Annotated in this window: 46 protein-coding genes and 3 pseudogenes (1 of these 49 running past the window's edge); 19 read left to right on the forward strand and 30 right to left on the reverse strand. The window is 68.8% G+C overall.

The annotated features are described in order from the left end of the window. Positions 1–396, reverse strand: a pseudogene (locus tag LGN10_RS29670) (glyoxylate/hydroxypyruvate reductase A); the annotation flags it as partial. A 355-nt stretch (positions 397–751) separates the two neighbouring features. Here LGN10_RS29670 and LGN10_RS29675 point away from each other — a divergent pair. After that, the gene (locus LGN10_RS29675; RefSeq protein ID WP_226225906.1) at positions 752–1,375 is read left to right on the forward strand and encodes an RBBP9/YdeN family alpha/beta hydrolase; all 624 of its coding nucleotides are present in this window, start codon (positions 752–754) and stop codon (positions 1,373–1,375) included. 222 nt (positions 1,376–1,597) lie between these two features. Here the strand turns inward: LGN10_RS29675 and LGN10_RS29680 are convergent, their stop codons facing one another. Next, a complete protein-coding gene (locus tag LGN10_RS29680; RefSeq protein ID WP_226225907.1) occupies positions 1,598–1,885 on the reverse strand; it encodes a hypothetical protein in 288 nt (95 codons plus the stop codon). A 558-nt stretch (positions 1,886–2,443) separates the two neighbouring features. On the opposite strand from LGN10_RS29680, the gene LGN10_RS29685 reads away from it, so the two are divergent. Genes LGN10_RS29685 through LGN10_RS29695 form a run of 3 tightly spaced genes read left to right on the forward strand, consistent with a single transcriptional unit; the run spans position 2,444 to position 6,441 of the window. Beyond that, positions 2,444–3,199, forward strand: coding sequence for a (2Fe-2S)-binding protein (locus tag LGN10_RS29685; protein WP_226225908.1), 756 nt, complete (start codon positions 2,444–2,446; stop codon positions 3,197–3,199). Positions 3,200–3,217: 18 nt separating this feature from the next. Next, positions 3,218–4,219: an FAD binding domain-containing protein gene (locus tag LGN10_RS29690; protein ID WP_226225910.1), complete on the forward strand. Its 1,002-nt coding sequence runs from the start codon at positions 3,218–3,220 to the stop codon at positions 4,217–4,219. After that, positions 4,216–6,441, forward strand: coding sequence for a xanthine dehydrogenase family protein molybdopterin-binding subunit (locus LGN10_RS29695; RefSeq protein WP_226225912.1), 2,226 nt, complete (start codon positions 4,216–4,218; stop codon positions 6,439–6,441). Before LGN10_RS29690 ends, LGN10_RS29695 begins: the two co-directional genes overlap by 4 nt. A 9-nt stretch (positions 6,442–6,450) precedes the next feature. On the opposite strand, the gene LGN10_RS29700 is transcribed toward LGN10_RS29695, so the two are convergent. Further along, positions 6,451–7,371 carry a LysR substrate-binding domain-containing protein gene (locus LGN10_RS29700; protein ID WP_226225914.1) on the reverse strand — a complete coding sequence of 307 codons (921 nt, stop codon included), beginning with the start codon at positions 7,369–7,371 and terminating at the stop codon, positions 6,451–6,453. Positions 7,372–7,482: 111 nt separating this feature from the next. Between LGN10_RS29700 and LGN10_RS29705 the strand changes: the two genes are divergently transcribed. Both LGN10_RS29705 and LGN10_RS29710 read left to right on the forward strand, forming a co-directional pair. Next, entirely contained in the window at positions 7,483–8,130 is a 648-nt protein-coding gene (locus LGN10_RS29705; RefSeq protein WP_059641289.1) for a glutathione S-transferase family protein, read from the forward strand. 142 nt (positions 8,131–8,272) lie between these two features. After that, the gene (locus LGN10_RS29710; RefSeq protein WP_059641292.1) at positions 8,273–10,474 is read left to right on the forward strand and encodes a TonB-dependent receptor; all 2,202 of its coding nucleotides are present in this window, start codon (positions 8,273–8,275) and stop codon (positions 10,472–10,474) included. A gap of 42 nt (positions 10,475–10,516) precedes the next feature. On the opposite strand, the gene LGN10_RS29715 is transcribed toward LGN10_RS29710, so the two are convergent. Beyond that, positions 10,517–11,785: an MFS transporter gene (locus LGN10_RS29715; protein WP_226225915.1), complete on the reverse strand. Its 1,269-nt coding sequence runs from the start codon at positions 11,783–11,785 to the stop codon at positions 10,517–10,519. Between the two features lie 106 nt (positions 11,786–11,891). On the opposite strand from LGN10_RS29715, the gene LGN10_RS29720 reads away from it, so the two are divergent. From LGN10_RS29720 to LGN10_RS29730, 3 genes and pseudogenes are all read left to right on the forward strand, one after another. After that, positions 11,892–12,932 (forward strand): LysR substrate-binding domain-containing protein, encoded by a 1,041-nt coding sequence (locus LGN10_RS29720; RefSeq protein ID WP_226225916.1) that lies wholly within the window; start codon positions 11,892–11,894, stop codon positions 12,930–12,932. A 115-nt stretch (positions 12,933–13,047) separates the two neighbouring features. Then, positions 13,048–13,257, forward strand: a complete 210-nt coding sequence (locus LGN10_RS29725; RefSeq protein WP_226225918.1) for a hypothetical protein — start codon at positions 13,048–13,050, stop codon at positions 13,255–13,257. After that, positions 13,257–13,636, forward strand: a pseudogene (locus tag LGN10_RS29730) (type II toxin-antitoxin system VapC family toxin). The gene LGN10_RS29725 and the pseudogene LGN10_RS29730 overlap by 1 nt, the downstream one beginning before the upstream one ends. A gap of 56 nt (positions 13,637–13,692) precedes the next feature. On the opposite strand, the gene dapA reads toward LGN10_RS29730, so the two are convergent. Further along, on the reverse strand, positions 13,693–14,586 hold the full coding sequence (dapA, locus tag LGN10_RS29735; protein ID WP_226225920.1) for a 4-hydroxy-tetrahydrodipicolinate synthase: 894 nt from the start codon (positions 14,584–14,586) through the stop codon (positions 13,693–13,695). Between the two features lie 451 nt (positions 14,587–15,037). Between dapA and LGN10_RS29740 the strand changes: the two genes are divergently transcribed. The 6 genes and pseudogenes from LGN10_RS29740 to LGN10_RS29770 all read left to right on the forward strand — a co-directional run bounded on the left by LGN10_RS29740 (position 15,038) and on the right by LGN10_RS29770 (position 23,640). Then, the gene (locus LGN10_RS29740) at positions 15,038–16,057 is read left to right on the forward strand and encodes a sulfate ABC transporter substrate-binding protein (protein ID WP_060010345.1); all 1,020 of its coding nucleotides are present in this window, start codon (positions 15,038–15,040) and stop codon (positions 16,055–16,057) included. Positions 16,058–16,221: 164 nt separating this feature from the next. Next, a complete protein-coding gene (locus tag LGN10_RS29745; protein ID WP_226225921.1) occupies positions 16,222–17,184 on the forward strand; it encodes an ion channel in 963 nt (320 codons plus the stop codon). Between the two features lie 224 nt (positions 17,185–17,408). After that, positions 17,409–17,591, forward strand: coding sequence for a lysozyme inhibitor LprI family protein (locus tag LGN10_RS29755; RefSeq protein WP_226225923.1), 183 nt, complete (start codon positions 17,409–17,411; stop codon positions 17,589–17,591). 49 nt (positions 17,592–17,640) lie between these two features. Next, positions 17,641–17,778, forward strand: a pseudogene (locus LGN10_RS29760) (acyltransferase); the annotation flags it as partial. Between the two features lie 1,632 nt (positions 17,779–19,410). Continuing rightward, a complete protein-coding gene (locus LGN10_RS29765) occupies positions 19,411–19,641 on the forward strand; it encodes a hypothetical protein (protein WP_226225924.1) in 231 nt (76 codons plus the stop codon). 426 nt (positions 19,642–20,067) lie between these two features. Then, positions 20,068–23,640, forward strand: coding sequence for an indolepyruvate ferredoxin oxidoreductase family protein (locus LGN10_RS29770; protein ID WP_226225925.1), 3,573 nt, complete (start codon positions 20,068–20,070; stop codon positions 23,638–23,640). Between the two features lie 92 nt (positions 23,641–23,732). Here the strand turns inward: LGN10_RS29770 and LGN10_RS29775 are convergent, their stop codons facing one another. Further along, on the reverse strand, positions 23,733–25,400 hold the full coding sequence (locus LGN10_RS29775; RefSeq protein WP_060010340.1) for a Na+/H+ antiporter: 1,668 nt from the start codon (positions 25,398–25,400) through the stop codon (positions 23,733–23,735). Between the two features lie 308 nt (positions 25,401–25,708). Here LGN10_RS29775 and LGN10_RS29780 point away from each other — a divergent pair, with 308 nt between their 5' ends. Beyond that, positions 25,709–26,995: an EAL domain-containing protein gene (locus LGN10_RS29780; protein WP_059585406.1), complete on the forward strand. Its 1,287-nt coding sequence runs from the start codon at positions 25,709–25,711 to the stop codon at positions 26,993–26,995. A gap of 206 nt (positions 26,996–27,201) precedes the next feature. Continuing rightward, entirely contained in the window at positions 27,202–27,927 is a 726-nt protein-coding gene (locus tag LGN10_RS29785; protein WP_059608800.1) for a copper homeostasis protein CutC, read from the forward strand. A 147-nt stretch (positions 27,928–28,074) separates the two neighbouring features. Here the strand turns inward: LGN10_RS29785 and bioB are convergent, their stop codons facing one another. From bioB to aceK, 11 genes are all read right to left on the reverse strand, one after another. Then, positions 28,075–29,094 carry a biotin synthase BioB gene (gene bioB / locus LGN10_RS29790; RefSeq protein ID WP_059641321.1) on the reverse strand — a complete coding sequence of 340 codons (1,020 nt, stop codon included), beginning with the start codon at positions 29,092–29,094 and terminating at the stop codon, positions 28,075–28,077. A gap of 41 nt (positions 29,095–29,135) precedes the next feature. Then, entirely contained in the window at positions 29,136–29,855 is a 720-nt protein-coding gene (gene bioD, locus LGN10_RS29795; RefSeq protein WP_059585402.1) for a dethiobiotin synthase, read from the reverse strand. Continuing rightward, positions 29,852–31,039 carry an 8-amino-7-oxononanoate synthase gene (gene bioF / locus LGN10_RS29800; protein ID WP_226225926.1) on the reverse strand — a complete coding sequence of 396 codons (1,188 nt, stop codon included), beginning with the start codon at positions 31,037–31,039 and terminating at the stop codon, positions 29,852–29,854. The genes bioD and bioF overlap by 4 nt, the downstream gene beginning before the upstream one ends. Continuing rightward, complete coding sequence (bioA, locus tag LGN10_RS29805) at positions 31,036–32,382, reverse strand: adenosylmethionine--8-amino-7-oxononanoate transaminase (protein ID WP_226225927.1); 1,347 nt, start codon at positions 32,380–32,382, stop codon at positions 31,036–31,038. The genes bioF and bioA overlap by 4 nt, the downstream gene beginning before the upstream one ends. Before the next feature lie 380 nt (positions 32,383–32,762). After that, the gene (locus tag LGN10_RS29810; protein WP_226225928.1) at positions 32,763–34,112 is read right to left on the reverse strand and encodes a type II toxin-antitoxin system HipA family toxin; all 1,350 of its coding nucleotides are present in this window, start codon (positions 34,110–34,112) and stop codon (positions 32,763–32,765) included. Then, the gene (locus LGN10_RS29815; protein WP_226225929.1) at positions 34,112–34,501 is read right to left on the reverse strand and encodes a helix-turn-helix domain-containing protein; all 390 of its coding nucleotides are present in this window, start codon (positions 34,499–34,501) and stop codon (positions 34,112–34,114) included. Before LGN10_RS29815 ends, LGN10_RS29810 begins: the two co-directional genes overlap by 1 nt. 147 nt (positions 34,502–34,648) lie before the next feature. Further along, entirely contained in the window at positions 34,649–35,920 is a 1,272-nt protein-coding gene (locus tag LGN10_RS29820) for a dienelactone hydrolase family protein (RefSeq protein WP_226225930.1), read from the reverse strand. A 106-nt stretch (positions 35,921–36,026) separates the two neighbouring features. Further along, positions 36,027–36,464 (reverse strand): YchJ family protein, encoded by a 438-nt coding sequence (locus LGN10_RS29825; protein WP_226225931.1) that lies wholly within the window; start codon positions 36,462–36,464, stop codon positions 36,027–36,029. Positions 36,465–36,503: 39 nt separating this feature from the next. After that, a complete protein-coding gene (locus LGN10_RS29830; protein WP_059585396.1) occupies positions 36,504–37,181 on the reverse strand; it encodes an SDR family oxidoreductase in 678 nt (225 codons plus the stop codon). Between the two features lie 102 nt (positions 37,182–37,283). After that, complete coding sequence (gene can, locus LGN10_RS29835) at positions 37,284–38,054, reverse strand: carbonate dehydratase (RefSeq protein WP_059585395.1); 771 nt, start codon at positions 38,052–38,054, stop codon at positions 37,284–37,286. Positions 38,055–38,109: 55 nt separating this feature from the next. After that, positions 38,110–39,927 (reverse strand): bifunctional isocitrate dehydrogenase kinase/phosphatase, encoded by a 1,818-nt coding sequence (gene aceK / locus LGN10_RS29840; RefSeq protein ID WP_059641340.1) that lies wholly within the window; start codon positions 39,925–39,927, stop codon positions 38,110–38,112. A gap of 303 nt (positions 39,928–40,230) precedes the next feature. Here aceK and LGN10_RS29845 point away from each other — a divergent pair, with 303 nt between their 5' ends. Beyond that, a complete protein-coding gene (locus tag LGN10_RS29845; protein ID WP_226225932.1) occupies positions 40,231–41,310 on the forward strand; it encodes an MBL fold metallo-hydrolase in 1,080 nt (359 codons plus the stop codon). A 16-nt stretch (positions 41,311–41,326) separates the two neighbouring features. Here LGN10_RS29845 and LGN10_RS29850 read toward each other — a convergent pair whose 3' ends face one another. From LGN10_RS29850 to argS, 6 genes are all read right to left on the reverse strand, one after another. Further along, positions 41,327–42,970, reverse strand: coding sequence for an ABC-F family ATP-binding cassette domain-containing protein (locus LGN10_RS29850; protein ID WP_226225934.1), 1,644 nt, complete (start codon positions 42,968–42,970; stop codon positions 41,327–41,329). Between the two features lie 192 nt (positions 42,971–43,162). Beyond that, a complete protein-coding gene (locus LGN10_RS29855) occupies positions 43,163–44,758 on the reverse strand; it encodes an ABC transporter substrate-binding protein (protein WP_226225935.1) in 1,596 nt (531 codons plus the stop codon). Positions 44,759–45,165: 407 nt separating this feature from the next. After that, positions 45,166–45,939, reverse strand: coding sequence for an SDR family oxidoreductase (locus LGN10_RS29860; protein ID WP_059585389.1), 774 nt, complete (start codon positions 45,937–45,939; stop codon positions 45,166–45,168). 19 nt (positions 45,940–45,958) lie between these two features. Continuing rightward, positions 45,959–46,597 carry a thiol:disulfide interchange protein DsbA/DsbL gene (locus LGN10_RS29865; protein WP_011694426.1) on the reverse strand — a complete coding sequence of 213 codons (639 nt, stop codon included), beginning with the start codon at positions 46,595–46,597 and terminating at the stop codon, positions 45,959–45,961. Between the two features lie 70 nt (positions 46,598–46,667). Beyond that, positions 46,668–47,567 carry an SPOR domain-containing protein gene (locus tag LGN10_RS29870; protein WP_104011854.1) on the reverse strand — a complete coding sequence of 300 codons (900 nt, stop codon included), beginning with the start codon at positions 47,565–47,567 and terminating at the stop codon, positions 46,668–46,670. A 120-nt stretch (positions 47,568–47,687) separates the two neighbouring features. Beyond that, the gene (gene argS, locus LGN10_RS29875; RefSeq protein WP_059585387.1) at positions 47,688–49,469 is read right to left on the reverse strand and encodes an arginine--tRNA ligase; all 1,782 of its coding nucleotides are present in this window, start codon (positions 49,467–49,469) and stop codon (positions 47,688–47,690) included. Between the two features lie 200 nt (positions 49,470–49,669). On the opposite strand from argS, the gene LGN10_RS29880 reads away from it, so the two are divergent. Continuing rightward, positions 49,670–49,993: a DUF1840 domain-containing protein gene (locus LGN10_RS29880; protein WP_006489103.1), complete on the forward strand. Its 324-nt coding sequence runs from the start codon at positions 49,670–49,672 to the stop codon at positions 49,991–49,993. Positions 49,994–50,307: 314 nt separating this feature from the next. Here the strand turns inward: LGN10_RS29880 and LGN10_RS29885 are convergent, their stop codons facing one another. The 7 genes from LGN10_RS29885 to LGN10_RS29915 all read right to left on the reverse strand — a co-directional run. Next, positions 50,308–50,622, reverse strand: a complete 315-nt coding sequence (locus LGN10_RS29885; RefSeq protein WP_226225936.1) for a hypothetical protein — start codon at positions 50,620–50,622, stop codon at positions 50,308–50,310. Positions 50,623–50,685: 63 nt separating this feature from the next. After that, a complete protein-coding gene (locus LGN10_RS29890; RefSeq protein WP_226225937.1) occupies positions 50,686–50,883 on the reverse strand; it encodes a hypothetical protein in 198 nt (65 codons plus the stop codon). A 143-nt stretch (positions 50,884–51,026) separates the two neighbouring features. Next, positions 51,027–53,744, reverse strand: coding sequence for a methionine synthase (gene metH / locus LGN10_RS29895; protein WP_185723074.1), 2,718 nt, complete (start codon positions 53,742–53,744; stop codon positions 51,027–51,029). A 41-nt stretch (positions 53,745–53,785) separates the two neighbouring features. After that, entirely contained in the window at positions 53,786–54,853 is a 1,068-nt protein-coding gene (locus tag LGN10_RS29900; RefSeq protein ID WP_226225938.1) for a homocysteine S-methyltransferase family protein, read from the reverse strand. 200 nt (positions 54,854–55,053) lie between these two features. Further along, positions 55,054–55,311: a DUF3567 domain-containing protein gene (locus tag LGN10_RS29905; RefSeq protein WP_006477667.1), complete on the reverse strand. Its 258-nt coding sequence runs from the start codon at positions 55,309–55,311 to the stop codon at positions 55,054–55,056. A 248-nt stretch (positions 55,312–55,559) separates the two neighbouring features. Further along, positions 55,560–56,807 (reverse strand): DUF3108 domain-containing protein, encoded by a 1,248-nt coding sequence (locus LGN10_RS29910; RefSeq protein WP_226225939.1) that lies wholly within the window; start codon positions 56,805–56,807, stop codon positions 55,560–55,562. 114 nt (positions 56,808–56,921) lie between these two features. After that, positions 56,922–57,671, reverse strand: the 3' portion of a protein-coding gene (locus LGN10_RS29915) for an IclR family transcriptional regulator (protein WP_124863404.1). Its footprint extends 117 nt past the window's final position; only the last 750 of its 867 coding nucleotides appear in the window; its start codon lies beyond the right edge, outside the window; the stop codon is at positions 56,922–56,924.

Genomic DNA, 57,671 nt, shown 5'->3' on the forward strand with positions numbered 1-57,671 from the left:
CGGTTCGAGCGGCTGCCAGCGGCGTTCGCGCTGGAGCAGGTCGTATTCGTCGAAGCGGCGCAGGTAGCGCAGCACCGCGTGCGTCACGTATTCGACCATCTGCCGCGCCATGCCCGAATCTTCGAGCTGCACCAGCGGCACGTGCGCGGGCAGCGTGCCTGGATGGGCGTGCTCGAGCGCGAGCAGCGCATCGACGCCCGCGCCGAGGTTGAAGATCGCGCGCAGGCCGTCGCGCGGCGTGAAGAACTCGCGCGGCGCGCGCCAAACGAGCGCGTAGTCGGCGGCGGCCGTATCGCCCGGCTGCCACGCGCGCAGTTCGGCTTCCGGCAGCGCCCGCGCGATCTCGTCGCGCCATGCGTCGGCTTCCTGATGCGGTGAATGGAACAGGATCTTCATTGCGCGAGGGCGCGCGCGCCGGCGAGGCGCGTCACGGGAACGGTGAGCGGAGCCGGGCGCGGCGCGCCGGCGGACATGGCGGACATGGCGGACATCGGGCGTCTCCTGACGGACGGCCCGGCGCGTCGGCGCGGGGCCCGGTTCCGTGTGAAGCTGACGGGAAGCCCACATTCTACGGTTTCGCCGCACATTGCGCCGCCGCACGGAGCGTGCGGCCGATGCGGGCCGTCGTCACGCGCTGGCCGGGCCGCCGCCGGTCGTCGCCCCGCGCAAAAGCAAAGCACAAAATATTGGTTCGGTCGCCGCGTACCCGACGCCACAATCGAACCTCGTGTTCAAGCAAGCGAGGGCAATCATGCGCGCATGCAGCAAATCGGCGTGGCCGCCGCGGCTCGTCACCGTTCCGGGCCTGCACGGCAGCGAAGGCGCCCACTGGCAGACCTGGCTCGAGCGGCAGTTCCCGCGCTCGTTGCGCGTCGAGCAGCACGACTGGGACGCGCCCGATCTCGCGGGCTGGGCGCAATCGGTGCGCGCGCTGCTCGATCGCGAGCGCGGCCCGTTCGTGCTCGCCGCGCACAGCTTCGGCTGCCTCGCGGCCGCGCATGCGCTCGCGCAGTGGCCGCACGTGGGCGATGTGGCGGGCGTGCTGTTCGTCGCGCCGGCCAGCCCGAAGAAATTCACGTTTGCCGGACCGTTCGACGCGCGCCGGCTCGCGGTGCCGTCGATCGTGATCGGCAGCGAGACCGATCCGTGGATGCCGCTCGCCGATGCGCGCGCGCTCGCGCAGCGCCTGGGCAGCGCGTTCGTGAACCTCGGCGACGCCGGGCACATCAACACGGCGGCCGGCTTCGGGCCGTGGCCGCGCGCGAAGTACTTCATCGACACGCTGGTGCATTGCGCGGCGCCGCTGCGCTTTCGCGACGCGGACGACGGCTTCGAGGCCGCGCACGTCGACCGCGCGCTCGCGCACGCGGTCTGACGCGCAGGCCGCGCGGTGGCTGTCGCGCCTACGGCGCGGAAACGGGCCTGACGGCGGCCGGGGCCGAACAGCGGCGCGGCCATGCTCGATACGGCCCGCGAAGCGGCGCGGCACCGTGCCGTTCACGCCGCCATCCACCGTGTCGTCATGCCGGTGGCGGCGCGACGCGAGCGCGCACCGCTCTCCCCGAGCGGTACCGACTTCTGTCAGGCGACAGCGGGATCAGCCCGGCATCGACGCGGCGGCGCTCGACGCGGCCGCGTTCGTGGCGGGCTTCGCATCGTCGTCGTCATCGGGCGGGTAGTGCACGACGGGCGGCGCGAGCGGCGCGGCATCCGACGCGGCGGCGTTCGCGCTCGCGTCGCTGTTGAACGCGCTGGCGGCGCCGTTCGATGCGCCGGCCTGCGGCGCGGCGGCGTCGGTCGCGTTGGCGTCGTGCGGTGCGTCGTCGCTGCAGGCGGCGACGAACACGGCGACACACAGAACGACGGCGACGAAAACGCGACGCATGACTTCTCTCCTGGCAAGGCTGATCGGGAAACGTTTTCGAGTATGCCGCCGCGATGCGACGTTTCGGTGAATCGTTTGCGATTCCGGCGGCATCGCGACATGTTTTCGTCACGCTGACCGGATGCCTTCGCGGTAATCGGCCGCGGCACGCATGGCGGAATTTTCCAGCGAACGCGGATGCTGCGCGCATTTACACGGCGCGCAACGCCGCGGCCCGGCCGTGGTGACGCGGACGCCATGCGCGGCACGGCACATGCGGCCGGCAATTTGTGACCGATGCGTTGCCGGTCACGTCGAAAAATCCGGGCGTTATTGCCGCTTCGTCAGCGAACGGCCAGCCGTGCGCCAGCGTGGCGTCATGGACGCGCAGTCACCGACGCCCCGGCCCGTTTGCCGCCCGGTGTGCGCCACAAGGCGGGGCCGGCATTGCACATGGGCGCTGCTCCCCCCGTTTCGCGGCACCGGAATTGCTCTTTGCGCGATGCGCGTGCCGACCGCGCCGCCCTCCGGGCGCGGGCGGCACATCCGCGTCCATCAACCATGGAGCGAGCAGAAGCCATGTCCAGCGATCGATCCGATTCTCCGTCCGCCGAGCCGACGCGCGACGCCGCCCCGGCGCCGCGCGGGCCCGGCCAGTCAGCGGCGCCGCCGTCGCCGCACGATACGCCGCCCAGCGCCGCGCGGCGCCGCTTCCTGCAATCCGCGGCGGCTGCCGCGACCGTCAGCGCCGCCTCGCACGTTCATCCGCAGCCGCCGCACGCGGCAGCCGCACCTGCCGCGCCCCGCCGCGATTCGGTGCCGGCGCGGTCCGTGCATCTCGACATCAACGGGCGTGCGTACACGCTGCAGCTCGAGCCGCGCGTCACGCTGCTCGACGCGCTGCGCGAATACGCCGGCCTCACGGGCACGAAGAAGGGCTGCGATCGCGGGCAGTGCGGCGCATGCACGGTGCTCGTCGACGGGCGGCGCATCAACGCATGCCTGACGCTCGCGGTGATGCACGAAGGCGAGCGGATCACGACCGTCGAAGGGCTGGCGCGCGGCGGCGAGCTGAGCCCGGTGCAGCGCGCGTTCATCGAACACGATGCGTTCCAGTGCGGCTATTGCACGTCCGGCCAGCTCTGCTCGGCGACCGCGCTGCTCGACGAGTTCGCGGCGGGCGCCGGCAGCGCCGCCACCGACGACGTGCGGCGCCGCCCCGCGCATCTGTCGGACGACGAGATCCGCGAGCGCATGAGCGGCAACCTGTGCCGCTGCGGCGCGTACCCGAACATCGTCGCCGCCGTGCGCGCCGCGCATGCGGCGCATGGCTAGCCGACGGAGGGCACCGCAATGGAAGCGATCTCCTACGAACGCGCGATGGACGTCGCCGGCGCCGTGCGCGCGGCGCAGCGGCCCGGCGCGGCCTTCATCGGCGGCGGCACGAACCTGCTCGACCTGATGAAGGGCGGCGTCGCGCGGCCCGCCGCGCTCATCGACATCACGCGCATCGCCGGCCTCGACGCGGTCGATGCGCTGCCCGGCGGCGGCGTGCGCATCGGCGCGCTCGTGCGCAACAGCGATGCGGCCGATCATCCGCGCCTGCGCGCCGACTATCCGCTGCTGTCGCAGGCGCTGCTCGCCGGCGCGTCCGCGCAATTGCGCAACATGGCGACCGTCGGCGGCAACCTGATGCAGCGCACGCGCTGCCCGTATTTCTACGATCCCGCGTTCGCGCAGTGCAACAAGCGCGAGCCGGGCAGCGGCTGCGCGGCGATCGGCGGCCACAACCGGATGCACGCGATCCTCGGCGCGAGCCCGCAATGCGTGGCGGTGAACCCGTCGGACATGAGCGTCACGCTCGCCGCGCTCGACGCCGTCGTGCAGGTGAGCGGCCCGCGCGGCGCGCGGCAGATTCCGATCGCGTCGTTTCACCGCTTGCCGGGCGATCGTCCCGATCTCGACACGACGCTCGAACCGGGCGAGCTGATCACCGCGGTGGACTTGCCGCCGCCGCGCTTCGCCGACCATGCGCACTATCTGAAAGTGCGGGACCGCGCGAGCTACGCGTTCGCGCTGGTGTCGGTCGCCGCCGCGCTGCGGATGGACGGCCCGCGCATCGCCGATGCGCGGATCGCGCTCGGCGGCGTCGCGCACAAGCCGTTGCGCGCGAGGGAGGCGGAAGCGCATCTCGCGGGCCGCACACCGACCGACGCGACGCTGCGCGAGGCGGCCGCGCTGGCGTTGCGCGATGCGCGGCCGCTCGACGGCAATGGCTTCAAGGTCGCGCTCGCGCAGCGGGCGATCGTCCGTGCGGTCGCAACGGCAGCCGCCACGACGGGAGGTGCCGCATGAACACGATGACGGGACAACCGCTCGACCGTGTCGACGGCGTGCTCAAGGTGACGGGCGGCGCGCACTATGCGGCCGAATTCTCCGATACGCGGCTCGCGCACGCGGTGCTCGTGACGAGCACCATCGCATCCGGCCGCATCGAGTCGATCGACACGGCGCGTGCGCGCACGATGCCCGGCGTGCTGCTCGTGATCACGCACGAGAACGCGATGCGGCTGCCCAACGGCGGCCGGCCGCCGCTGTCGCCGCCCGCGGGGCGCCGGCTCACGCTGTTGCAGGACGACACGGTGCGCTACAGCAACGAACCCGTCGCGGTCGTCGTGGCCGAAACGCTCGAGCAGGCGACCGACGCCGCGCATGCCGTGCAGGTGCGCTATCGCGCGGGCGATGCCGTGGTGGATTTCGCGCACGCGAAGCGCGGCGCGCGCGTGCCGCCGAAGCAGCAGGGCCGCGCGATGGACACGCAGCGCGGCGACGTCGATGCCGGCTTGCGCGAAGGCGCGGTGCGCGTCGACGCAACCTATACGACGCCGATGCAGCACCACAACCCGATCGAGCCGCACGCGACGATGGCACGCTGGGACGGCCCGACGCTCACGCTGCACGATGCGACGCAAGGCGTGTCGGGCGCGAGCACGGCCGTGGCCGCCGTGTTCGGCATCGCGCCGGAACACGTGCGCGTGATTTCGCCGTTCCTCGGCGGCGGCTTCGGCTGCAAGGGTTCGTCGTGGTCGCACGTGTCGTTGTGCGCGATGGCGGCGAAGCAGGTGGGGCGCCCGGTCCGGCTAGCGCTGACGCGGCCGCAGATGTTCGGCCCGGTCGGCGGGCGGCCGTTCACCGAACAGCGCGTCGTGCTGGCCGCCCGTCGCGACGGCAAACTGACCGCGATGCGCCACGACACGATCGCCACCACGTCGACGTTCGAGGACTGGATGGAGATGTGCGGGATGCCGTCGCGGATCATGTACGCGGTGCCGAACCACGCGACCACGCACCGGATCGTGTCGCTGAACGTCGGCACGCCGACGTTCATGCGCGCGCCCGGCGAGGCGTCGGGTTCGTTCGCGCTGGAATCGGCGATGGACGAACTCGCGTGGCGGCTCGGCATGGACCCGGTCGCGCTGCGGCTCGCGAATTATGCGGAGGTCGATCCGCAGGACGGCAAGCCGTGGTCGAGCAACAAGCTGCGCGAATGCTACGAGGTCGGCGCGCGGCGCTTCGGCTGGTCGCGCCGCACCGGCGCGCCGCGCACGATGCGCGACGGCGACACGCTGATCGGTCTCGGGATGGCGGCCGCCACGTATCCGGCGAACCGCAGCGAAGCGTCCGCGCGTGCGCGCATCCTGCCGGACGGCACGGCCGAAGTCGCGTCGGGCACGCAGGACATCGGCACCGGCACCTACACGGTGATGACGCAGGTCGCGGCCGACGCGCTCGGTTTCGCGCCGCGGAACGTGCGCTTCGCGCTCGGCGATTCCAGCCTGCCGCGCGCGCCGGTATCGGGCGGCTCGCAGTCGGCCGCGAGCGTGGCGCCCGCCGTGCGCGAGGCCGCGCTGCAGGCGCGTGCGAAGCTGATCGCGCTGGCGATCGCCGATCCCGGCTCGCCGCTGCACGGCGCCGCGGCCGATGACGTGACGGTCGACAACGGCTGGGTCGTGCATCGCGGCGAGCCGTCGCGGCGCGATCCGGCCGCGGCGGTGATCGCGCGGGCGGGCGGCCAGCCGATCGACGCGCAGGCGACGGCGAAGCCCGGCGACGAGAAGTCGCGCTATGCGTCCCATTCGTTCGGCGCGGTGTTTGCCGAAGTGCACGTGGACGCCGAGCTCGGCACGATTCGCGTACCGCGCATCGTCGGCGTCTACAGCGTCGGCAGCCTGCTCAACGCGAAGACCGCGCGCAGCCAGTTGATCGGCGGGATGGTGTGGGGGCTCGGCACCGCGCTCGAGGAAGGCTCGCATCTCGACGTGCGGCACGGCCGCTTCACGAACGCGAATCTCGCCGAATACCACGTGCCCGTCAACGCGGACATCGGCGAGCTCGACGTGAGCTTCGTCGACGAAAGCGACACGCATTTCAATCCGCTCGGCATTCGCGGCATCGGCGAGATCGGGATCACCGGCGTGCCGGCCGCGATCGCCAACGCGGTCTATCACGCGACCGGCGTGCGCGTGCGCGATCTGCCGATCACGCTCGACAAGGTGGCGATGCCGGTGCGCGCGTGAGCGCCGGCGTCAGCGCCGCGGCGTCCTGCGCCGCACTTCGCTGCGCAGCCAGTCGAGCCACGTGCGGATCGCCGCTTCGCGGGGATGGCCGGGGCGCCACACGACGTAGTGCGCATACACGTCGGTGATGCGCACGCTCGACACACGCACGAGCGTGCCGCGCGCGAGCTCGGGCTCGATCAGCGAGCGGCGCGCGAGCGCGACGCCGCGGCCTTGCAGCGCCGCGGCGATCAGCGCGTTCGCATCGGTGAAGCGCGGTGCGCGCGCGGATTCGGTGAGGTCGAGCCGCGCGGCCTGGAACCACGGTTCCCACGGTTGCGCGGGATGGCGCAGCAGCGTCGCGCGCACGAGATCGGCCGGCGCGCGCGGGGCGACGCCGTCGCGATTGCGGTACGCGGGGCTCGCGACCGGAAAGATCGTCTCGTTCATCAGCTTCTCGGCGACCACACCGGGCCACGTGCCGGGCCCGTAGCGCAGCGCGACGTCGATGCGGTCGCGCTTGCGCAGCGGCGCGAGCGCCACGTCCGGATGCAGCACGATCGAGATGTGCGGATGCGCGGCCGAGAAACGCGCCAGGCGCGGCGCGAGCCAGCGCTCGGCGACGCTCGGCAGCACGCTCACGTTCAGCGTCGCGTCGCAGGTGCGCGGGCGGCGGCGCACCGCCAGCGCCGGCTCGAACGCGCGTTCGAGCACGCTCAGGCCCTGGCGCACCTGCAGCGCGAGCGCGTGCGCGGCGTGCGTCGGCGTCGCGCCGTTGCGTTCGCGCGTGAACAGCGGATAGCCGAGCTGCGCCTCGAGCGCGCGGATGTGCTGGCTGACCGCGCCTTGCGTGAGCGCGAGCTCGTCCGCCGCGCGCGTGAAGCTCTGCAGCCGCACGGCGGCTTCGAACGCGCGCAGCGTCTGCAGCGGAGGGAGATGGATGCGTCGCATGCGGGTATTAGTAGCACTAATGCTCGAGCACGACAATTCATCGTTTGCCGCGCGCCGGCATGCGTTCCTACACTCGGTTCCGTCTTCCACAGCCCCGTCGGGCCCACCGCCATGAACGCCTATCGTCTCTATCTTTCGCCGGGCGCCTGCTCGCTCGCCGCTCACATCGCGCTGGAGGAAACCGGCGCGCCGTTCGACGTCGAGATCGTCTCCGTGAAGCAGCGGCAGAACCTCGAAGCGCGCTACCTCGCGATCAACGCGAAGGCGCGCGTGCCCGTGCTCGCGATTCCGGGCGAGCCGCGCGTGCTGACCGAAACGCCGGCGATCCTCACGTATCTCGCGCGCCGCTATCCGGACGCGCAATTGCTGCCGCTCGACGATCCGCTGCGCGAGGCGCGCTGCCACGAATGGCTCGCCTGGCTGGTCGGCTGGGTGCACGGCGTCGGCTACGGCGCGCTGTGGCGGCCGGGCCGTTTCATCGACGATCCGGCGCTGCACGGCGCGATCAGCGCGCATGGGCGCAGCACGATCGAGGCCGCGAACGCGTCGATCGAAGCCCTGCTGGCCGACGGCCGCACGTGGGCCGAGCCGGGCGCGCATTCGATCGTCGATCCGTTCCTGCTCGTGCTGTATCGCTGGGGCGTCGCGATCGGGCTCGACATGACGCGGCATCCCGCATGGACCGCGCATGCGCAGCGCGAGGCCGAACGGCCGGCCGCGCGGCGCGCGCTGGCGCGCGAGGCCGCGCAAGCGACCTGAGCGGCCGACGCGGGCCTGACGCGCTGCTCCGGCGTTTCGGTCGCGCGTTCGTTCGGACCGCGAAGTTCGGACGTGTCCAATTGCGGCGTCGACGCCATTCCATTTAAATGAGAATCATTATCATCAATGGAATGGAGTGAGCATGAGCAGTTGCATTTTGTCGAGCGCGACGCCGCCGCGTCGCGCGACCGCGTCCGTCGCGTTCGCGATGATCGCCTGTGCGGCCGCGCCGGCGTGCGCGGAAGAAGGCGAGCCGGGGCAGGCGCCGCACCTCGATCCGATCTTCGTTCGCGGCGCGCACGACGCAGGCTCGCGCGTCGATCGGTCGGGCTCGGCCAAATATGCGACGCCGCTGCTCGACGTGCCGCAGACGATCACCGTCGTGCCGCGCGCGGTGCTGGACGAACAGCAGGCGCTGAGCCTGCGCGAAGCGCTGTCGAACGTCGCCGGCATCACGTTCAACGCGGGCGAGGGCGGCGGGGGCTCGGGCGACAGTTTCAATATCCGCGGTTTCGGCGCGAACGCGAACATGCAGCTCGACGGGCTGCGCGACAGCGCGCAGAACAATCGCAGCGACCTGTTCAACATCGACGCGGTGGAGGTGATCAAGGGGCCGAACTCGGTGTTCGGCGGCGCCGGCACCACGGGCGGCTCGGTGAACCTGGTCAGCAAGACGCCGAAGGCCGGCGCGTTGACCGAAGCCGGCGCGGTGCTCGGCACGTCCGACTACCGCCGCGTGACGCTCGATACGAACCAGCCGCTGCCCGGCGCCGACGGCAAGGCCGCGTTCCGCCTGAACGCGATGGCGCACATCAACGACGTGCCGGGCCGCGACGACATTCGCAAGCGGCGCTGGGGCGTCGCGCCGTCGCTCGCGTTCGGCCTCGGCACGCCGACGCGCGTCACGCTCGGCTATTTCCATCAGTACGACAACAACCTGCCCGACTACGGGCTGCCTGCGCGCGACGGGCAGGTGCTGGCCGGCGTGTCGCGCGACAGCTACTTCGGCTGGCGCAATCTCGATCGCGAACGCATCATGTCCGACACGTTCACCGTCAAGGCCGAGCACGACGTGTCGCCGCACCTGAAGGTGCAGAACCTGAGCCGCTACACGCACCTGAATCGCGATACTGTGGTGTCCGCGTCGCACGTGAATCTGCAGGGGCTGCCGCCGGGGCGCTACAAGCCGGCCGGGCCGCAGGGCTACGGCCGCGATGCGTCGACGGCGATGTGGGCGAACCAGACCAACGTCACGAGCGAATTCGCGACGTTCGGCATCGGGCACACGCTCGTCACGGGCTTCGAAATTTCGCGGGAAACGTACGGTCGCACCACGTATTCCTACGGGCTCAACCGTTTCTATCCGGCCAACGGTTTCGCGCTCACCGCGCCGCCCGGCGTGTGGCTCGGCCCCGCGAAGCGCGAGAACAGCGCGCGCAGCGATACCGAGCTCATCGTGAAGGCGCTGTACGCGTTCGACACGCTCTCGCTCGGCCGCTACTGGGACATCGACGTCGGGCTGCGTCACGACTGGATCGACGGCTGGGCCGAAAGCACGCCGGCCGGCAAGCCGACCGAGCGCGCGGCGAACAGCGACCGCCATCTGAGCACGCGCGCGGGGCTCGTGTTCAAGCCGACGGACAACGGCCGCGTGTATTTCTCGTACGGCACGTCGTTCAATCCGTCCGCCGAATTTCTCGTGAGCAACGGCTCGGGCCTCAACGCGGCGACCGAGTCGCTCGCGCCCGAGAAAAACGAGAGCTTCGAGCTTGGCACGAAATGGGAAGGGCTGGCCGGCATCGCGCTGAACGGCGCGCTGTTCCAGACCGAGAAGAAAAACGCGCGCGAGCGCATGGCCGACGGCAGCTACGCGCTCGTGGGCCGGCAGCGCGTGCGCGGCATCGAGCTCGGCGCGGCCGGCAAGGTGACGCCGCAGTGGGACGTGTTCGCGAATTACACGTACCTGGCGAGCGTCACGCTCAGTTCGCCGGCCACGCCGCGCCGCGATGGGCAGGCGCTCGGCAACACGCCGCGGCACGCGCTCAACCTGTGGACGACCTATCGGCTGCCGGCAGGCTGGACGATCGGCTACGGCTCGCACTTCGTCGGCCGGCGCAACGTGACGTCCGAAGGCGGCAGCCAGCTCGGCGCGTATTGGGTGCACAACCTGATGGCCGGCTACGAAGTGAACCGCCGGCTGCGTTTCCAGCTGAATATCGACAACCTGTTCGACCGCGCGTATGTCGAGCGCGTGCGGCAGGTGTTGGGAAGCGAGTCGCGATCGTCGGCCGTCGAGTTCGGCGACGGCCGTTCGGCGATGCTGTCGGCCGTGTACAAGTTCTGACCGTCTCGCGCACGCTGCCGCGAACGTTGCCGCGTCGGCCCGCTATCGCGCGAACAGCGGGTAGGTCGCGGCGGCGATCAGCGCGGTCGCGAGCCACACCACGCTCCACGAACTGACGGCCAGCAGCGGCGGAATCGCGAGCGGCGTCGCGAACAGCCCGAGATACACGACCGTATTCGCCATCCCGAGCGCGGTGCCGGCGTGGTTCGCACCCGCGAGCGTTGCGAGCTCGGTGTACGCGACGCCGTGCCACGCCGATACGCAGATGCCCGCGAACACGAGAATCGCGACGATCGCCGCGAGCGGCACGTGCGGGCTGCCGGCCGTCGCGGCCGCGAGCAGCGCGAACGATCCGGCCGCGACGCACACCGACCCGCGCAGGTACGCACGCCGGTTGCCGTACCGGTCGGTATGGCGGCCGCTCCACACGCGCATCACCATTGCGCCGACCTGCAGCGCGACCATTGCCGCGCTGATGCCGGCGAGGCCGAGCCGGCCGAAATCGTGCAGGAACACGGTCGCGAACGTGAGCACCGCGAACTGCGGGGCGCACAGCGCGCCGATGCCGAGCACGATGCGCCACACGCGGCCGCTCGCGAGCGGGCTGGGCATCGGTGCGGCCGGCGGTGGCGGCGCGAGGGGGCGGCCTGCGGTGGCGGGCGTCGCAGCCGTCGCATCGGGCGGCTCGTGCAGCCAGCGCCACGTCAACGCGGCCGAGCCGGCGCACAGCAGCATCAGCGCGCCGTACACCCCGGCGAAGCCCGCATGCGACGCAAGCGACGGCAGCAGCGCCGCGCCGAGGCCGCCGCCGAGCGGCACGGCCGTCTGGCGGATGCTCATCGCGAGCCCGCGCTCGCGCTCGCCGAACCAGCGCATCACCGCACGTCCGCTCGACCCGTTCACGCTGCCGCCGAGCAGGCCGACGCAGCCCATGGCCGCGGCGACCCGCATCAGCGGCGGCACCGCGTGCGCGGTCGGGACGATCGTGCCCACCATCAGCGCGAGCATCGCGGCCGTCGCGACGAGCCCGGTCAGCAGCACGCGGCGGTCGCCGAAGCGGTCGGCGGCGATTCCCCAAGGCAGCTCGGACAGCGCGACGCCGAACCCGAGCGCGCCGAGCACGAGGCCGAGCGCGCCGTTGTCGAGGTGATACGCGGCGCGCATCCAGACGGCCGTGGTCGGGATGCCGGCCGCGGCGGCCGAAAAGCTCATGTTCGCGGCGACGCCGGCGGCCAGCACGCGCCAGCGATGGGCCGGCCCGCGCCCGTCGCGGGCAGGCGAAGAGGGGGAAGCGATGCACGAGGTATCCATGACGGCAGGCCCGGTTCGAAGTTGACGTCCACAGTCTGGCGGCCTACATTCATCCTGAAAATCGGAAAGTTTTTGATGAATCGTTCGATAAATCAGGATGGTTGAGATGGCCGGACAAGACACTTCGCGCGATGGCGGCGAGGCCGTCGCGGGCGCCGATGCCGCACTCGCGCGGCCCAACTTCGACGTCGCGGCGTTGCGCAGCCTCGTCGCGGGCGTGGATCTCGGCAGTTTCGCGAAGGCGGCCGATCGCGTCGCGCGCTCGTCGTCGGCGGTGAGCGCGCAGATCCGCAAGCTCGAGGAGCAGGCCGGCACGCCGCTGTTCGTGAAGGCCGGGCGCGGGCTCGCGCTGACCGACGCCGGCGACGCGATGCTGCGCTACGCGCGGCGGATGATCGAGCTGAACGACGAGGCGGCCGCGGCCGTGCGCGGCGTGAATCTCGACGGCTGGGTACGGGTCGGGTTGCAGGAGGATTTCGGTGAAGCGATCCTGCCCGACGTGCTCGGGCGCTTCGCGCGCGCGCATCCGAAGGTGAAGATCGAGGCGCGCGTGGCGCGCAACGCCGATCTGCTCGACCGGCTCGATGCGAACCAGCTCGATCTGGCGCTCGTATGGGGCGAGCCGGCGTCGGCGGCGCTCGTGTCGCGGGCGGGGATCGACAGCGAAGCGATCGCGCTCGTGCCGATGCAGTGGATCGGCGCGGCGGCGGGCGGTGGTCTCGGCGTGCCGGATGGCGGCGGGGACGCGGGCGCGAGCGGCGGCGACGAAACGCACGATCGCGCCGTGCGCGCGGCGGGCGAGCCGTTGCCGCTCGTCGTGTTCGACCGGCCGTGCCGGTTCTTCGGCGCGGCGACCGATGCGCTGGACCGCGCGGGCGTGCCGTGGCGCGTCGCGTTCACGACGCCGAGCCTGGCCGGGCTATGGGCGGCCGCGGCGGCCGGCCTCGGGCTCACGGTGCGCTCGCATTACGGGCTGCCCGCGTCGGTGCGCGGGCTCGATGCGGCGTCGTGCGGGCTGCCGGCGCTGCCGAGCCTGCCGCTGATCCTGCTGCGGCGTACGTCGTCGGCGACGCCGACGGTCGATCGGCTCGCGCGGATCGTCACGCAGGCGGTGCGGGGGGCGACGGAGGGGGCGGTGGCGGCGTGATGAAACGCTCGATTGCCGTCGCGGGCCGCGGTTCGGTCGTTCCTCTGCCGATCGGCCGAATGGATCGATCGGGCAAACCTGACTACAGTGATGATCACTTGAAACGGAGGTCATCATGCAAAACGCAAATACACCGGGCGCCAGCGCGGTCGATCCGGCGCAACGGGCGGAAGCCTCGATCCGCGACGGCGGGCCGTCAGCCGATTGCCCCGTGCCCGTCAATCCGCCCGTTCGGTTCGGTGTCCTGCAAGGGCAGGCGTGGATCGCGGACGACTTCGATGCCCCGCTGCCCGATGACTTGCTGGATGCATTCGAAGGGCGCTGATGCGGCTGTTGCTCGATACGCACATATTTTTGTGGATCGTGACGAATGACCCCAAGCTCAGCGCCCGAGCGCGCAGCGTGATCTCGGCCGCCGACGAGCGTTTCGTCGCAGCGCAAGTATCTGGGAGGCTGCCATCAAGGCCGGACTGGGCAAGCTCGATATCGACGTCGGCGAGCTGATGCGGGCGATCGGGCCGAGCGGGATCCGCGAACTGCCGGTTCGGGCGGCGCATGGGGCCGCGGTCCGCGATTTGCCGCATCACCATCGTGATCCCTTCGATCGTTTGCTGGTTGCCCAGGCGCGGCTCGAGCCGCTTCAGCTCGTGACGGCCGACGCTCATCTTGCACGGTATGACCTGTCTCTCGTTTTGACAGTTTGAAGCAATCTGTCGGTGCGCGATCCATCGGTCGCCTGCACGTCACGTAGCGTTGCGGTTCATGCGACGGCGATGTCCGGCTCGATTTCATGCAGTTCCGCGGAAATGGCTGCCAGTCGCGCCCGCAATCCCTCGCTGGCCGGCACGAACGGCAGCCGCAACCCGTCCTCGCACCATCCTTGCGCGGCGAGCACGGCCTTCACCGGCGCCGGGTTCGGTTCCGCGAACAGCGCCGCGACGAGCGGCTGCAGCGCGACCGCCAGGCGCCGCGCGTCGGCGAGCCGCCCGTCGCGCAGCCACGCGTGAATCCGCACGTGCCATTCGGGCAGCACGTGCGCGCTGCTCGCGATCGCGCCGTGCGCGCCCGCGCACATCGCCGCGAAGTTCTGGTTGTCGTCGCCGGACAGGATCGCGAGCGGCGTGTCGTGCACGAGCCGGCTCATCCGGTCGAGCGTGCCGCCGCATTCCTTGATGCCGGCGACGCGCGAGTCGCGCGCGAGCGCCTGCAGCGTGTCCAGTTCGACGTTCACGCCCGTGCGGTACGGGATGTTGTAGACGAGCACCGGCAGGTCGGCCGCGTCGACGATCGCTTCGACATGGCGGCGGACGCCGTCCTGCGTCGGCCGCACGTAGACGGGCGGCGTGACGAGCAGCCCGTCGGGGCGCAGCGCCGCGAATTCGCGCGCGCGGGCGGCCGCGAAGTGCGTCGCGCTCGCGGTCAGCCCGACGACGATCGGCAGCCCGGGCGCCGCGTCGCGCAGCGTCGCGAACACCGCGTCCTGTTCGCGCGCGTCGAGCAGTACGCCTTCACCGGTCGTCGCACCCGCGACGAAACCCGCGATGCCGGCGGCCGCATAGTGGCGCGCGAGCCGCGCGAGCGCCGCATGGTCGACCTCGCCGCGGTGGAACGGCGTGATGATCGGCAGCCAGATACCTTCGAAACGTGTGTTCATGCAAAGCCTCATGGTGGAAACGGAGTGGGAAGGAACCGTTCCGCCGGCGGCGTGCCGGAGCGAGGCGTGCATGCAAGGAGAAAGAAACGACCTGCGGGCATCCCGTCCGGCATTCGCCTGACGGGACGCGACGTCCCCGTCAGTCGAGGAGTCGTTTTTTCAGTTTCAGCCCGGCCGCGCGCGCACCTGCCGCGACGGCGGCGAGGATCGAGGGCGAGCGCAGGGTAGCGGACATGGATGAACCGTGAATGGGCTGAGCGGCGATCTTAACACCGGAGCGGCGGCGCGCGCGAGCCGCGGCCGCCGTTTAGCAGAATTCGAGATTTGCTTTCCACGACTGATTGGAAGGCGCGCTGCGGCCGGCCGCTAGAATGCCCGCTTACGTTTCGATGACAGCACGTACGCGTACGGTCACGCATATTCACCACCACTGGAAACGGGGCATATCACGATGGCAAGCATCAAGGGGATCGGCCGCTGGCTGCACACGGGCGCGACGGCGGCGCTGGTCGTGGCGGCGACCGCCGCGCACGCGGACACGTCGATCCTGAACGTGTCGTACGACGTGACGCGCGAGCTGTACAAGGACATCAACGCGAGCTTTGCCGCCGCCTACAAGCAGAAGACGGGCGAGACGGTCACGATCAAGCAGTCGCACGGCGCGTCGAGCGCGCAGGCGCTGTCGGTGCTGCAAGGGCTGCAGGCCGACGTCGTGACGATGAACCAGCCGAATGACATCGACCTGCTCGCCGAGCGCGGCCAACTGCTGCCGAAGGATTGGCGCGCGCGCTTCCCGGACAACAGCTCGCCGTACTCGACGACGATGGTGTTCCTCGTGCGCAAGGGCAACCCGAAGGCGATCAAGGACTGGAGCGATCTCGCGAAGCCGGGCGTGCAGGTGATCATCGCGAACCCGAAGACGTCGGGCAACGGCCGCTACGCGTATCTCGCCGCGTGGGGCTTCCAGAAGCAGAAGGGCGCGACCGACCAGCAGGCGCTCGACTTCGAGAAGGCGATCTTCCGCAACGTGCCGGTGCTCGATTCGGGCGGCCGCGGCGCGACGACGACGTTCACGCAGCGCGGCATCGGCGACGTGCTCGTCACGTTCGAGAACGAGGTCGCGCTGATGGACACGGGCGCGTCGGGCGCGCAGTTCGACGCCGTGTATCCGTCGGCGAGCATCCTCGCGGAGCCGCCCGTCGCCGTCGTCGACAAGGTGGTCGACAAGAAGGGCACGCGCAAGGTCGCGCAGGCGTATCTCGACTACCTGTACACGCCGCAAGCGCAGGAGATCATCGCGCAGCATCATCTGCGCCCGCGCGACGCGACCGTGCTGAAGAAGCACGCGGCCGAGTTCAAGGCGCTGAAGACGTTCAGCGTCGAGCAGGTTTTCGGCAGCTGGGCGAACGCGCAGAAGACCCATTTCGCCGACGGCGGCACGTTCGACCAGGTAATCGTCGACCGCAAGTGAGCGCGGCGCGCGCCACGCGCGGGCTCGCATGACGACGCAGCCGGCCGCATGGGCGGCCGGTTTTTTTATGGCGGCGCGGCGGATTGCCGTGCCGAACCGGTCCGCATTCCCGGCCGCCGCCGCGCGTGCTACGCTCATCGCCTTCCTGCAACCGGCGCCGCGCGATGAACGTCGATTCGTCCTCCCCAGCCTCCCGCGGCCGTGGCCGCAAGATCTGGTCGGGCACCCGCCCGGTGATCGCGTACGGGATGCCGCCGCTCGGCTGGCGCGACTTCTATCACCGCGCGCTGACGGTGAGCTGGCCCGTGTTCTTCCTGTCGCTCGCGGTGCTGTTCCTGCTGCTCAACAGCGGCTTCGCGGCGCTCTACCTGCTCGGCCAGGCGCCGATCGCGAACCAGTCGCCGGCCGGCTTCGGCGGCGCGTTCTTCTTCAGCGTCGAGACGCTCGCGACCGTCGGCTACGGCGACATGCATCCGCAGACCGTTTATGCGCACCTCGTCGCGACGTTCGAGATCTTCGTCGGGATGTCGAGCATCGCGCTGGCCACGGGGCTCGTGTTCGCGCGGTTTTCTCGGCCGCAAGCGAAGATCCTGTTCGCGCGCCACGCGATCGTGCGGCCGCTGAACGGCCGGATGACGCTGATGGTGCGCGCCGCGAATGCCCGCCAGAACGTGATTGCCGAGGCGCAGGCGAAACTGCGGCTGATGCGCGTCGAAGGCACGCACGAGGGCTACTCGCTGCGCAAGATTCACGACCTGCCGCTCGTGCGCAATGAGCATCCGATCTTCCTGCTCGGCTGGAACCTGATGCACGTGATCGACGAGTCGAGCGCGCTGTTCGGCGAGACGCCCGAGTCGCTCGCCGCGCGCGACGCGCAATTGCTGATCACGATCGAGGGATCGGACGAGACGACCGCCCAGGTCATGCAGGCGCGCCATGTGTGGGTGCATGGCGACATCCGCTGGCATCACCGCTACGTCGACCTGATGCACGACCAGGACGGCATCACGCACATCGATTACACGCATTTTCACGACGTCGTGCCGATCGACGCCGATACCGACGAGCGCGGTTCGCCGGGCGTGGTGATCGACGCGGGTGCGCCGGGGCCGGGCGCACAGGCGTGATCGACGTTGGCCGGGCGCCGCCCCGTTGCACGTCGAGCGTGCAGCAAGCGCGCTGCACGCGTGCGATGCTGCCCCCAACCGAACGCGACGGGGTTGCCCGACGCGCCGGCGAATTTCTCGGCCATCGCCGGTTCGAGGCAGGGAGCGCGCGCCGCCGCTTGGGTACCGCTACCGGATAAACGGCTGTTGACCTTTTGCGACCTTTTTCTGGCGTCTATCTGGCTTTGGCGGCATCGAACAAGGAATTCGCAAAGTATCGCGCGGCTCAATGTGAATTCTCCGCTTCGCTGAGCGGCGGTGGAGCGGGTAACGCCCACGAGATGGGGCGCTTGGCCTGTGTCGCGGCACTCAACGGCGCACGCGTTGAGCAACTGCGCAACGCCGTATCCGACTTGCCGTCGAAGTAGCGCCGAAGCTTACGCCGGCCAGCACGGCCGGACGACATGCGAACGGACCGGTGCGACGATCGGCGGCGGCGCGACGGTCGGCGCGAACGCCGTGGTCGGCGCGGGTTCGGTCGTGACGCGGGAGGTTCCGCCGGATACGCTGGTCGGTGGAAATCCGGCGCAGATCATTCGATCGATTACCGAGTGACGATGGCTGACGGCCTCTTCAGCGGGGAGGTGAATGTGGACAACCGGCCCGCCGACCACTCTGAACGCTGTGGATGCGAACGGTGAGTGTATGGCTGGAGCCAGCATTGGCGGGACTTCCCGGCATTCGACACCGATCGAGGGCAGACGCATGAGCCGACGTTGCCGATGCGCTGGCCGCACATTCCTGCGCGGCGTCGGTTGTGGATATCCCGGCCCCGAATCACTCGCCACGCTGTGCTTTCCATCGGTGAGCGCGATGCAGGGTGTGGACAACCGCGCCCTGAACGACGAAAAATGCTGTGCTTTTGAAGGGTGAGTGTCGGCGACCGATTGCGGGTGAGGCTTGCCTGGTGCGGATTTCCGGGCGTCGAGCGCGCGTCGCGCGGGAATGCGGGGACGCCGCGCATTCTAACGGCACGCGCGGGTCGGCGATAGATCTGGATGCGTATCGCGGTGTGGATATCTCGTGGCCAAATTCAGTCGCAGCGCTGTGTATTTCAATGGTGAGCGTCGGAGGGGCGACCGAATGGCGTGTCCGTTCGTGATCTTCGGCACCGCTTCGAGCGGTTGCGCATTCTAACCGTACATGCGATCGCGCGTTCCGTTCGAGTTCGTGCACCGATGCGGATAGCCGGTCGCCGAAGCCAGTCGACCTGCTGTGTATTTCAGCGGTGAGGGGGCGCGTGCATGCGGCGCGGCCGCGTCTGCGCGGATCCCGGTCCACGGAGCGCAGCGTGGGCGGGGGGGGGGGCGGCTGTTCGCGCCGAGGCGCCGCCTTCGTGCGACCGGACGCCCATGCTCACCGTTGAATTTCACAGCGTCTCGACTGGCCTCGGGCGCGGTTGTCCACACTCGGATCGGCACCCTGGTTGGATCGTCGCGCCTCGCTCACCGCTGGAACTCACAGTGTTCGGTGTCGTCGCAGGGTCGAGCGATTCGCACCCGGGTCGGCGCACTCGTCTAATCGCTTGCCGTCACTCACCACCGGAATTCACAGTGTTCAGGGTTGTCTCGGGGCGATCTGTCCACATCCGAATGGGTACCCTTGTTCGAGCGCGTGCCGTTGCTCACCGTTGAAATTCACAGTGTTCAGAGTCGTCGCGGATCGGGCAATCCGCGCCCGAATTGGCCCCCTTGTTCGAACGCGCGCCGTCGCTCACCGTTGAAATTCACAGTGTTTGGAGTCGTCGTGGAGCGGGCAATCCACGCCCGAATTGGCCCCCTTGTTCGAACGCGCGCCGTTGCTCACCGTTGAAATTCACAGTGTTTAGAGTCGTCGCGGATCGGGCAATCCACGCTCGAATTGGCCCCCCTTGTTCGAACGCGCGCCGTCGCTCACCGTTGAAATTCACAGTGTTTGGAGTCGTCGTGGAGCGGGCGGTCCACGCCTGAGTCGGCACCCTTGTTCGAGCGCTATCGATGCTCACCATTGGGATTCACGGCGTTTGGAGTCGTCGCGGATCGGGCTGCCCGCCCCCGAATCGGCACCGTCGTTCGGGCGCGTGCCATCACTCACCGTCGAAATTCACAGGGCTTCGAGTGTCTGCGGGTGGGTGATATCCACACCCGTACCGACCTCTCGTTCGACTACCCAACGGCACGCACGAGGCACGCACGAAGGGGCGGACATGTGGATATCCTGCCGCCGAATCGACTCACGCCCCTGTGGACCCGGAAGCTGAGCACCAACGTCGCGGCGGCGACGCAGGCATCCGGCGGTGTGGATATCTCCCGGCGGCATCGACTCGTCGCGCTGTGGATTTCGACGGTGAGCGTCGCCCTCCGCATGAGCGGCGGACAGATCGAGGTGTGGACATCCGGCGCCCGACGCGACTCGAAACCCTGTGCGGTCGAACGGTGAGCGCGATCACCCGCTCGACCGACAGTCCCGGCATTGTGGACATCTCGCGCCCTCACTCACTCCAAACGCTGTGCATCCCATCGGTGAGCGCGCCGTCGTTTCCCGGCCCAAACCCTTGTCGCACGGGCCCCGAGCGAGCGCCGCCGGGCCTGCGGCGGGCGTCCCGCTCGTCACCCGCGATGTCGACGCAAGCGCTCCCCCATCCCGCCCAACCCCCGACCGCCACCCGCCCCCCAGCGCGAAAACTCTCTCAAATCCCGGCAAAAACCTGCGCGGTTTTTCTCGCCGCGCACCGGTCCGAGCAAGATGAGGAAAAACATTCTCGGCCGCGCGCGAAAAAATAGAGCCATTCGCTGCCGCACTCATGCGTCACCCGGCGCCCCGCCGCGCACGGCCCAGAACAGCACCATCCGGAGACTTCCCCCCATGACCGCCCGCCTGCCCGTCGACGGCACGCCTGCCCTGTCCGACTACCGCCTGACCGACAACCTGACCGCGACGCGCGGCCGGATCTTCCTGACCGGCACGCAGGCGCTAATCCGCCTGCTGTTGATGCAGCGCACGGTCGACACCGAGCAGGGCCTCGACACGGCCGGCTTCGTCAGCGGCTATCGCGGCTCGCCGCTCGGCATGGTCGACCAGCAGTTGTGGAAGGCGAAGAAACTGCTCGACGCCAGCGGCGTGCGCTTCCTGCCGGCGATCAACGAGGAACTCGGCGGCACGGCCGTGCTCGGCACGCAGCGGGTCGAGGCCGACCCCGAGCGCACGGTCGACGGCGTGTATGCGATGTGGTACGGCAAGGGGCCGGGCGTCGATCGCGCGGGCGACGCGCTCAAGCACGGCAACGCATACGGTTCGTCGCCGCACGGCGGCGTGCTGGTCGTCGCGGGCGACGACCATGGCTGCGTGTCGTCGTCGATGCCGCACCAGAGCGATTTCGCGATGATGGCGTGGCACATGCCGGTCGTGAACCCGTCGAACATCGCCGACATGCTCGAATTCGGCCTGTACGGCTGGGCGCTGTCGCGCTATTCGGGCGCATGGGTCGGCTTCAAGGCGATTTCGGAAACGGTCGAGTCGGGCTCCACCGTCGACCTCGATGCGTTGCAGACGCGCTGGCCGGCGCCGGAAGGCTTCACGCCGCCGGCAGGCGGCCTGCACAACCGCTGGCCCGACCTGCCGAGCCTGACGATCGAGGCGCGTCTCGCGGCGAAGCTCGACGCGGTCCGCCATTTCGCGCGCGCCAACAGCATCGACAAGTGGATCGCGCCGAGCACGCACGCGAACGTCGGCATCGTCACCTGCGGCAAGGCGCACCTCGACCTGATGGAAGCGCTGCGCCGGCTCGACCTGACGGTGGCCGATCTCGACGCGGCCGGCGTGCGGATCTACAAGGTCGGCCTGTCGTATCCGCTCGAAATGACGCGCATCGAGACCTTCGTCGACGGGCTCGCCGAAGTGCTGGTGATCGAGGAGAAGGGCCCGGTCATCGAGCAGCAGATCAAGGATCACCTGTACAACCGCACCGAAGGCGCGCGCCCGCGCGTGCTCGGCAAGCACGACGCGGCCGGCGCGTGCCTGCTGTCCGAACTCGGCGAACTGCGTCCGTCGCGCATCCTGCCGGTGTTCGCCGACTGGCTCGCGCGGCACAAGCCGGCGCTCGACCGCCGCGAGCGCGTCGTCGATCTCGTCGCGCCGCGGATCCTGTCGAACGAGGCCGACGCGGTGAAGCGCACGCCGTACTTCTGCTCGGGCTGCCCTCACAATACGTCGACGAAGGTGCCCGAAGGTTCGATCGCGCAGGCCGGCATCGGCTGCCACTTCATGGCGTCGTGGATGGAGCGCGATACCACCGGCCTGATCCAGATGGGCGGCGAGGGCGTCGACTGGGCCGCGCACGCGATGTTCACCCACACGAAGCACGTGTTCCAGAACCTCGGCGACGGCACCTACTTCCACTCGGGCATCCTCGCGATCCGCCAGGCGGTCGCCGCGAAAGCGAACATCACGTACAAGATCCTCTACAACGACGCGGTCGCGATGACGGGCGGCCAGCCGGTCGACGGCAGCATCTCGGTGCCGCAGATCGCGCGGCAGGTCGAGGCCGAAGGCGTGTCGCGCTTCGTCGTCGTGTCCGACGAGCCGGAGAAGTACGACGGCCATCACGGGCAGTTCCCGACCGGCACGACGTTCCATCACCGCAGCGAACTCGATACGGTGCAGCGCGAATTGCGCGAGACGCCGGGCGTCACCGTGCTGATCTACGACCAGACCTGCGCGGCCGAGAAGCGCCGCCGCCGCAAGAAAGGCGAATTCCCCGACCCGGACAAGCGTCTGTTCATCAACGACGCGGTGTGCGAAGGCTGCGGCGACTGCGGCGTGCAGTCGAACTGCCTGTCGGTCGAGCCGCTCGAGACACCGCTCGGCCGCAAGCGCCGCATCGACCAGTCGTCGTGCAACAAGGACTATTCGTGCGTGAACGGTTTCTGCCCGAGTTTCGTGACGGTCGAGGGCGCGGCGCTGAAGAAGGCGGCCGGCGCCGCGTTCGACGAAGCGGCGCTCGCCGCGCGCGTCGACGCGCTGCCGGTGCCGGCGACGCACCTCGACGCGGCGCCGTTCGACATGCTCGTGACGGGCGTCGGCGGCACCGGCGTCGTGACGGTCGGCGCGCTGATCAGCATGGCCGCGCACCTCGAAGGCAAGAGCGCATCGGTGCTCGACTTCATGGGCTTCGCGCAGAAGGGCGGCTCGGTGCTGTCGTTCGTGCGGATCGCGTCGAGCGACCGCTGGCTGAACCAGGTGCGCATCGACACGCAGCAGGCCGACGTGCTGCTCGCGTGCGACATGGTCGTCGGGGCGAGCGCGGAGGCGCTGCAGACGGTGCGCCACGCGCGCACGCGGATCGTCGTCAACACGCACCGGATCCCGAATGCATCGTTCGTGCAGAACCCCGACGCGAACCTGCATGCGGACGCGCTGCTCGAGAAGATGCATCACGCGGCCGGCGACGGCTACCTGTCGAGCTGCGACGCGCAGGCGCTCGCCGCGAAGTTCCTCGGCGACTCGATTGGCGCGAACATCCTGATGCTCGGCTACGCGTGGCAGCTCGGCCTCGTGCCGGTGTCGCTCGCCGCGATGATGCGCGCGATCGAGCTGAACAACGTCGCGGTGCCGATGAACAAGCTCGCGTTCTCGATCGGCCGGATGGCGGCCGGCGATGCGGCGGGCCTCGACGCGCTGTGGAACGCGCGTCATGCGGTGGCCGCGCACGCCGCGCCGGAGACGCTCGCCGAGCTGATCGCCGATCGCGAAGCGCGTCTCGACGCGTACGGCGGCGCGCGCTACGTCGAGCGCTACCGTGCGCTGGTGAACGCGGCGCAGGCGAAGGGCGACGACACGCTGACGCGCGCGGTCGCGACGACGTTCTACCGGCTGCTCGCGGTGAAGGACGAATACGAAGTCGCGCGGCTGTACGCGGACGACGCGTTCCGCACGGCGCTCGAAGCGCAGTTCGAAGGCGTGCCGGGCCAGACGTACCGCGTGAAGTTCAACCTGGCGCCGCCCGCGGTCGCGAAGGCCGGCAGCGACGGCAGCACGCCGAAGAAGCGCGTGTTCGGCCAGTGGATGTGGCCGGTGCTCGGCATGCTGGCGCGCGTGCGCGGCCTGCGCGGCACGTGGCTCGATCCGTTCGGCCGCACGGTCGAGCGGAAGATGGAGCGCGCGCTGGCCGACGACTACGAGACCACGCTCACGCGTGCGTTCGCCGCGATGACCCCCGGCAATGCCGCGCAGGTCGTGCAACTGGCCGACCTGCATGCCCGCGTGCGCGGCTTCGGCCACGTGAAGGTGCGCAATCTGGCCGGCGTGAAGCGCGCGGAACGCGAGCTCGCGTTGCAGCTCGGCATCGACGCGGCGACGAGCGCGGCCGTGCAGCATGCGCTCGACGAGATGAAGGGCGCGGGGATGCTGAAGGGGATTCCGGTCGTCGTCGCGAAGTAACGCGAGCGTGAGCGGACGTGAAAACGGCGACGCGGGTGCGTCGCCGTTTTTTTATGCCCGTCGGCGGCTGCGCGCGGGCCGCGGTCGATCCTTCAAAGAATGCCTTTCTTGCGCGTCGACAGCGCGGTTTCCGACAGATCGATCTCGCGAAGCAGCTTCGTCAGCGTTTCGTCGGAAATCTTGCTGTCGCTGCGCAGCCGGTACAGCGCCGAGCGTTCCGCGCGCACGGCCGCGATCCGCATCTGCAATTCCATCGTTTCGGCCTGCTTCGCTTCCGCGCGCGGCGTGGGGCCGTCGTCGGCGAGCGCGGCGAGCCGGCGGCGATATTGGTCCATCACGCGTGCGGAGATGTCGGCGCAGCGGGCCGCGCCCGATTCGTCGAGCTCGGCCGAAATGGCATCGTGCGACGAATCGATCGCGCGGATCGCGGCCTGCGCGGCGGCCGAGCGAGCGATGCGCTCCTCGTCGCCGAGCGGGTTGCGCGACGAGCGCACGCCGCGCAGCAGCAGCGGCAGGCCGATCACCGCGACGATCAGCGAGCCGAGGATCACGGACGACGCGATGAAGATCGCGGTGTCGCGGCCCGGTAGCGGTGCGCCGTCGGACAGCGCGACCGGGATCGACAGCACGCCGGCGAGCGTGACCGCGCCGCGCACGCCGCCCACCGTCATCACCGCGATCGTGCGCACGCCGGCCATCGTGCCGGCGAGGCCGCGACGCGCGGCGCGGCGGCTCGCGAACCAGCGCAGCAGCCACACCCACAGGAAGCGGATCGCGTACAGCGCGAGCATCATCGCGCCCACGTTGAAGATCATGCGGCCGACCAGCACGTCGCTCGTGTGGTGCGCGTCGACGAGCGCGCGGCCGATGATGTGCGGCAACTGCAGCCCGAGCATGATGAACACCATGCCGTTGAACACGAACTCGATCATCGCCCACGTGCTTTCGGCACGCACGCGCGACGCGACGGTGCTTTTGCGGGAGAAGCTCGTGTAGTTCATCATCATCCCGGCCGACACGGCCGCGAGCACGCCCGACAGGTCGAGATGCTCGGCGAACAGGTAGGCCGCGAACGGCACCAGCAGCGTCATCACGATGCCGGGCGCCGGGTCGCCTTCCTGCTCGGCGTTCAGGAAGCGCGTCGACAGCGCGCTGAACAACCACGCGACGATCGCCCCCGTCGCGAGCCCGCCGGCCGCGACGATCACGAACGTGACCGACGCGGCGCGCAGCGAGAACACGCCCGTCAGCGCGGCCGCGATCGCGAACTTCAGCGCGACGAGGCCCGACGCGTCGTTCATCAGCGCCTCGCCTTCGAGAATGTGCATCAGTTGCGGTGGAATGCGACCCTTGCCGGCGATGCCCGACAGCGCGACCGCGTCGGTCGGCGACAGCACGGCCGCGAGCGCGAACGCGATCGGCAGCGGCAACTCGGGAATCAGCCAGTGTGCGAAGTAGCCGACCGCGAGTACCGTCATGAACACGAGCCCGAACGCGAGCATCAGGATCGCGCGGCGCTGCAGGTAAAGCTCGCGCTTCGGAATCCGCCAGCCGTCCGCGAACAGCAGCGGCGGGATGAACAGCAGCATGAAGATCTCGGGGTCGAACGTGACGTGCAGGTTCAGCTTCGGCCACGCGAGCATCGCGCCGAACGCGATCTGCATCAGCGGCAGCGGCAGTTGCAACGGGAGGATGCGCGTGACGGCGCCGGACAGCGCGACGGTCAGCAGCAGAATGAGGACGGTGAAGACGATTTCCATCGAGACGGCGGATGCGGGGAATGAAACGATCGTACGGAGTGTAGCGTGCCGACGTAACGGATGCGTTCGAGCGGCCGGTGCGTGCGCACGGAAACGGTGCGCGGATGGTGCGCCACGATGGTGCGGCGGCGCGGCGCGGCCATGCGGCGCATGGGTTCCGCACGCCTTGCACGGAGCTTGCTTGAAGGTGGGCAGCCGCCCGGCACGTGCCGGGCAACCGAGGGTCCAACCATGACATTGCGCGCGCCGTCCCGGTCGTCGTCCATGACGCCGGACGTCGCGTTCGACTGCACCACCAGGAGGAAGGCATGACGATCGTGCAACAGGAGCGTCCGGCCGCCGCGTCGCCGTACCGGTTCGAGCGGGAGATGAGCTCCGGCTTCGAACGGCTCGCGACGCAGCACCGCGACCTGACGCTCACGACCGTGTTCCAGCCGATATTCAGCCTGTCGCACCAGCGCGCGGTCGGCTACGAGGCGCTGCTGCGCGCGCACGATGCGCTCGACCGCGCCGTGTCGCCGCTCGACGTGTTCGGCGAAGCCGCGCGCCAGGGCGAACTGCTGCAACTCGACCGGCTCGCGCAGGCGCTGCATCTGGAGAACTTCGCGCTGCTCGGCGCCGAGCGCGAGTGGCTGTTTCTCAACGTCCACCCGGGCGTGCTCACCGATCCGTTCCAGGCGGCCGCGCTGCTCGCGAACCTGAAGCGGCTCGGCATGCCGCCGCGGCGCATCGTGCTCGAAGTGCTCGAACAGCGCGCGGACGACGTCGAGCGGCTCGCGGAGGCCGTGCGCGAGTTCCGCACGCACGGCTTCCTGATTGCACTCGACGATTTCGGCGCGGGCCACTCGAATCTCGAGCGGATCTGGCAATTGAACCCGGACATCGTGAAGCTCGACCGGATCATGCTGTCGCACGCGGCGCACCGTACGGGGCTCACCGCGATCCTGCACGGGCTCGTGACGCTGTTGCACGAGGCCGGCAAGCTCGTGCTCGTCGAAGGGATCGAGACCGAGCACGAAGCGCAGATCGCGCTGTCGTGCGAGGCCGATTTCGTGCAGGGCTACTACTTCGGCCGCCCGGCGCCGGGGCTGCCCGACAGCGCGACCGCGACCGGCTGCATCGGCGAGCTGACCGAGCGCTATCGTCAGCAGACCGAAGCGCGCGAGCGGCGCGACGCGCAGCGGCTCGCACCGTACCTGCGCGCGTTCGAACGGGCCGCCGAGCGCCTCGAGGCCGGCGAGCCGCTCGACGAGGTGTGCTGGAACTTCCTCGCGCTTGACGCGGCCGCGCGCTGCTTCCTGCTCGATGCGCACGGCCGGCAGTCGGGCCGCAACGTCGTGCTGCGCGCCGATCGCGCGTTGGCCGAGGCGCGCTTTTCGCCGCTGGCCGACGCGCAGGGCGCGAACTGGCTGCGCCGGCCGTATTTCCGCTCGGCGATCGCCGAACCGGGGCGCGTGCAGGTCACGCGGCCGTACCTGTCGATCAACGAGGCGCAGCCGTGCGTGACGCTGTCGGTGGCCGTGCGCGTCGGCGACGCGCAGCGCGTGCTGTGCGGCGACATCGACTGGATCGACGAGGACGCGCAAGTCGCGTAGCGAGGTGCGGCTCGCACGCGGCGAGCGGCCGCGCCGTTCCGGTTCGTGCCCGCCACGGCGGTGACGGCGGTGTCCGCGCGCGTCGGCGTGTGGCGCGTGCGGCGCGGCTGAAATACGCGGCGGAAGTACGCGGCCGCCGGCACGCTGGCGTCCGTCACGCGGCTCGGCTAGGATGCGCGAATTGTCCTGACGATTCGCAAGCCGCCATGAACCGACCCGCTGCTTCTTCCGTCCTCCTCGAAGTGATCGCCACGACCGTCGGCGATGCAAGGACCGCCGCCCGCGCGGGCGCCGACCGCCTCGAACTCGTGACCGCGATCACCGAAGGCGGGCTGACGCCCAGCGTCGGCCTGATCGAGGCCGTCGTGGCCGCCGTGCCGATTCCCGTCAACGTGATCGTGCGTCCGCACAGCCGCTCGTTCGTCTATGACGCCGACGACATGCGCGCGATCGAGCGCGACGTGCGTGCGGCCGTCGCGGCCGGCGCGAACGGCGTCGTGTTCGGCGCGCTCGACGCGCGCGGCGACATCGATCTCGGCGCGCTGGCCCGCGTCGCGGCCGCCGCGGACGGGCGCCCGCTCACGTTCCACCGTGCGTTCGACGTCGCGCGCGACCTGAACGCCGCGTTCGATGCGCTGCTGCGCGTGCCGGCCGTCACGTCCGTGCTGACGTCGGGCGGCCATCCGTCGGTGCTCGACGCGGCCGCGACGATCACGCGGCTCGTGCGGCAGGCGGCAGGCACGACCTGCACGGTGCTGGCCGGTTCGGGGCTCACGATCGATGCGGTCGGCGATTTCGTTCGCGCCACCGGCGTGCGCGCGGTGCATTTCGGCTCGGGCGTGCGGCCGCGCGGCGAGGTGCTGGCGCCCGTCGACGGACAGCGCGTCGAGCGCGTGCGCGCGGCGCTCGACGGCGCGGCGTCGCACGTGTGATGCGCTCGCCGAAGCTGCGCGTTGGCTCGTCGAGAACACTCTCGATTCGAGACACGCGGAGCGACCCGGTGCAGACGATCGGATGAAAAAAGCCGGGGCATGCCCCGGCTTTCTCGTTGGCGGGCGCGGCGCGCCGGCCGCTACCGCTTACGCGTGTTCCGTCAGCGCGTCGGCCTGGCTCGCGCGGATGCCGAGGCGCTCGAACAGCGCGCGGTCGCGCTGCGTCTGCGGGTTGCTGGTCGTCAGCAACTGGTCGCCGTAGAACATCGAGTTCGCGCCGGCGAGGAAGCACATCGCCTGCATCGCGTCGTCGAGCTGCTCGCGGCCGGCCGACAGGCGCACGACGGCCTTCGGCATCGTGATGCGCGCGACCGCGATCGTGCGCACGAACTCGAACGGATCGAGCGGCGCGGTGCCTTCGAGCGGCGTGCCTTCGATCGCGACGAGGTTGTTGATCGGCACCGATTCCGGATACGGGTTCAGATTCGCGAGCTGCGAGATCAGCCCCGCGCGTTCGCGGCGCGACTCGCCCATCCCGATGATGCCGCCGCAGCACACGTTGATGCCCGCGTCGCGCACGCGGTCGAGCGTGTCGAGGCGGTCCTGGTACGTGCGCGTCGAGATCACCTGGCCGTAGAACTCCGGCGACGTGTCGAGGTTGTGGTTGTAGTAGTCGAGGCCCGCGTCGGCGAGCTGCCGGGCCTGCTCGTCTTCCAGCATGCCGAGCGTCATGCAGGTCTCGAGGCCGAGCTCCTTCACGCCGCGCACCATCTCGGTCAGCGCCGGCATGTGGCGCTCCTTCGGGTTGCGCCACGCGGCGCCCATGCAGAAGCGGCTCGCGCCGTTCGCCTTCGCCGCGCGCGCGGCGTCGAGCACCGCGTCGACGTCCATCAGCTTCTCGGCCTTCAGGCCCGTGTCGTGATGCGACGACTGCGAGCAGTAGCCGCAATCTTCCTCGCAGCCGCCCGTCTTGATCGACAGCAGCGTCGAGAGTTGCACCGCGTTCGCGTCGAAGTGCTCGCGATGCACCTGCTGCGCGCGGAACATCAGGTCGTTGAACGGCAGCTCGAACAGCGCGACGACGTCGGCGACGCGCCAGCGCTGCGGCGCCGGAGCGGCCACGGGGATCGCGTCGGGTTGCACGGCGGCGGTCTGGGCTTGGGTCATTTCTTTTTCCTGTCCTGGGCGGGATTGGGGGATCGGTTGGGTCAAGGCCGCGCGGCGCGCAGCGACTCGACGAGCGCGGCGATGTCGAGCATCGCCGCAGCGGATTCGGGGGCGGCCGGCGTCAGGTGCGCGATGCGGCCGATCAGCGGCGCGCGGTGCTCGCGCGCGAGCCAGTCGCCAATCGTCGCGACGTTCTCGTCGGCGAACGACATCGCCGGGTCGACGTGGTTCGCGACCCAGCCCGCGAGCGTGAGGCCGCGCTGGCGAATCGCATCGGCCGTCAGCAGCGCGTGGCTGATGCAGCCGAGCCGGACGCCGACGACGAGCACGACGGGCAGGCCGAGCGCGACCGCGAGATCGGCGGTGTCCTGCGTGTCGTTCAGCGGCACGCGAAACCCGCCGACGCCTTCGACGACGACGACGTCCGCGCGCGTCAGCGCTTCGCGATGGCACGCGACGATCGTGTCGAGGTCGAGCGTCACGCCTTCGCGCGCGGCGACGATATGCGGCGCGGCCGGCGCTTTCAGCAGGAACGGCGTGCGCAGCTCGGGCGGCAGCACGACGTTCGCGGCGGCGTCGAGCTGGTCGGCGTCCTCGTTGCGCCACACGCCGTCGCGTTCGTACGCGCCGGCCGCGACCGGCTTCAGCGCGGCCGCGCGCAGGCCGTGCCGCGCGAAGCCGTGCAGCATCGCGGCCGACACGAAGGTCTTGCCGATTTCGGTGTCGGTGCCGGTCACGAAGACGGAGAGCGGGGCGGTCATGCTGCAGCCTCCTCGCTGGCGTGGATCAACGCGGCTTCGAGCCTGGCGAGATCGTCGAACGAATGCGCGGCCGACAGCGACACGCGCAGCCGCGACGTGCCGGCCGGCACCGTCGGCGGCCGGATCGCGGGCACCCACAGGCCGTGCGCGTCGAGCGCGCGCATCGCGGCGAGCGTCGCGTCGTTGCTGCCGATCACGAGCGGCTGCACGGCCGTGTGCGAATCGACCGGCTGCCAGCGCGTGTTGCGCAGCAGCGCGCGCGTGCGTTCGATCAGCGCGGCGAGGTGCGCGCGGCGCGCGTCGCCTTCGTCGCCGGCGATCACCTTCAGGCTCGCCGATACCGCGTGCGCGACGGCCGGCGGCGCGGCCGTCGTGAAGATGTAGCTGCGCGCGCGCTGGATCAGCCATTCGATCACGGTTTCGTGCGCGATCACGAACGCGCCGGCGACGCCGGCCGCCTTGCCGAGCGTGCCGACGTACACGAGATGCGGCGAACGCAGCGCGGCGGCCGCGAGCGCGCCGCGACCCTGCGGGCCGAGCACGCCGAAGCCGTGCGCGTCGTCGACGACGAGCCACGCGCCGTGGCGTTCGGCCAGCGCGACGAGTTCGGCGAGCGGTGCAATGTCGCCGTCCATGCTGAACACGGTGTCGCTGACGATCAGCTTCGTTTCCGCATCCGATGCGTCGAGCAGCGCGGCGAGCGCGGCGGTATCGGCGTGCAGATAGACCTGCACGTTCGCGCGCGACAGCCGCATGCCGTCGATCAGCGACGCATGGTTCAGCGCGTCGGAGAAGATCGTCGCGCCCTTGCCGGCGAGCGCGGTCATCGCCGCGAGGTTCGCCATGTAGCCGGTGCTGAAGTACAGCGCGCGCGGCGCATCGGAGAAGCCGCCCGCGAAGCCCGCGAGTTCGTCCTCGAGCCGGGCGTGCGCGCGCGAATGGCCGCCGAGCAGGTGCGAGCCGCCGCTGCCGGAGCCGTAGCGCTGCGCGCCTTCGGCGAACGCGGCGACGAGCGCCGGATGCGCGGCGAGGCCGAGGTAGTCGTTGCTCGCGAAGCCGACGATCTCGCGGCCGTTCACGGTCATGCGCGCGTCGCACGCGGTGTCGGCGATGCGGCGCACGCGGCGCAGCCCTTGCGCGTCGAGGTCGGCGAGGCCGCGTTGCAGGGTGTCGAGCAGGCTCATCGGCCGAGATCCTCCAGCGTGGCGTCGAGCGTGTCGCGCGTGCGCCGCGCGAGCCACGCGATGTCGTCGTCGCTCATCACGTACGGCGGCATCAGGTACACGGTCGTGCCGATCGGGCGCAGCAGCAGTTCACGTTCGAGCGCGCGCTCGAAGAACCGCCGCGAGAAGCCGTGCGCCGCGTCGCCGTCGAGCGCGACGTCGAACGCGAACAGCGTGCCGCGCTCGCGCAGGTGGCGTACGTGCGGATGGGCGCCCAGCGGCGCGAGCGCCGCGCGCAGCGTCGCCGATTTGCGGGCGTTGCTCGCGAGCACGTCGTCGCGCGCGAACAGGTCGAGCGTCGCGAGCGCCGCGCGGCACGCGAGCGGGTTGCCCGTGTACGAATGCGAGTGCAGGAAGCCGCGCGTCGTGTCGTCGTCGTAGAACGACGCGAACACGTCGTCGCGCGTGAGCACCAGAGACAGCGGCAGGTAGCCGCCGCTGATTCCTTTCGACAGGCACATGAAATCGGGCCAGACGCCCGCCTGTTCGCACGCGAAGAAGGTGCCCGTGCGGCCGCAGCCCACCGCGATCTCGTCGGCGATCAGGTGCACGCCGAATTCGTCGCACAGTGCGCGCAGCCCGCGCACGTACGACGGATCGTGCATGGCCATGCCGGCCGCGCACTGCACGAGCGGCTCGACGATCAGCGCGGCGATCCGGTCGCCGCGTTCGACGAACAGGCGCCGCACGTCCGCGAGCGCGCGGCCCGCGACGTCGGCGGCCGTCTCGCCCGGCAGCGCGCCGCGCGCATCGGGCGACGCGACCACGTGAGCGTGGCGGATCAGCGGATCGTACGCATCCTTGAACAGCGCGACGTCGGTCACGCCGAGCGCACCGATCGTCTCGCCGTGATAGCTGTTCGCGACGCAGACGAATTCCTGCTTGTTCGCGCGGCCGCGGTTGCGCCACGCGTGGAAGCTCATCTTCAGCGCGATCTCGACGGCCGACGCGCCGTCCGACGCGAAGAACGCGTGGCCGAGCGTGCGGGCGGTCAGCGCGTGCAGCCGTTCGGCGAGCTCGATCGCCGGTTCGTGCGTGCAGCCGGCGAGCATCGCGTGCTCGAGCGTGTCGAGCTGGTCCTTCAGCGCCGCGTTGATGTCCGGGTTCGCATGGCCGAACAGGTTGACCCACCACGAGCTGATCGCGTCGAAGTAGCGGCGGCCGTCACGGTCGACCAGCCACACGCCCGCGCCGCGCGCGACGGAGACGAGCGGCAGGCGCTCGTGATGCTTCATCTGGGTGCAGGGGTGCCAGACCGCGCGCAGGCTGCGCGCGACCCAGTCGTCGGTGGCTGGCGTACTCAAGGCGACTCCGGGGGTAAAACGGCCGCGCGGTATCGACGGGCGCCGCGCGGCGGGATACGAAACGCGCAGAGATTAGCGTGTTCCGCCGGACGTTGCACTAGCGGTTACAAACGCCGCGCAGCCTTGCTGGGCGGGAGTTCGGCGCAGTTCGGGGGTGCTCGGGACGGAACGCGGCGGATCGGCCGAAATGCACGCAGATGACGACGGTCGAGTGACACCCCCCGACAGAAAAAAATCGCGGGGCGGGGCGGCCGGGCAGCGAAATATGGGGAAGGATGATGGTGCGGTGTTGGCGGCGACAAGGGGCGAACTTGCTGCGCGCAGGGTCGATCGACCGGGTGGTGCAATGCCGGACCACTGAGCGAAATCGAGCGGCAGGTTCAGGGCAATGCTTTGCGAAGTGCCGCGTCGGCCACGTGGTCGATGTGACGGAACGCCGGCGCAATCTTGTCGACTTCCTTGTCAGGCACGCCATGCTCTTCGAAACACGTCTTCCATTCGCGTGTCGGTTGCCAGACTTCAGCAATCGCGAGTCCGGCGTCTGATTTCGAAAGGCCGAATGCATCCCGGGCATTGAACGCGTTATCCAGGGTGGCGAGCCGCCCCTGCGGGCCGATGCCGAGGTGGAGATAGCGCTCGTGTGCAGTGCTCGGCCGGGGCAGAACGTCGTATAACGGGCTGAGACGCCAGCCGGGGAGACGCGGGTCGCGAATGAATCCGTGGTTGCGCAAATGGTCATCGTCGTTGCTCACGAGGATGTTAAAGACCATCCGCTTGAACAGTTCCCGGTTGTCGGCTCGAATTGCGCCCACGTGCCCGTGCTGCCGGATCGCGTGAGCCACGTCCTGATAACTTTTCTCCATCGATTCCATCTCGGAACAGCCGACCAGCGTCAATGCGCTCGCGAAGGGCACTCTTCGCTCGGTTGCCCCGGCACGGGGAGGCAGATAGAGCGCGTCGTCCCCTCGAAGGGCGTCGAATTCGGGGTGAGTCCAGTACCGGTCGAATCGGCGGATCAACATGACTTGTCGGCCGCCGACGTCGACGATGCGGGTAGGTGGGACCCGAATGCCGCACCGGGCCGCAAGACGAAGCGTGGCCTCTTCGATGACCGTCACGTTCAGCCGGTCGCTACGACTCGGGAATTTGGCCAGCCAAAGCACGCCGTTTTCGTCCCGCACCGTAGCCTTTGGCCGGGCGCCGCCGAGACCGCTGCCCTGTACGAAGATGGCTTCGAGTTCGGCCGGCACGGGCTCGCCTTCCTCGATGCGCGCTGCCGAATCGATCAGATATTCGAGCCTGTGCAGGCCATTGCCGGCTTGCGGGCCTGGAGGGGTGTCCAGATTCGCCCGGATATCGAGCGCACCAATCCGCTGACTGCCCGCGTGGAGGAGATAGGTGGATTCGGGCAGTGTGTTGGCCCGGACTTTGAGTTTGGCTTCGATGACACGCCGTCCCCATGCATCGGGCGCGGCGTCGCGAATCCCGCCGAACTGCGTCAACCCGCCCGCCGGGAAGTTCATCTTGCCGCGTGTCTCGTTCTTTCTCGCCAGACTCAGGCTCACCGGGTCGATTTCGATGGCGTTGGGCCGATCGATATAGCGCAACCCGTACGCGAAGCTCGATGCCTGTAGATCCGCACCGTCTTCGGTCATTTGAAGCAGGCCCGCGGGTGCCCAGTCATCGTCGAGATAGGCAAACACGGCGAGTCCTTTGACGACGGCGACCATCAGAAATCAAGATCCTTGAGTTCGTTGTCCGTGAGAGATCGTACGCGTCGACTGCGTTCGCGGGCCGCCTGTGCCTTGAGCGACGGGTCTGTTCCGGAGAGCAGTTCCAGCAGGGTCGTTTCCGGTGCAATCGCGTCGAGATACCGCAGCCACTGTCCCAGCGCGACGCCAGGATCGCCTTTCTCGATGCGATAGGCGGTATTGCGTGAAAGCCCGGCCCGGGTGGCCGCCTCGCTCTGCTGGATGCGCCGCGAGATGCGCAGACGGGCGAGCGCTTCTCCGACACGCGCGGCTTCCGCGAGAACGGTGGGGCTGGCGGCCGCAGCTTGATTGACCTTCATGCTCGTAAAATAGATCGTTAAGTCGATTATGATCGAAATAACGATCATGATAGATCATGCCAGCTCGAATTCAAGCCGATTGCGCGTAAAAACGAGCATTACGCGGTGAGTGCTCGATTTGACGAGCAGGCGGGAGCGTGCCGCGATGACCTGAAAGGACGGGTCGCGCGAGGCGGGAAGAACGACAGCCGCGCGTCAGCGCGAAGCCAGCGCGCGCGTATCGGTGTCGCGGATGTGATCGTCGCCGTTGTCGGCCGTTTGCGTCGGGCTGGCGTTCCACACGACGCGGTCGTTGACCGCGTACAGCCGGCACGCGCCCGCGCCCTGCTTCGCGCAGTTGTCGAGCGCGAGCGCCATCGGGTCGTCGCCGCCTTCGGCCCACGACCACGCGCCTTCCGACGACACCGCGAATGCGCGGCTCGGATGCTGGTTCAGGAAGCGGCGATAGCCTTCGCGGCCGGCTTCGTCGACGTACGGCACCGCGTTGACCGCGTCGATCGACGCATAGCCGCTGGCCTTCGGCTCGTGCGGGTTCGCGACCGCATAGCGCACCGCGGTCGGCAGGTTCAGTTCGGCGAGGAATGCGTTCACGGCCGGCCACCAGACGGGCACGCCGTCGCGATCGACGATCAGCCGGTGCGCGTCGTCCTTGTAGCGGCCGAAATCGATGAAGCGGGCTTGCGTGCCGTGCGACACGTACGCATCGTGCATCTGGGCGACGAGCGCGGGCGTCCATACCGAATCGTTGTCGCCGTACAGCCACAGCGACCGCACGGCCGTATGCGCGCCATACTGGTCGAACGCATCGACGAGGTTGCGCTGCCAGCCGTCGCACAGGTCCTGGCGCAGCCCGCCGGAGAAGTTGATGATGCCGCGTACGCCGGCTGCCGCTTCGGTGCCGTATGCGACCGACACGAGCCCGCCATGCGACGTGCCGGCGACGACGATGCGCGACGCATCGACGTACGGCTGGCGCGACATGTAGCGCACCGTCGCGTCGACGTCGGCGGCCTGCGCGAGCCCGTTCTTGCCGACGTTGCAGCCTTCCTGCCGGTACGTGCCGTCCGAACCGGCGAAGCCCTGGCGATTCGGCGCGATCACCGCATAGCCGCGCCGCACGAATTCGCGCGCGAACGCGAGCGGCCGGCTGCGCGGCTGCAGATGGAGATCGCCGGTATTTTTACCGTGGTTGAAGACGACGAGCGGGAACGGGCCGGGGCCGTTCGGCTTGAAGAGCGTCGCCTCGAGCGTGACGGCGCCCGAAGCATCGGCCGGAATGCGCAGGATCTGTTCGTTGAGGTCCGCGGCGACCTGCGGCAGGTTCGCGTCGGCGTAGTCGAAGCGCTCGGCGTGCGCGAGCGATCCGCTGGCGCCCGCCCCCGTACCGGCGCCCGGCAGCGTACCGGCCTGAGCGGCCGACAGCGCACAGGCCGCCATCCATCCCACCAATACCTTGCTGAACGCCATCCGTAAGCCCTGCCATGCAACATGACCAATTCCAGGCCATCGTAGCCCGACAAAATCAGGTTGTGCAATGCGGGAATTACCCGGCGTCTGACATGGCAACTATTTGTCAGCGTTCACTTACTTCGCCGTCGACATAGCGCCAGAAACCGTGCTCGTCGCGCTCGAAACGACTCGTCTCGTGGAGCCGGTAAGCGCGTCCGCCAACCTTGTAGCGCGCCACGAATTCGACCTCCGCGTGCCGCTCGTCGAGCGGCACGTGGCGTTTGACCGCGAGGCCGAGCCAGCGCGGCGCGTCCGGTGCTTCCGGGTCGGCGTCGAGATCGGACGGGCAGGTGCGCGCGGCCCACGTCGCGCGCAGGTAATCGGTCGCGCCGAGCACGTACGCGCTGTACCGCGAACGCATCAATTCGAGTGCGGTCGCGGCGGCCTCGCCGCCGTCGATGAAACGGCCGCAGCAGGCCGCGTAGCGCGGCGCCGGGGCTTTGCCGGCGGGCGCGGGAGACGCGCCGCCGCACGGGCACGCGTCAGGTCGGTTCAAAATCATGCGAAATGTGAATTAACAACGATCGGTTGCCGATGCCGCTCACCAGCTCAGCTCGACGCCGTCGTACTGGAAGAACCGGCCGTTCGCCTGGGACACGTCGGAACCCGATTCGGCGATCACGCGACGCATGCCGGTCACGCTCGTTTCCGGGTCGATCGCGGCCTGCGCGCCGCCCATGTCGGTGCGCACCCAGCCGGGATGCAGCGAAATGCACGCGGCATGGCGCGTCTGCAGCGAAGCGATGCGCAGCGCATCGTTCAGCGCGGCCTTGCTCGCGCGGTACAGCCAGCCGGTCGTGCCGGTCGCCTCGGCGATGCTGCCCATCCGGCTCGACACGACGGCCAGCACGCCGCGCGCGTCCTCGACGAGCGGCAGCAGGATCGGCAGCAGCTGCATCGGCCCGCGCACGTTCGTGTGCATCACCGCGTCGAAATCCTCGGCGGTGATCGTCTCGACGCCCTCGGTGCGCGGCCCGTACACGCCCGACACGAGCACGGCCGCATCGAGCCGCTCGCCGTCGAGCTTCCAGCCGAGCGCCGCGATCTGCTCGGGCTGCGCGATGTCGAGCGCATGCGGCTGCGCGCCGAGCGCGCGCAGCGCATCGAGCGACGCCGCGTCGCGCGCGGTGGCGATCACGTTCCAGCCGTCGCGCCGGTATTGCCGGACGAATTCGCGGCCGAGGCCGCGCGATGCGCCGACGATCAATACGGTTTTCATGCCTGTCGCTCCTTGCGGTGGCGCCACCGAGGCAGTGCCGTTGTCAGATCCGTTCGACGCGTGCCGCGGCCGCGTCGCAGCCGCCGCCCGGCGGCTGGCGCGTTACTGCTGCGCGTCGTCGCACGGCTTGAGCGTCGCGGCGACCGCCTGCGCGACGCTTTCGAGCCGGGCGGCGTCCGCCGCGACCATGTCGTTGTCCGGCGCATGCTCGCCGCCGGCGGTGAGCGCGGCCACGCAGCGCCGGTAAGTCGAGTCGAGCGCGTCGAAGTTCGACACGGCCATCCCGAGGTTGCGCATCCGGCCGTCATGCACGCCGTACACGAGCCCGTGCACGGTGAGCGACTGGCCGCGCGCCCACGCGTCGTTGACGATCGTCGTGCGGCACACGTTGACGACCTGTTCGATCGCATTCAGCTCGATCAGGCGACGGTAACGCGCTTCGCCGACCGGCCATTCGTCGAGCAGCGCCGCATGGCGCTCGCGTACGTCCTGCACGTGATGCAGCCAGTTGTCCGCGAGGCCGACACGGCGGTTGTGCAGCGCCGCGTTCACGCCCGAGCAGCCGTAGTGGCCGACGACCATGATGTGCTTGACGCGCAGGATGTCGACCGCGAACTGGATCACCGACAGGCAGTTCAGGTCGCTGTGCACGACCACGTTCGCGATGTTGCGGTGCACGAACACTTCGCCCGGCGGCAGGCCGATGATCTGGTTCGCCGGCACGCGCGAATCCGAGCAGCCGATCCACAGATATTCCGGCGCCTGCTGGTCGGCGAGTCGTGCGAAGAAATCGGGATCGTCGGCGAGCTGGCGCTTGACCCAGGCATCGTTGTTGTCGAACAGATGTGAAAGCGGATTGTCTTGGGTAGTCATCGGTGTGGCTTCCGTTGGCGGAAATCGGTCGATATCGGATTCGGTGTTGCCGGCGTCAGGCGGCGCGCTGCGCGTCGCCCGCGCCGTCGTCGAGGCCCGTCGCGCCGAAGCGCGCAGGGTAGCGCACGCTGAAGCGCAGGGCCGCATCGTACGGATAAAAATCGGGCAATTCGCCCTGCATCAGCTTGTCCTTGCTCGCCTGCCACAGCGCCGGATCGAAAAAGTCCGCGTGATGCTTCATGAAGACGCTGCGCACACGCGGGTCGCCGAGCAGGAACGGCCCGTAGGTCTCAGGAAAGATGTCGTGCGGGCCGACGGTATACCACGGTTCGCCGGACAGCTCGTCTTCCTCGTTGCGCGGCGGCGGCACGCGCCGCACGTTGCAGTCGGTCAGGTACTCGATCTCGTCGTAGTCGTAGAACACGACGCGGCCGTGGCGCGTGACGCCGAAGTTCTTGTACAGCATGTCGCCGGGGAAGATGTTCGCCTTCATCAGCTCCTTCACCGCGTTGCCGTATTCCTTCACGCCGTGCTCGACGTCCGCGTCGCTGCCGTTCTGCAGGTACAGGTTCAGCGGCGTCATCCGGCGCTCGATGTACAGGTGCTTGATCACGAGCTTGTCGTCCTCGTATTCGAGCAGCGACGGCACTTCCTTCTCGAGTTCGCGCACGAGCGCATGATCGAGCCGCGCGAGCGGCAGCGCGACGCTCGAATACTCGAGCGTGTCGGCCATTCGCCCGAGGCGGTCGTGACGCTTCACGAGCTGGTACTTCTCCATGATCTGCGCGCGCGTCGTTTCCTTCGGCGGCGGGAATTGATCCTTGATGATCTTGAACACGTACGGGAACGACGGCAGCGTGAACACGAGCATCACGAGGCCCTTGATCCCGGGCGCGATGATGAAGCGGTCGCTCGAATGCGACAGATGGTGCAGCAGGTCGCGGTAGAACAGGTTCTTGCCCTGCTTCTGCAGGCCGACCGACGTGTAGATCTCGGCCTTCGGCTTGCCCGGCATGATCGTGCAGAGGAACTCCACGTACGCGGACGGCACGCCCATGTCGACGAGGAAGTACGAATGCGAGAAGCTGAAGATGATCTGCAACTGCTCGCGGCGCAGCAGCACGGTATCGAGCGCGAGCACGCCCGGGCGCACGTGGCGGATCGGCACCGCGAACGGCAGCACGCGGTCGGCGTTGATGATGCGGCCGACGATGTACGCGCTCTTGTTGCGGAAGAACAGCGACGACAGCACGTGGATCTGGAAATTCGGCGCTTCGTCGAAGTGGCCGAATTCATCGTCGATCGCCTGCATCACGCAGCCGATGTCGCGCGTGAGATCCTCGAACGCCGGCTCGAGCTGGAAGTTCGTGACGATGCGCTCGAGCGTGACCGCGAGCCCGTCGGTGCCCGGATAGTACGCGCGGTACGTCGGTTTCGCGGCCGGCTCGTCGTTCTCCAGATACTCGGTCGAGATCGCCGGGCGCACGAAGATGAAATCGTTGCTGAAATACGAGCGGTGCAGGATCTTGCAGCACACCGAATTGAAGAAGGTTTCCGCGCACTCGGGCTGGCGGTGCGACGTGAGCAGGCCGATGTAGTGCAGCTTGATCTGCTGCCAGACTTCGTCGTCGATGTTCTCCGCGTCGTATTCGTCTTCCAGCACCTCGACGCATTCCTTCACGCGATCGTCGTACGACGTGATCCGCTCGCGCGCGAGCCGCTGCAGCCCGTGCCAGTCGCCGCGCTCGAACAGCGTCTTCGCATCGACCGCCGCTTCGCGGAAGATCCGGTAATGGCGATCGAAGTATTCGAGCATCGTCTGCGCGACGTCGAAACCGATCTGCGACGACAGCAGTTTGGGGAAGTGATTCATCGCGTGCAGGCTCGTTCAAGGGGCTGTAAGCACTCGCCATTTTAGCGCCCAAGTCGGCGTTTCAATGACTTTCGCGGTGATGCGCGAATGGTCGTCAATCGGCGTGTTGATCGCCGTTGGGCGCCGTTCGACGCATCTTCGCGTAAAGATACGGGTACGGAACCGATTCTGACACGAACTTTTTTTGGCGCGTCGGCAGGGGCCGGGCACGTGTTTCGCGCGACGGCGATAGAATCGACGCACCGCCCGCCGCCCCCTGCCGCCGGCGCGCCTTCGCACCGATAACGACGAGACGCCCCACCGATGAATGCCCTGGAACACCAACTCGACTACCCCTTCGCCGATACGCTGCCCGCCGCGGGCGACACGTTCGAGGTCGCGCCCGGCGTGCGCTGGCTGCGCATGCCGCTGCCGTTCTCGCTCGATCACATCAATCTCTGGCTGCTGCGCGACGAGATCGACGGGCAGGCCGGCTGGACGGTCGTCGATTGCGGGATCGCGTCGGACGCGATCCGCACGCACTGGGAGCAGATCTTCGACACGCAGCTCGACGGCCTGCCCGTGCTGCGCGTGCTCGTCACGCACTGCCACCCCGATCACTTCGGCCTCGCGAACTGGCTGTGCGAAGGCGGCGACAAGGGCCGCTGGAACGTGCGGCTGTGGATGACGCTCGGCGAATACCTGTTCGGCTGCCTGATGGCGGCCGGCAACGGGTCGAACGCGGGCGGCGCGGCCGCCGCCGATCACTTCGCGCGCCACGGCCTGACCGATCCCGCCGCGCTCGACAAGCTGCGCAACCGCCGCAGCTACTACTCGGATCTGGTGCCGGCCGTGCCGCCGCGCTACCGGCGCCTGCGCGAAGGCGACGCGGTGACGATCGGCGCGCGCACGTGGCGCGTCGTCACCGGCTTCGGCCATTCGCCCGAACATTGCGCGCTTCACAGCGAAGCCGACGGCGTGCTGATTTCCGGCGACATGGTGCTGCCGCGCATCTCGACGAACGTGTCGGTGTTCGACCTCGAGCCCGAAGCGAACCCGCTCGCGCTGTACCTGGAATCGCTCGGCCGCTACGAGACGATGTCGCCCGACACGCTCGTGCTGCCGTCGCACGGCAAGCCGTTCCGCGGCGTGCGCACGCGCATCGCGCAACTGCGCGAACACCACGATGCGCGCCTGGCCGAAGTGCGCGTCGCGTGCGCGGAAAAGTCGATGAGCGCGGCCGACATCGTGCCGATCATGTTCCGCCGCCGCGAGCTCGACATCCACCAGATGACGTTCGCGCTCGGCGAGGCGCTCGCGCACCTGAACCTGCTGTGGCTCGCGGGCGAACTCGTGCGCGAGCAGGGTGACGACGGCGTGCTGCGGTTCCGCGCCGCCAGCTGAGCGCGCTTCGTCATCGTTACACGACGGGTTCGTAACGCCATCCGTCGGGATGCCACTGCATCGTGTGCGTCGGTTCGAGCGCCGCGAGAAACGCGGCGTCGTGCGACGCGACCACGAGCGCGCCCGGGAAACCCGCCAGCGCGGCTTCGATCGCACGCACCGATTCGAGATCGAGGTGATTGGTCGGCTCGTCGAGCAGCAGCAGTTGCGCGGGCGTGCCGCGCCACAACGCGCACGCGAGCGCGGCCTTCAACCGTTCGCCGCCGCTCAGTTGCCGCGCCGGTTGCGTCGCACGTGTCGCGTCGAGCTGCAGCAGCGCGAGACGGCTGCGCAGGTCGCCTTCGGCGAGCGGCGTATCGAGCAGCCCGAGTTGCTCGACGATCGAGCGCTCCGGGTCGAGCAGTGCGAGCCGCTGGTCGAGATACGCGGCGCTCACGTGCGTCGTGCAAGTGCCTGAGCGCGGCGCCAGCTCGCCCGCGAGCATCCTGAGCAACGTCGACTTGCCGCAGCCGTTCGGGCCCGTCAGCGCGATGCGCACGGCGCCGCTGGCCGACCACGTGATCGCGTCGGCGTCGCCCGCGACGCGCCACGGCAGTTGCGCGCGTTCGAGCGTGAACAGCTGGCGGCGCGCGCTGACCTCCGTGCCCGGCAGCGACACCAGTACGGGCGCGTCGGTTTCGACGCGCGCGGCCGCTTCCTGCACGCGCGTGTCGAGCGTCGCCTTGAAGTCGCTCTGATGACGCCGGACCGTCCCCATGATGGCGCGCGCGGCGCCCTTGCGGCGCTGGCGCGCCATCGACGACAGGTTGGCCGCCTTCGCGTCGCGCAGCGACGCGGCCGCATGGCGCTGGATCGTGTCGTGTTCCTGTTCGAGCCTGCGCCGCACGCGCTCGCGCTCGGTGCGCACATGGTCGAGCGCCGCGTGCGCGGCTTCCTGTTGCGCGTCGCGCTGCGCACGGTAGAGCGCGTAGTTGCCGCCGTACGAGCGCGCGCCGTGCGGCGTCAGCTCGACGATGCGCTGCACGCCGGCGAGCAGCGCACGGTCGTGGCTCACGATGACCACGCCGCCGCGCCAGCCGTCGAGCGCCGTGCGCAGCCACGCGCGGCCCGGTGCGTCGAGATGATTGGTCGGTTCGTCGAGCACGAGCAGGCCGGCGCCGGACAGCAGCGCGCCGATCAACGCGACGCGCGCGAGCTGGCCGCCGCTCAACGTGTGCGCGGGCGTGTCGGCGCGGACATCGTGCAGGCCGGCCGCGTCGAGCGCCGCGCGCAGCCGCTCCGCGAGATCCCAGCGATCGCCGATCAGGTCGAAGTCGTGCGGCGCCGCGCGGCCGTCCGCGAGACGCGCGAGCGCGCCGAGCGGCGCATCGAGCGCGGCGATCTGCGCGACGGATCGCGGGGCGGCCGTGGCGTCGTGGTCGTGCTGCTGCGCGACGTAGACGACCTGCGCATGTCGCTCGACCGTCCCCGCACTCGGCGCGCGGCGGCCCGCGATCAGTTGCGCGAGCACGCTCTTGCCGACGCCGTTGCGGCCGACGATGCCGGTCGGCGTGCGATCGATGGACAGGTCGAGCGAATCGAACAGCGTGACGCCGTCGTCGAAGCGGAAGGAAACGTGATGAAGCGCGACGAGCGCGCCGGTGGGCGTGGCTGCAGCCATAAGCACCTCCAAAAATGCGTGAAGACCTTCGCGCGCGGCGTGCGTGGCACGGGCGGCGAAAACATTTCGGGAAGGCTTAGTTGTTCACTTTGGCTGGCGTCCGGTATGAGGAATGAGCGCGCAGTGTAGCAAGCGCGGCGCGCAGGCCGCAAGCGAGCGGCATGTGCGCCGTCGCTTGCGCGCCACGCGAGGTTACTGCACCGCGACCGTCGTGAAGTTCTGCCGTCCGAACGGACTCACGTGATAGCCGCTCACGTTCGTGCGCGTCAGCGCGGCCGCGGTCGGGTAGCCGAGCGGAATCCACAGCGCCTGGTCGTGGATGATCTTCTGCGCGCTTTCGTACAGCTTCGCGCGCTTGGCCTGGTCGGCGGTCGCCTTGCCGTCGGCGATCAGCTTGTCGAGCTGCGCATCGCAGAAGCGCGCGAAGTTGATGCCCGACTTCACCGCGTTGCAGCTGAACAGCGGCGACAGGTAGTTGTCCGGATCGCCGTTGTCGCCGGCCCAGCCCATGAACAGCATGTCATGCTGGCCGAGCTTCGCCTGCTTGATCAGTTCGCCCCATTCGATCACTTTCACTTCCGCTTTCACGCCGATCTTCGCGAGGTCGGCCTGCAGCAGTTCGGCGCCGGCTTTCGGATTCGGGTTCAGCACGCTGCCGGTCGGGCGCGTCCAGATCGTCGTCGAGAAGCCGTTCGGGAAGCCGGCCTGCGCGAGCAGCTGCTTCGCCTTCGCGGGATCGTACGCATACGGCGCGATGTCCTTCGCGTAGCTCCACGTGTTCGGCGGATACGGATTGTTCGCGGCCGTCGCGGTGTTGTCGAACACGACCTTCAGGTAGGTCGCGCGGTCGAACGCGAGATTCAGCGCCTCGCGCACCTTGTCGTTGTCGAGCGGCTTCTTCTGCGTGTTCAGCGCGACGAACGCGGTCATGAACGCAGGCGTCTGCACGACCTTCAGCGCGCTGTCGCCCTTCGCGGCGAGCACGTCTTGCGGCTTCGGCGACAGCGCGATCTGGCATTCGCCGGCCTTCACCTTCTGCATGCGCACCGATGCATCGGGCGTGATCGCGTAGATCAATCGATCGACCTTCGGCTTCGCACCCCAGTAGGTCGGGGTCACGTCGTAGCGGATCAGTGCGTCCTTCGTATAGCTCTTCAGCACGAACGGGCCGGTGCCGACCGGCTTCGCGTTCAGGTCGGCCTGCTTGCCGGCCTTGAGCAACTGGTCCGCGTACTCGGCCGAGTAGATCGACGCGAAGCCCATCGTCAGGATCGGCACGAACGTCGCGTTCGGCTCGTTCAGCACGAACTTCACCGTGTTGTCGTCGACCTTGGTCACCGATTTCACGAGCTTCACGAGGCCCATCGACTGCGCATGCGGAAAACCGCTCGCGCCGGCCACCTTGTGCCACGGATTCGCATCGTCGAGCATTCGCGTGAACGTGAACACGACGTCGTCCGCGTTCAGCGGGCGGCCCGGCTTGAAGTAGTCGGTGGTCTGGAACGCGACGTTCGGGCGCAGGTGGAACGTGTACGTGAGGCCGTCGGCGCTCGCTTCCCATTTGTCCGCGAGCGCGGGCACGACCTTCTTCGCGGCTTCGTCGTAGGACACGAGCGTGTTGAAGATCACGTCGGCCGACGCGTTGGTCGTGACGAGCGAGTTGTACTGCACGACGTCGAAGCCGTCCGGGCTCGATTCCGTGCAGACGGTGAGCGGCTTGGCGGCGGCGAGGCCGGGAGCGGCAAGGGCCGCGGCCACGGCGGCCGCGGCGAATAGCTTGACGTGCATAGGATCTCCCACGTGGCTTGTGTTTTTCGCTGGATGACGGAGGCGGGCGCGGCCCGGCAGCGGGCAGGGCCGGCGCGGCTGGCGAATAGGATACCGTCAAAGCGCGCGACGCGTGGAAAAAGGCGCCGGAACGCGACGAATTGACCGAAAAACGGCTGCGATGGCGACGGAACGGGTGTTGATGCGGCCGTGCGGGGAGGGCGAGCGCGGCGCGGCAGGCGAGGGGCGAGGCGGGCGGCTGCGAATGCGCGGCGCGAGCGACGGAACGGGCAGGATCGCGGCAGCGGTGCGCGGTATGTGGCGCGACACGAAGGTAGAGGCCCGCGCGGATTCGCGCGGTATGGCGAGGCAGATCGGGCCAAGGCCCGACAGGACCCGGCGACGCGCACGCCGGATCCACGGCGCACTCAGTGCGCGCCGGCCTTCGGCTTTCGCGGCGCCTTCTCGAACAGGCGGTCGTACAGCCAGCGCGGCAGCACGTGCAGCACCTTCGCGACGACGCCCATCTGCCACGGAATCACGCGGAACGCGTGCTGCCGGGCGATCGCCCGCGCCGCGCGCGCGGCGAAGCGGTCGGCGTCCATCAGGAACGGCATCCGGTACGGATTGTGCGCGGTCATCGGCGTGCGAATGTAGCCGGGCGCGATCGTCACGACGCCGACGCCGGCCGGGCGCAACTCGACGCGCAGCGATTCGAGATACTTGATCGCGGCCGATTTCGACGCGCTGTACGCGCCGGAGCCGGGCAGCCCGCGCACGCCGGCGACGCTCGCGACGCCGACCAGCGTGCCGTGGCGCGCGGCCGTCATCGGGCCGACGAACGGCTCGAATGTCGCGACCATCCCGTAGTAGTTGATGTCCATCACGTCGCGGAACGTCGCGAGGTCGCCCTGGCCCGTGACGGCGCCCTGGCTGATGCCCGCGTTCGCGATCACGACGTCGGGGCAGCCGTGCGCGGCGATGAACGACGCGGCGGCGGTGGCCAGCGCATCGGCGTCGCGCACGTCGGCGGAATAGACGGAGATGGACAGCTTGGGGAACCGCCGCGCGAACGCATCGAGTGCATCGGTGCGGCGCGCGACGAGCGCGAGCGTGGCGCCCTGGCGGGCGTATTCCTCGGCCATCGCGAGGCCGAGGCCGCTCGACGCGCCGGTGATGAAGACCTTCAGCGGAGTAGTCATGCCGGCGCGCGGGCGGGGATCAGAGCTTCTTGTCCTGAACCTGCTTCACGAGGAAGTCGAGCACCTGGGCGGTACCCGGGATGCTGTTCGTGTAAGCGGGGCCCGTCTTGTACTTGCCCTGGACGACGACCGTCGGCACGCCGTCGATCGCGTAGTCCTTCAGCAGCTTGGCCGACTGGTTTACCTCGCCCTGCACGCTGAACGAGTTGTACGCGTCCATGAACTTCTTCTTGTCGACGCCCTGCGTGGCCAGGAAGTCGGCCTGCGCCTGCGGCGTCAGCAGGTAGTTCTTCTGCTTGTGGATCGCGTTGAAGATCGCCGGCGTGACCTTCTCGGAAATGCCGAGCGCGGACACCGCGTAGAACAGCTTCGAGTGCGGGAGGAAATCGTCACGGAATGCGACCGGCACGCGCTTGAAGTCGATGTTGTTGCCCTGCTTCTTCACCCAGGCCTCGATCGTCGGCTCGAATTCGTAGCAGTGCGGGCAGCCGTACCAGAAGAACTCGATCACCTCGACCTTGCCGGCCGGCGCCGACACCGGCTGCGGCGACTTCATCACCTCGAAGTCCTTGCCGGCGGCCGGCGCGGCGGGCGAAGCCTGGGCAAGGCCGGCGGCCAGGCCCAGGGACAGAAGGAGCGTGCTAAGCAGTTTTTTCATGTTGTGAACGTCGAATCGGTTGCTCGGGTTACGGAACGTAACGGGTTCTGCGTGGGCGCGGCCGGTTGGCTTACTGCTTCGTGAAGCGGATCACCGCCGTGTCGACACCTGCATCGGACAGGCGCTGACGGGCCGAGTTCATATCCTCGAACTTCGAGAACGGGCCGACGCGCACGCGGAAATAGGTCACGCCGCTGACGTCGCGCTTCGACACCTTCGACTCGAAGCCCTGGAAGCCGAGGCGCGCACGCTGCTGTTCGGCATCGCCTTCCGTCTTGTACGCGCCGACCTGCAGGAAGTAGCCGGTGTTCGCGTCGTTCGCGGTCGGCGGCTTCGCCGCTGCCGCCGCGGCGGCGGCCGACGACGTCGGCTTCGGCGTGTTCGCGGCCTGCTGCTGTTGCTGCTGCTTTTGCGCGGCGGCCTGCTGCGCCTGCTTCTGCGCGGCGAAGCGTGCGAGGTCGTCCTCACCGCCTTGCTGCTGTTGTTGCTGCGCCTGTTGCGTCTTCTTCGGCGGCGGCGTGGTGTCGGCCGGCTTCGGTGCGACGGCGACGCCGTTGCCCGACGACGGATTGTTCGACGCGGTGGCGTTGCTCGAGCCGGCGGCGCCGTTCGCGTTGCCCGACGGCGGCACTTCGACGATCTGCGGCTCGGGCAGCAGGCCGCCGCCCTGAGTCTGGTTCGCGGCCTGGCCGGGCGCGGTGTTCGGCGGTGCGGATTGCGCGGCCTGCGGCACCGGCTGGCCGGGCGTCTTGCCCTGCAGCGCGCGGTTCGGGTCGAACTGCTGCGGCTGGCTCGCGCCGTTGTCGGCCTGCGGCGGCGCGACCTTCGACACGAACGGCGACGGCGAACGCGTGATGTAGAGCGCCACCACCACGGCGATCGCGAGGCCGACGATCAGGCCCAGTACGATTCCAAGAAATGTCCCTCCGGCTTGTTTCGATTGCTTCGAAGTTCGGCGTGGTTGTGCCATTGCTTGAGTCACCTGCAAAAAGAATCGTGAGAGGGCTGCGACGGGCGCCCGACGGCGGGCAATCCGACGGCGGGCGTTGCCGCAGCCAGTCGCGGCCCGGTTCGGGCCGCGCGGACATCCTTACATCTTGGCGGGGGCGGACACGCCGAGCACCGTCAGGCCGTTCTCGAGCACCTGACGGGTCGCGGCGAGCAGCGCGGCGCGTGCATTGCGCGGCGCTTCGTCGTCGACCAGCACGCGCTCCGCATTGTAGAACGAGTGGAATTCGCCAGCGAGATCGCGCAGGTAGAACGCGACCGCGTGCGGCGCCAGCTCGTTCGCCGCGTGCGTGAGCATGTCCGGATACTCGGCCAGCTTCTGCATCAGCGATGCCGCCTGTGCGCTCGTCAACTGCGACAGGTCGGCGCCCGGCAGTTGCGCGACGTCGACGTTGTAGCGCGACTTCAGTTCGTTGAGCACCGAGCAGATCCGCGCATGCGCGTACTGGACGTAATAGACCGGGTTTTCGTCGTTCTGTTTCAGCGCGAGATCGATGTCGAACACGAACTCGGTATCGGCCTTGCGCGAGATCAGGAAGAAACGCACCGCGTCGCGGCCGCGCGTGATGGTTGCTTCGTCGATCAGGTCGGGGGCCGCTTCCTGGCCCGCCGCCGCGCCGCCCGACCATTCGATCAGGTCGCGCACCGTCACGTAGCTGCCCGCGCGCTTCGAGATCTTCACTTCCTGGCCGTCGCGCATCACGGTGACCATCTTGTGCAGCACGTAGTCGGGATAGCCCTTCGGGATCCCGATGTGCAGCCCCTGCAGGCCGGCGCGCACGCGCGCGATCGTGCCGTGGTGGTCCGAACCCTGGATGTTGATCACCTTCGTGAAGCCGCGTTCCCACTTCGTCACGTGGTATGCGACGTCCGGCACGAAGTACGTGTACGTGCCGTCCGACTTGCGCATCACGCGATCCTTGTCGTCGCCTTCGTCGGTCGTGCGCAGCCACAGCGCGCCGTCCTGCTCGTAGGTCATGCCGGCCTTGACCAGCGCGTCGACCGTCTTCTCGACGCGGCCCTCGCTGTACAGCGACGACTCGAGGTAGTACTGGTCGAACTTCACGCCGAACGCCTGCAGGTCCATGTCCTGCTCGCGACGCAGGTACGTGACCGCGAACTTGCGGATCGCGTCGAGATCCTCGACGTCGCCCGCGCCCTTGACCGGCTCGCCGTCCGATGCGGCGACCGTTTCGCCGTTCAGGTAGTCGCGCGCGATGTCGGCGATGTACTCGCCGTTGTACGCGGCTTCCGGCCAGCCCGCGTCGCCCGGCTTCAGGCCGCGGGCGCGCGCCTGCGTCGAGATCGCGAGGTTGCCGATCTGCACGCCGGCGTCGTTGTAGTAGAACTCGCGGTGCACCGCGTAGCCCTGGCTCGCGATCACGTTCGCGAGCACGTCGCCGAGCGCGGCCTGGCGGCCGTGGCCGACGTGCAGCGGGCCGGTCGGGTTGGCCGACACGAATTCGAGCAGCACCCGCTTGCCTTTCTCGCGATCCGACGTGCCGAACGCGCGGCCCTGCTCGAACACGGCGGCGATCACCGCCTGCTTCGCGGCCGCCGACAGGCGCAGGTTGATGAAGCCGGGGCCGGCGATCTCGGCGGCTTCGACGAGGCCTTGCGCGGCCGGCTGCGCGGTGAGCGCGGCGACGATCCGTTCGGCGAGCTGGCGCGGGTTCGTGCCGAGCGGCTTCGCGAGCTGCATCGCGACGTTGCACGCGACGTCGCCGTGCGCGGCGACCTTCGGGCGCTCCAGCGTGATGGTCGGGGCGACGAATGCTGCGTCGGCGCCTTTCAGCGCGTGTGCGACCTGCTTGACGCTATCCGCGAGCAGGGCTTCGAGGGTCTGTTTGTGTGCTGGCAGCATGCTGGTAGAAGGCTTCGTTGGTGGGGGCCGGAAACGCCGGCCCGCCGGCGCGCTTTTTAAGCGCGCGTTTCAGGGATCGCAGAATTTTAACAGGTGCTAATATGCCGCTCAGGCGGCCCGCGTCCGCGAGGCCGGACGCCGGTCTGCCGGCGTTCCCCAACCTCGCCGCGCAGGCACAACAAGATGAAAAGGGAATTGTCATGATTACGTTCAAGAGCAAGGCGGCACAGGATCTCGACGTGCTGAAGGATTTCGCCGTGTATGTGCTGGGTCTCGTCGGCAAGCAGCTGGGCGAGCGCGGTGTCATTACGCACGACGAACTGGACCACGCGATCGCCAAGCTGGAAGGCGCGGTCGCGCAGGCGAAGCAGGAGCGCGCCGAGCACGCCGGCCATTTCCACGAGGACGAAGCCGACCACGCGCACCACGAAGTGCCGCCGAGCCTGGCGCAGCGCGTCGCGCCGTTCCTGACGATGCTGCGCGAAGCGAAGGCTGGCCAAGCCGACGTGCACTGGGGCTTCTGAGCTTCCTTCTTCCTTGCCGGGCGGATCGAACGGTCGGCCAGACAGGAAAAAGCCCGCTTTCGAGCGGGCTTTTTATTTTGTCTGATGAAATGGCGACGGGGCAGAAGGCGGGCGCGACGAAATGGGGCGGCAGTGCGGGCCTGCCTTGACCGATAGGTGAAATTCCTTATAATTCAATGCAAGACTATGTGAAAGCCGGTGCGAAAACATAGCGCCGCCCGGGCAACCGGGTCCCACCTGGAGTGGGTATTTCGTCGAAAGACGGAAAGAGAATCCCGCATGCGACGGCTGCCGAAAGGTGGCCGTTGGTTTTTCTACGCCCGGATCTTGCGGCCTTCCAGGCTCGCGCGCAACGCGACTTTCCGGGCTTCCCGCTGGCGTCGGGTGAGTCCGCCCTCCACCACGTAGGCCGACTGCACGCGCAGGATGAGCCGGCGTTTCCTGATCCGGTCCTTCGCCACCTCGAAGAACACGGCATACACGCGCTGCGTGCCGTCTGACGCGACCTCTTCCACCGTCACGAAATTGGGCTGCCGTTCATCCGCGACAACGATCCGCCGCGTCGCCAGCCCGACGATCACGCCGCGCAACAGCTGCCGTGACGCGCGATACCGGTCCGCGCAGAGCACACGTGTCTCGCGGCCGTCGTCGTAGATCTCGTCGTCTGGAATGGTGTCGCGGGTCCGCCCGTCTCATTTGAGGCTGCGTGTGAAGCAGTGACAGGAGAACAGGACCAGAACCGTCACGTCGAAGCCGGTTTCCAGATCGCAGGTGAACGTCAACGGGCGCAAGTGGCTCAGGTCCCAGCTTTCGCCGCGATAGCGGGTGGGCGGGAACGGGGTGGCGGCGTCGAGCGGTGTTTCGGTGATCCTGATCTCGAAGGAAGGCATGGCTGGGCGAGTGTCGGGTCGAGAGATTGCAGCGTTGATCGACGAATATTGAGATTAGTTATCCTGAATAAGTGGTGGGGTAGACAACGCGCCCCGAGATCGGGGCGCGTAACGGTAAGTCGCGGCTGCGCGCCGCGGCTCGATTACAACTGCGGCGCGAGCGCGCGGCGTGCGTCGTCGAGCGACAGCGCCATGCGCCGTGCATAGTCCTCGAGTTGATCCTGCCCGATCTTACCGACCGAGAAGTAACGGCTGTCCGGATGCGCGAGGTAGAAGCCCGACACGCTCGCCGCCGGCAGCATCGCCAGCGAGTCGGTCACGCTCATGCCGATCTCGTCCGCGTGCAGCACGTCGAACATGTCGCGCTTCACGAGGTGGTCGGGGCAGGCCGGGTAGCCGGGCGCCGGGCGGATGCCCGCGTATTTCTCGGCGATCAGCGCGTCGTTGTCGAGCGTCTCGCCGCTCGCATAGCCCCACAGCTCGCGCCGCACGCGCGCGTGCATCGCTTCGGCGAACGCTTCCGCGAAGCGGTCGGCGAGCGCCTTCAGCATGATCGCGCTGTAGTCGTCGTGATCGGCTTCGAACTGCTTTTCCTTCACGTCGACGCCGAGGCCGGCCGTCACCGCGAACATCCCGATGTAGTCGGCGACGCCCGACTCTTTCGGCGCGATGAAGTCGGCGAGCGAGCGGTTCGGCCGCATCACGCCGTCGACCACCGGGCGCACGCTCTGCTGGCGCAGGTTGCGCCACGTGAGCAGCACGTCGGAGCGCGACTCGTCGCTGTAGATCTCGATGTCGTCGTCGTTGACGGTGTTCGCCGGCAGCAGCGCGATCACGCCGTTCGCGGTCAGCCAGCGCCCCTGGATCAGGCGCGCGAGCATCGACTTGGCGTCGGAGAACACGCGCCGCGCCGATTCGCCGACGATCTCGTCGTTCAGGATCGCCGGGTACGGGCCGGCGAGATCCCAGGTCTGAAAGAACGGGCCCCAGTCGATGTAGTTCGCGAGCTCGTTCAGGTCGTAGTTCCTGAACACGCGGCGGCCGATGAACTTCGGCTTCACCGGCTGGTAGCCGGCCCAGTCCACCTTGGTCTTGTTCGCGCGCGCCTCGGCGAGCGTGACCATCGGCTGCGCCTTGCGGTTCGCGTGCTGGTCGCGAATGCGTTCGTAGTCGGACTTCAGCTCGTCGAGATACTTCGCCGCGCCTTCGTCGGACAGCAGGTTCGACGCGACCGACACCGAGCGCGACGCATCGGGCACGTAGACGACCGGGCCTTCGTAGTGCGGCGCGATCTTCACGGCCGTGTGCACGCGCGACGTCGTCGCGCCGCCGATCAGCAGCGGAATCTTCTTCACGCGGAAGTAGTCGTCGCGCTGCATTTCGGACGCGACGTACGCCATTTCCTCGAGGCTCGGCGTGATGAGGCCAGACAGCCCGATGATGTCCGCGCCTTCGACCTTCGCCTTCGCGAGGATCTCGTTGCACGGGACCATCACGCCCATGTTGACCACTTCGAAGTTGTTGCACTGGAGCACGACCGACACGATGTTCTTGCCGATGTCGTGCACGTCGCCCTTCACGGTCGCGATCACGATCTTGCCCTTCGCGCGCACGTCGCCGCCCGCTTCCGCGAGCAGGCGCTTTTCTTCCTCGATGAACGGGATCAGGTGCGCGACCGCCTGCTTCATCACGCGCGCCGATTTCACGACCTGCGGCAGGAACATCTTGCCCTGGCCGAACAGGTCGCCGACGACGTTCATCCCGTCCATCAGCGGCCCTTCGATCACGTTGATCGGACGGCCGCCTGCCGCGGCGATCTTCGCGCGCGCTTCTTCGGTGTCCTCGACGATGAAGGTCGTGATGCCGTGCACGAGCGCGTGCGCGAGGCGCTTCTCGACCGGCTGGTTGCGCCATTCGAGGTTCTCCTCCTTCTTCGCGGCGCCGGTCTTGAACTTGTCGGCGATCTCGAGCAGGCGATCGGTGGAATCCGCGCGGCGGTTCAGGATCACGTCCTCGACACGCTCGCGCAGCTCCGCGTCGAGATCGGCGTACACGCCGAGCTGGCCCGCGTTCACGATGCCCATGTCCATCCCGGCCTGGATCGCGTGATACAGGAACACGGTGTGGATCGCCTCGCGCACCGGGTCGTTGCCGCGGAACGAGAACGACACGTTCGACACGCCGCCGCTCACCTTCGCGTACGGCAGGTTCTGCTTGATCCAGCGCGTCGCCTCGATGAAGTCGACCGCGTAGTTGTTGTGCTCCTCGATGCCCGTCGCGACCGCGAAGATGTTCGGGTCGAAGATGATGTCTTCCGGCGGGAAGCCGACTTCGTTCACGAGGAAGTCGTACGAGCGCTTGCAGATCTCGGTCTTGCGCTCGTACGTATCGGCCTGGCCGGTTTCGTCGAACGCCATCACGACCGCGGCCGCGCCGTAGCGGCGGATCAGGTTCGCGTGGTGGCGGAACGCGTCCTCGCCTTCCTTCAGCGAGATCGAGTTCACGATCGCCTTGCCCTGCACGCACTTGAGGCCGGCTTCGATCACGTCCCACTTCGACGAGTCGATCATGATCGGCACGCGCGCGATGTCCGGCTCGGATGCGATCAGGTTCAGGAAGCGCACCATCGCCGCCTTCGAGTCGAGCATCGCCTCGTCCATGTTGACGTCGATCACCTGCGCGCCGTTCTCGACCTGCTGGCGCGCGACGGCGAGCGCCTCGTCGAACTGGCCGTTGAGGATCATCCGTGCGAACGCCTTCGAGCCGGTGACGTTGGTGCGTTCGCCGACGTTGATGAAGAGCGTCCCGGGCGTGACGTTGAACGGCTCGAGGCCGGCAAGGCGCATCATGTGATCGGTCATGGCGGTGCGAATTTGGTGATGAAGGACGTGGGGCGGGCGGGTCAGGCGTTGTCGCTGTACTGGTTCGGCCAGCGGCGCGGCTTCACGTCGGCGAGCGCCTTCGCGATCTCGGCGATGTGCTCGGGCGTCGTGCCGCAGCAGCCGCCCGCGAGGTTCACGAGCCCGGCCTGCGCGAATTCCTTCAGCAGGCCCGACGTGACGTCGGGCGTTTCGTCGAAACCGGTGTCGCTCATCGGGTTCGGCAGGCCCGCGTTCGGGTAGCACGACACGTAGGTGTCGCACAGCTTCGCGAGCTCGGCGATGTACGGACGCATCAGCGCCGCGCCGAGCGCGCAGTTCAGGCCGAACGTGAGCGGCTTCGCGTGACGCAGCGAATTCCAGAACGCCTCGACGGTCTGGCCCGACAGGATCCGGCCCGACGCATCGGTGACGGTGCCCGAGATCATGATCGGCAGGCGCTCGCCGGTGTCCTCGAACAGCTCGTCGAGCGCGAACAGGGCGGCCTTCGCGTTCAGCGTGTCGAAGATCGTCTCGACGAGGAACAGGTCGACGCCGCCGTCGAGCAGCGCCTTCGCCTGCTGGTAGTACGACGTGCGCAGCTCGTCGAACGTGACGTTGCGGGCGCCCGGATCGTTGACGTCCGGCGAGATGCTGGCCGTCTTCGGCGTCGGCCCGATCGCGCCCGCGACGAAGCGCGGCTTGTCCGGCGTCGCGTATTTCGCGGCCGATTCGCGTGCGAGCTTCGCCGATTCGACGTTCATCTCGACGACGAGATCTTCCATCCCGTAGTCGGCCTGCGCGACGGTCGTCGCGCCGAACGTGTTGGTTTCGACGATGTCGGCGCCGGCCGCGAAGTACTGGTCGTGGATCTCGCGGATGATCTGCGGCTGCGTGAGCGACAGCAGCTCGTTGTTGCCCTTGATGTCGCGCGGGAGATCCTTGAAGCGCTCGCCGCGATACGCGGCCTCGTCGAGCTTGTAGCGCTGGATCATCGTGCCCATCGCGCCGTCGAGGATCAGGATGCGCGATTTGAGCAGCGCGGGCAGGGCGGCGCCGCGCGTGTAGCGCGCGTCGAGCGGGACGGAAGCGGCGAGAGGAGTCGCAGACATGGGCGGAAGACCGGCGAAGACGGAAAACCGTCATTGTAGCCGGTGCGTCAAGCGGTCGCCGCCCTGGCCGCGCCGGCCGGGCGGCCGCCAAATGAAAGCCCCCGCCGGCGAGCCGGACGGGGGCAGGATCGGAGTGCACGCGGCGCCGCGTCGATGCGCGGCGAATGGCCCGGCCGCGTGGCGCGCCGGGCCGCGAGTCGTCAGTGCAGCACGACGGGCATCATCATCAGGCTGTCGAATTGTCCGAGGAATTCGTCGACCTCGTCGAGCGACGGTTCATCCTCGATCAACTGCTTCACGTGCGCGCGGAATCGTTCGGCAAGTTCGCCGTCGATGAAGATCTCGCGCTGCGCGTTCTTGTCGACGATTTCATATCCGCCGGCATTCATCAGGTGATGGCCGGCCTGCGGCGCAAATTCGACGACGCAGTAGTTGGGGCTGTTGTAGATCATTTGCATGGCGGCACTCCTCTTCGCAGTGGCATCTGGCCTTGTTGTCCCCTAGGTGGGGCAAGCCTTGCCGGTTTCAAGGGGCTTGCGCTGCACACCCCGTTCCTCCCGTTCGCGTGGGGTGTATCGGTTAGAAGCCGATGTCTATCAAACGTTTCTCATTGTGAGCCGGTGGACTGAAATAGTTGTTAAAGAGTGTCATCGGCCATTTCCGGGAAAACTGTAATCGGTCGAAATTGCCGATTCGTGCATGTTTTTTACTGTGTGACAACCGAGGAGGCCGGTGGTTGCACGGTTGCAGCGGGCGTGGACGGCGCCGCTTGCGCGGGCGGCGCGGCCGGCACATCGGGCGCCGGTGCGGCGTCGGGCGCGCTCGTTGCGCCGCCGGGCGGTGCTGCATCCGCAGGCACGTCCGGTGCGGCGAGGCGGCCGTGCCACAGCAGCTCGATCTGCGCGCCGTTCGGCTCGGTCTGCACGAGCCGCGCGGGCAGCCAGCCGAGCGACGGCGCGAGCCACATGTCGATGCGGCGCGTGTCGCCGTCGCGGCGCGGCAGGCGCATGAAGTGCCGCGCGGCGATGACACCGGCCTGCGTCTGCACCTGCTCGTCGCCGATCACGGTGATCGGCCAGGTCTCGCCGCTGTTGTTGTCGATCACGAAGAACTGCTGCGTGACGCCCGGCTTGTACGCGGAAGGATTGCCGCGCACGAGCCCCGACAACTGCATCAGCATGCTGAAGCGGTCCTGCACGCCATCGGGCAGCGGCGCGTTGTTCGGCGTGCGCGTGAACACGACCTGCCGGATCTCGCGGTTGAAGATCGCGATGTCCTCCGGCCGCTTGCCCCGCTTCTCGACGTAACGGTCGGGCGCGACGCCGAATGCATCGATGCGGCCTTCGCTGCGATAGGCGAACGGGCCGACGAACGGCACGGGCATCGACACCGACAGGTCGTAGGTGTGCCCGTCGGTGCGCCAGCGGATCGTGCCGATCATGTTCTGCATGCCGTTGTAGAACGTGTCGTACTGCAGGTCGCCGGACGGCGGCGCGGCGAACTTCACGCCGCTCGCGGCAGGCCCCGGCGTCGCGGCGCTGGCGCCGGCGGCCGGCGCGGCGTGCGCGCCCGAGGCGCCCGGTACGCCGCTCGCGGCGGACGCGGCGGCAGCCGGCGGTTCGCCGTGCTCGGCCGTCTGCGTCGACGTGAGGACCGGTTCGTCCGGCGGCGCGGGTTTCGGCGGGGCCGCCTTCGGCGCGGCGGGTGCGGCCGGACGTTCGACCGGCTTCGACGCTGGCGGCGCAGGCTGGCGTTCGATCGGCCGCGGTTTCAGCAGTTCGATCTGCACGGGGATGTCGGCGGGCGGCGGCGGCGTGAACGATTCGCGGTTGCGCATCAGCCAGAACCCCGCGAGCGCGTGCAGCACCAGCACGGCGACGAGCGCGACGCCGACGCGCAGCCAGCGGCGGGGCGGGGCGTGACTCGGGCGAAGGTCGGCAGGCTGCATGGGCATCGGAACGGGGTCGGGGCGCGTGCGTGACGTCGGGCGCGCGGCGCGCGCCACAGGAATCGGACCGCCGGATGCGCCGCGCGTTCGCGACGCGTGACGTGGGGTGAGCCGGAGGCGTCAGGCGTCGCGTGCGTCGGGACTATAGCCGAGTTCGTAAGACAGTTTCCGCGCGCACGCGCGCAGCGCCGTGTCGATCTCGCCGCCCCACGCGATGTCGAACGAGCCTTCCTGGCCGAGCGCGACGATCGCGAGCGCGAGTTCGCCGACCGCGTCGAACACCGGCATGCAGAACGCGTGGATCGTCGGCAGCAGCATCCCCTCGACGCGCGCGGCCTGGTGCCGGCGCACGTCGGCGAGCACGGCGTCGACTTCGTCGAGCGTGCGCGGGCCGCCGTGGTGCGGCGAGCGGCGCGTATCGGCGAGTTCGCGCTCCAGCATCGCGGCGGTCTTGCTGCGCGGCAGGTACGCGGCGAACAGCAGGCCCGTCGCGGAGCCGAGCAGCGGCATCACGTCGCCGAGCTTCAGCGACGCCTTCGCCGGATGGCTCGATTCCATCCAGTGCACGATCGTCGGCCCCTGGTTGCCCCATACCGCGATGCCGACCGTCTGGTCGAGGCGGTCGCGGAATTCGGTCAGCGCGATCCGCGCGAGCTTCACGCCGTCGACGCGCGCGAGCCGCGCGAGGCCCATCTGCAGCGCGAAGCCGCCGAGCTCGTAGCGGCCCGAGACGGGATCCTGCGACACGACGCCGAGCCGCGAGAAGCTGACCAGGTAGCGGTGCGCCTTCGCCGGGCTCATGCCCGCGCGCTGCGCGAGATCGCGCAGCATCATCGCGCGCGGCTCGCTCGTCAGCACGTCGAGCAGGCG

The organism is Burkholderia sp. AU32262 (genome assembly GCF_020419985.1).
Lineage (GTDB): Bacteria > Pseudomonadota > Gammaproteobacteria > Burkholderiales > Burkholderiaceae > Burkholderia > Burkholderia semiarida.

What these genes read in the sequence shown, in the direction of transcription:
- LGN10_RS29675 (WP_226225906.1), top strand. Translation starts at nt 752, where the DNA reads ATGCGCGCATGCAGCAAATCGGCGTGGCCGCCGCGGCTCGTCACCGTT.
- LGN10_RS29680 (WP_226225907.1), bottom strand. Translation starts at nt 1,885, where the DNA reads ATGCGTCGCGTTTTCGTCGCCGTCGTTCTGTGTGTCGCCGTGTTCGTC.
- LGN10_RS29685 (WP_226225908.1), top strand. Translation starts at nt 2,444, where the DNA reads ATGTCCAGCGATCGATCCGATTCTCCGTCCGCCGAGCCGACGCGCGAC.
- LGN10_RS29690 (WP_226225910.1), top strand. Translation starts at nt 3,218, where the DNA reads ATGGAAGCGATCTCCTACGAACGCGCGATGGACGTCGCCGGCGCCGTG.
- LGN10_RS29695 (WP_226225912.1), top strand. Translation starts at nt 4,216, where the DNA reads ATGAACACGATGACGGGACAACCGCTCGACCGTGTCGACGGCGTGCTC.
- LGN10_RS29700 (WP_226225914.1), bottom strand. Translation starts at nt 7,371, where the DNA reads ATGCGACGCATCCATCTCCCTCCGCTGCAGACGCTGCGCGCGTTCGAA.
- LGN10_RS29705 (WP_059641289.1), top strand. Translation starts at nt 7,483, where the DNA reads ATGAACGCCTATCGTCTCTATCTTTCGCCGGGCGCCTGCTCGCTCGCC.
- LGN10_RS29710 (WP_059641292.1), top strand. Translation starts at nt 8,273, where the DNA reads ATGAGCAGTTGCATTTTGTCGAGCGCGACGCCGCCGCGTCGCGCGACC.
- LGN10_RS29715 (WP_226225915.1), bottom strand. Translation starts at nt 11,785, where the DNA reads ATGGATACCTCGTGCATCGCTTCCCCCTCTTCGCCTGCCCGCGACGGG.
- LGN10_RS29720 (WP_226225916.1), top strand. Translation starts at nt 11,892, where the DNA reads ATGGCCGGACAAGACACTTCGCGCGATGGCGGCGAGGCCGTCGCGGGC.
- LGN10_RS29725 (WP_226225918.1), top strand. Translation starts at nt 13,048, where the DNA reads ATGCAAAACGCAAATACACCGGGCGCCAGCGCGGTCGATCCGGCGCAA.
- dapA (WP_226225920.1), bottom strand. Translation starts at nt 14,586, where the DNA reads ATGAACACACGTTTCGAAGGTATCTGGCTGCCGATCATCACGCCGTTC.
- LGN10_RS29740 (WP_060010345.1), top strand. Translation starts at nt 15,038, where the DNA reads ATGGCAAGCATCAAGGGGATCGGCCGCTGGCTGCACACGGGCGCGACG.
- LGN10_RS29745 (WP_226225921.1), top strand. Translation starts at nt 16,222, where the DNA reads ATGAACGTCGATTCGTCCTCCCCAGCCTCCCGCGGCCGTGGCCGCAAG.
- LGN10_RS29770 (WP_226225925.1), top strand. Translation starts at nt 20,068, where the DNA reads ATGACCGCCCGCCTGCCCGTCGACGGCACGCCTGCCCTGTCCGACTAC.
- LGN10_RS29775 (WP_060010340.1), bottom strand. Translation starts at nt 25,400, where the DNA reads ATGGAAATCGTCTTCACCGTCCTCATTCTGCTGCTGACCGTCGCGCTG.
- LGN10_RS29780 (WP_059585406.1), top strand. Translation starts at nt 25,709, where the DNA reads ATGACGATCGTGCAACAGGAGCGTCCGGCCGCCGCGTCGCCGTACCGG.
- LGN10_RS29785 (WP_059608800.1), top strand. Translation starts at nt 27,202, where the DNA reads ATGAACCGACCCGCTGCTTCTTCCGTCCTCCTCGAAGTGATCGCCACG.
- bioB (WP_059641321.1), bottom strand. Translation starts at nt 29,094, where the DNA reads ATGACCCAAGCCCAGACCGCCGCCGTGCAACCCGACGCGATCCCCGTG.
- bioD (WP_059585402.1), bottom strand. Translation starts at nt 29,855, where the DNA reads ATGACCGCCCCGCTCTCCGTCTTCGTGACCGGCACCGACACCGAAATC.
- bioF (WP_226225926.1), bottom strand. Translation starts at nt 31,039, where the DNA reads ATGAGCCTGCTCGACACCCTGCAACGCGGCCTCGCCGACCTCGACGCG.
- LGN10_RS29810 (WP_226225928.1), bottom strand. Translation starts at nt 34,112, where the DNA reads ATGGTCGCCGTCGTCAAAGGACTCGCCGTGTTTGCCTATCTCGACGAT.
- LGN10_RS29815 (WP_226225929.1), bottom strand. Translation starts at nt 34,501, where the DNA reads ATGATCGTTATTTCGATCATAATCGACTTAACGATCTATTTTACGAGC.
- LGN10_RS29820 (WP_226225930.1), bottom strand. Translation starts at nt 35,920, where the DNA reads ATGGCGTTCAGCAAGGTATTGGTGGGATGGATGGCGGCCTGTGCGCTG.
- LGN10_RS29825 (WP_226225931.1), bottom strand. Translation starts at nt 36,464, where the DNA reads ATGATTTTGAACCGACCTGACGCGTGCCCGTGCGGCGGCGCGTCTCCC.
- LGN10_RS29830 (WP_059585396.1), bottom strand. Translation starts at nt 37,181, where the DNA reads ATGAAAACCGTATTGATCGTCGGCGCATCGCGCGGCCTCGGCCGCGAA.
- can (WP_059585395.1), bottom strand. Translation starts at nt 38,054, where the DNA reads ATGACTACCCAAGACAATCCGCTTTCACATCTGTTCGACAACAACGAT.
- aceK (WP_059641340.1), bottom strand. Translation starts at nt 39,927, where the DNA reads ATGAATCACTTCCCCAAACTGCTGTCGTCGCAGATCGGTTTCGACGTC.
- LGN10_RS29845 (WP_226225932.1), top strand. Translation starts at nt 40,231, where the DNA reads ATGAATGCCCTGGAACACCAACTCGACTACCCCTTCGCCGATACGCTG.
- LGN10_RS29850 (WP_226225934.1), bottom strand. Translation starts at nt 42,970, where the DNA reads ATGGCTGCAGCCACGCCCACCGGCGCGCTCGTCGCGCTTCATCACGTT.
- LGN10_RS29855 (WP_226225935.1), bottom strand. Translation starts at nt 44,758, where the DNA reads ATGCACGTCAAGCTATTCGCCGCGGCCGCCGTGGCCGCGGCCCTTGCC.
- LGN10_RS29860 (WP_059585389.1), bottom strand. Translation starts at nt 45,939, where the DNA reads ATGACTACTCCGCTGAAGGTCTTCATCACCGGCGCGTCGAGCGGCCTC.
- LGN10_RS29865 (WP_011694426.1), bottom strand. Translation starts at nt 46,597, where the DNA reads ATGAAAAAACTGCTTAGCACGCTCCTTCTGTCCCTGGGCCTGGCCGCC.
- LGN10_RS29870 (WP_104011854.1), bottom strand. Translation starts at nt 47,567, where the DNA reads ATGGCACAACCACGCCGAACTTCGAAGCAATCGAAACAAGCCGGAGGG.
- argS (WP_059585387.1), bottom strand. Translation starts at nt 49,469, where the DNA reads ATGCTGCCAGCACACAAACAGACCCTCGAAGCCCTGCTCGCGGATAGC.
- LGN10_RS29880 (WP_006489103.1), top strand. Translation starts at nt 49,670, where the DNA reads ATGATTACGTTCAAGAGCAAGGCGGCACAGGATCTCGACGTGCTGAAG.
- LGN10_RS29890 (WP_226225937.1), bottom strand. Translation starts at nt 50,883, where the DNA reads ATGCCTTCCTTCGAGATCAGGATCACCGAAACACCGCTCGACGCCGCC.
- metH (WP_185723074.1), bottom strand. Translation starts at nt 53,744, where the DNA reads ATGACCGATCACATGATGCGCCTTGCCGGCCTCGAGCCGTTCAACGTC.
- LGN10_RS29900 (WP_226225938.1), bottom strand. Translation starts at nt 54,853, where the DNA reads ATGTCTGCGACTCCTCTCGCCGCTTCCGTCCCGCTCGACGCGCGCTAC.
- LGN10_RS29905 (WP_006477667.1), bottom strand. Translation starts at nt 55,311, where the DNA reads ATGCAAATGATCTACAACAGCCCCAACTACTGCGTCGTCGAATTTGCG.
- LGN10_RS29910 (WP_226225939.1), bottom strand. Translation starts at nt 56,807, where the DNA reads ATGCCCATGCAGCCTGCCGACCTTCGCCCGAGTCACGCCCCGCCCCGC.